The sequence below is a fragment of the Pollutimonas sp. M17 genome (assembly GCF_025836975.1).
Taxonomy (GTDB): Bacteria; Pseudomonadota; Gammaproteobacteria; order Burkholderiales; family Burkholderiaceae_B.
Genome location: NZ_CP107548.1, coordinates 3689235 through 3746905 on the forward strand (window position 1 = coordinate 3689235; position 57671 = coordinate 3746905).

General features: G+C 63.2%; 52 protein-coding genes (2 of these 52 cut by a window edge). 23 read left to right on the forward strand and 29 right to left on the reverse strand.

Annotation, left to right across the window (positions count from 1 at the left end):
• Both OEG81_RS17255 and OEG81_RS17260 read left to right on the forward strand, forming a co-directional pair.
• Window positions 1–904, forward strand: partial view of a Bug family tripartite tricarboxylate transporter substrate binding protein gene (locus OEG81_RS17255; protein ID WP_264130501.1) — the 3' portion only. Its footprint begins 71 nt before the window's first position; 904 of the gene's 975 nt are visible here — the last part of the coding sequence; the start codon falls outside the window, past its left edge; it ends in the stop codon at window positions 902–904.
• Window positions 905–1010: 106 nt separating this feature from the next.
• The gene (locus tag OEG81_RS17260) at window positions 1011–1751 is read left to right on the forward strand and encodes an SDR family NAD(P)-dependent oxidoreductase (protein WP_264130502.1); all 741 of its coding nucleotides are present in this window, start codon (window positions 1011–1013) and stop codon (window positions 1749–1751) included.
• Between the two features lie 50 nt (window positions 1752–1801).
• Here the strand turns inward: OEG81_RS17260 and glmS are convergent, their stop codons facing one another.
• Window positions 1802–3634, reverse strand: coding sequence for a glutamine--fructose-6-phosphate transaminase (isomerizing) (glmS, locus tag OEG81_RS17265; protein ID WP_264130503.1), 1833 nt, complete (start codon window positions 3632–3634; stop codon window positions 1802–1804).
• 145 nt (window positions 3635–3779) lie between these two features.
• On the opposite strand from glmS, the gene OEG81_RS17270 reads away from it, so the two are divergent.
• Window positions 3780–4295, forward strand: coding sequence for an Lrp/AsnC family transcriptional regulator (locus tag OEG81_RS17270; protein WP_264130504.1), 516 nt, complete (start codon window positions 3780–3782; stop codon window positions 4293–4295).
• 13 nt (window positions 4296–4308) lie between these two features.
• Here OEG81_RS17270 and OEG81_RS17275 read toward each other — a convergent pair whose 3' ends face one another.
• From OEG81_RS17275 to OEG81_RS17290, 4 genes are all read right to left on the reverse strand, one after another.
• Window positions 4309–5385, reverse strand: coding sequence for a glycosyltransferase family 4 protein (locus OEG81_RS17275; RefSeq protein ID WP_264130505.1), 1077 nt, complete (start codon window positions 5383–5385; stop codon window positions 4309–4311).
• Window positions 5386–5391: 6 nt separating this feature from the next.
• Window positions 5392–6783, reverse strand: a complete 1392-nt coding sequence (locus OEG81_RS17280; protein WP_412034152.1) for an MFS transporter — start codon at window positions 6781–6783, stop codon at window positions 5392–5394.
• 5 nt (window positions 6784–6788) lie between these two features.
• Window positions 6789–8156, reverse strand: a complete 1368-nt coding sequence (gene glmU, locus OEG81_RS17285) for a bifunctional UDP-N-acetylglucosamine diphosphorylase/glucosamine-1-phosphate N-acetyltransferase GlmU (RefSeq protein ID WP_264130507.1) — start codon at window positions 8154–8156, stop codon at window positions 6789–6791.
• Window positions 8157–8256: 100 nt separating this feature from the next.
• Window positions 8257–8958 (reverse strand): PhaM family polyhydroxyalkanoate granule multifunctional regulatory protein, encoded by a 702-nt coding sequence (locus tag OEG81_RS17290; protein ID WP_264130508.1) that lies wholly within the window; start codon window positions 8956–8958, stop codon window positions 8257–8259.
• Window positions 8959–9100: 142 nt separating this feature from the next.
• Between OEG81_RS17290 and OEG81_RS17295 the strand changes: the two genes are divergently transcribed.
• Window positions 9101–9349, forward strand: coding sequence for a DUF3717 domain-containing protein (locus tag OEG81_RS17295; RefSeq protein WP_264130509.1), 249 nt, complete (start codon window positions 9101–9103; stop codon window positions 9347–9349).
• A 46-nt stretch (window positions 9350–9395) separates the two neighbouring features.
• On the opposite strand, the gene OEG81_RS17300 is transcribed toward OEG81_RS17295, so the two are convergent.
• The gene (locus OEG81_RS17300; protein WP_264130510.1) at window positions 9396–10229 is read right to left on the reverse strand and encodes an NUDIX hydrolase; all 834 of its coding nucleotides are present in this window, start codon (window positions 10227–10229) and stop codon (window positions 9396–9398) included.
• Between the two features lie 258 nt (window positions 10230–10487).
• On the opposite strand from OEG81_RS17300, the gene coxB reads away from it, so the two are divergent.
• The 4 genes from coxB (at window position 10488) to OEG81_RS17320 (ending at window position 14593) form a co-directional block, all read left to right on the forward strand.
• The gene (coxB, locus tag OEG81_RS17305) at window positions 10488–11648 is read left to right on the forward strand and encodes a cytochrome c oxidase subunit II (RefSeq protein WP_264130511.1); all 1161 of its coding nucleotides are present in this window, start codon (window positions 10488–10490) and stop codon (window positions 11646–11648) included.
• An 86-nt stretch (window positions 11649–11734) separates the two neighbouring features.
• On the forward strand, window positions 11735–13333 hold the full coding sequence (gene ctaD / locus OEG81_RS17310; protein ID WP_264130512.1) for a cytochrome c oxidase subunit I: 1599 nt from the start codon (window positions 11735–11737) through the stop codon (window positions 13331–13333).
• Window positions 13334–13459: 126 nt separating this feature from the next.
• Complete coding sequence (locus OEG81_RS17315) at window positions 13460–13684, forward strand: DUF2970 domain-containing protein (RefSeq protein ID WP_264130513.1); 225 nt, start codon at window positions 13460–13462, stop codon at window positions 13682–13684.
• Window positions 13685–13717: 33 nt separating this feature from the next.
• Window positions 13718–14593 (forward strand): cytochrome c oxidase subunit 3, encoded by an 876-nt coding sequence (locus OEG81_RS17320; protein WP_264130514.1) that lies wholly within the window; start codon window positions 13718–13720, stop codon window positions 14591–14593.
• An 80-nt stretch (window positions 14594–14673) separates the two neighbouring features.
• Here the strand turns inward: OEG81_RS17320 and OEG81_RS17325 are convergent, their stop codons facing one another.
• Window positions 14674–14880: a twin transmembrane helix small protein gene (locus OEG81_RS17325; protein ID WP_264130515.1), complete on the reverse strand. Its 207-nt coding sequence runs from the start codon at window positions 14878–14880 to the stop codon at window positions 14674–14676.
• A gap of 34 nt (window positions 14881–14914) precedes the next feature.
• Here OEG81_RS17325 and OEG81_RS17330 point away from each other — a divergent pair, with 34 nt between their 5' ends.
• The 5 genes from OEG81_RS17330 to OEG81_RS17350 all read left to right on the forward strand — a co-directional run bounded on the left by OEG81_RS17330 (window position 14915) and on the right by OEG81_RS17350 (window position 18904).
• Window positions 14915–15721: an SURF1 family protein gene (locus OEG81_RS17330; protein ID WP_264130516.1), complete on the forward strand. Its 807-nt coding sequence runs from the start codon at window positions 14915–14917 to the stop codon at window positions 15719–15721.
• A gap of 89 nt (window positions 15722–15810) precedes the next feature.
• Window positions 15811–16377 carry an SCO family protein gene (locus tag OEG81_RS17335; RefSeq protein WP_264132645.1) on the forward strand — a complete coding sequence of 189 codons (567 nt, stop codon included), beginning with the start codon at window positions 15811–15813 and terminating at the stop codon, window positions 16375–16377.
• A gap of 7 nt (window positions 16378–16384) precedes the next feature.
• Window positions 16385–17395, forward strand: a complete 1011-nt coding sequence (locus tag OEG81_RS17340; RefSeq protein WP_264132646.1) for a COX15/CtaA family protein — start codon at window positions 16385–16387, stop codon at window positions 17393–17395.
• Window positions 17392–18282, forward strand: a complete 891-nt coding sequence (gene cyoE, locus OEG81_RS17345; RefSeq protein ID WP_264130517.1) for a heme o synthase — start codon at window positions 17392–17394, stop codon at window positions 18280–18282. The genes OEG81_RS17340 and cyoE overlap by 4 nt, the downstream gene beginning before the upstream one ends.
• Before the next feature lie 19 nt (window positions 18283–18301).
• Window positions 18302–18904: an SCO family protein gene (locus tag OEG81_RS17350; protein WP_264130518.1), complete on the forward strand. Its 603-nt coding sequence runs from the start codon at window positions 18302–18304 to the stop codon at window positions 18902–18904.
• Window positions 18905–18919: 15 nt separating this feature from the next.
• On the opposite strand, the gene OEG81_RS17355 is transcribed toward OEG81_RS17350, so the two are convergent.
• Window positions 18920–21577: a cation:proton antiporter gene (locus tag OEG81_RS17355; protein ID WP_264130519.1), complete on the reverse strand. Its 2658-nt coding sequence runs from the start codon at window positions 21575–21577 to the stop codon at window positions 18920–18922.
• A 305-nt stretch (window positions 21578–21882) separates the two neighbouring features.
• A complete protein-coding gene (gene rpoH / locus OEG81_RS17360; protein ID WP_264130520.1) occupies window positions 21883–22767 on the reverse strand; it encodes an RNA polymerase sigma factor RpoH in 885 nt (294 codons plus the stop codon).
• Between the two features lie 220 nt (window positions 22768–22987).
• Between rpoH and OEG81_RS17365 the strand changes: the two genes are divergently transcribed.
• Window positions 22988–24136 (forward strand): ABC transporter substrate-binding protein, encoded by a 1149-nt coding sequence (locus tag OEG81_RS17365; protein WP_264130521.1) that lies wholly within the window; start codon window positions 22988–22990, stop codon window positions 24134–24136.
• A gap of 59 nt (window positions 24137–24195) precedes the next feature.
• Here the strand turns inward: OEG81_RS17365 and fghA are convergent, their stop codons facing one another.
• The 13 genes from fghA to OEG81_RS17430 form a co-directional block, all read right to left on the reverse strand.
• Window positions 24196–25056, reverse strand: a complete 861-nt coding sequence (fghA, locus tag OEG81_RS17370) for an S-formylglutathione hydrolase (RefSeq protein ID WP_264130522.1) — start codon at window positions 25054–25056, stop codon at window positions 24196–24198.
• A gap of 43 nt (window positions 25057–25099) precedes the next feature.
• Window positions 25100–26206 (reverse strand): S-(hydroxymethyl)glutathione dehydrogenase/class III alcohol dehydrogenase, encoded by a 1107-nt coding sequence (locus tag OEG81_RS17375; protein WP_264130523.1) that lies wholly within the window; start codon window positions 26204–26206, stop codon window positions 25100–25102.
• A 79-nt stretch (window positions 26207–26285) separates the two neighbouring features.
• The gene (clsB, locus tag OEG81_RS17380; protein ID WP_264130524.1) at window positions 26286–27515 is read right to left on the reverse strand and encodes a cardiolipin synthase ClsB; all 1230 of its coding nucleotides are present in this window, start codon (window positions 27513–27515) and stop codon (window positions 26286–26288) included.
• 46 nt (window positions 27516–27561) lie between these two features.
• On the reverse strand, window positions 27562–28419 hold the full coding sequence (locus tag OEG81_RS17385; RefSeq protein WP_264130525.1) for an endonuclease/exonuclease/phosphatase family protein: 858 nt from the start codon (window positions 28417–28419) through the stop codon (window positions 27562–27564).
• 22 nt (window positions 28420–28441) lie between these two features.
• Window positions 28442–30232: an aspartate--tRNA ligase gene (gene aspS / locus OEG81_RS17390; RefSeq protein ID WP_264130526.1), complete on the reverse strand. Its 1791-nt coding sequence runs from the start codon at window positions 30230–30232 to the stop codon at window positions 28442–28444.
• A 38-nt stretch (window positions 30233–30270) separates the two neighbouring features.
• A complete protein-coding gene (locus tag OEG81_RS17395; RefSeq protein WP_264130527.1) occupies window positions 30271–30963 on the reverse strand; it encodes a DUF502 domain-containing protein in 693 nt (230 codons plus the stop codon).
• Window positions 30964–30983: 20 nt separating this feature from the next.
• Complete coding sequence (locus tag OEG81_RS17400; RefSeq protein ID WP_264130528.1) at window positions 30984–31298, reverse strand: FmdB family zinc ribbon protein; 315 nt, start codon at window positions 31296–31298, stop codon at window positions 30984–30986.
• 155 nt (window positions 31299–31453) lie between these two features.
• Entirely contained in the window at window positions 31454–32728 is a 1275-nt protein-coding gene (locus OEG81_RS17405) for a putative Na+/H+ antiporter (protein ID WP_264130529.1), read from the reverse strand.
• Window positions 32729–32853: 125 nt separating this feature from the next.
• Complete coding sequence (locus tag OEG81_RS17410) at window positions 32854–34479, reverse strand: GMC family oxidoreductase (protein ID WP_264130530.1); 1626 nt, start codon at window positions 34477–34479, stop codon at window positions 32854–32856.
• Between the two features lie 116 nt (window positions 34480–34595).
• Window positions 34596–35558 (reverse strand): 4-hydroxybenzoate octaprenyltransferase, encoded by a 963-nt coding sequence (ubiA, locus tag OEG81_RS17415; protein WP_264130531.1) that lies wholly within the window; start codon window positions 35556–35558, stop codon window positions 34596–34598.
• A 46-nt stretch (window positions 35559–35604) separates the two neighbouring features.
• On the reverse strand, window positions 35605–36801 hold the full coding sequence (locus tag OEG81_RS17420; RefSeq protein WP_264130532.1) for a PLP-dependent aminotransferase family protein: 1197 nt from the start codon (window positions 36799–36801) through the stop codon (window positions 35605–35607).
• A 117-nt stretch (window positions 36802–36918) separates the two neighbouring features.
• Complete coding sequence (locus OEG81_RS17425; protein ID WP_264130533.1) at window positions 36919–37044, reverse strand: hypothetical protein; 126 nt, start codon at window positions 37042–37044, stop codon at window positions 36919–36921.
• A 56-nt stretch (window positions 37045–37100) separates the two neighbouring features.
• Complete coding sequence (locus OEG81_RS17430; protein WP_264130534.1) at window positions 37101–38147, reverse strand: aromatic ring-hydroxylating dioxygenase subunit alpha; 1047 nt, start codon at window positions 38145–38147, stop codon at window positions 37101–37103.
• A gap of 188 nt (window positions 38148–38335) precedes the next feature.
• Here OEG81_RS17430 and OEG81_RS17435 point away from each other — a divergent pair, with 188 nt between their 5' ends.
• Window positions 38336–38962 (forward strand): 2OG-Fe(II) oxygenase, encoded by a 627-nt coding sequence (locus OEG81_RS17435; protein WP_264130535.1) that lies wholly within the window; start codon window positions 38336–38338, stop codon window positions 38960–38962.
• A gap of 15 nt (window positions 38963–38977) precedes the next feature.
• Here the strand turns inward: OEG81_RS17435 and OEG81_RS17440 are convergent, their stop codons facing one another.
• The 5 genes from OEG81_RS17440 to cphA (OEG81_RS17460) form a co-directional block, all read right to left on the reverse strand.
• Window positions 38978–39712 (reverse strand): amino acid ABC transporter ATP-binding protein, encoded by a 735-nt coding sequence (locus tag OEG81_RS17440; RefSeq protein WP_264130536.1) that lies wholly within the window; start codon window positions 39710–39712, stop codon window positions 38978–38980.
• Between the two features lie 152 nt (window positions 39713–39864).
• Entirely contained in the window at window positions 39865–40746 is an 882-nt protein-coding gene (locus OEG81_RS17445) for a dienelactone hydrolase family protein (protein ID WP_412034087.1), read from the reverse strand.
• Between the two features lie 60 nt (window positions 40747–40806).
• Window positions 40807–40995 carry a DUF3008 family protein gene (locus tag OEG81_RS17450; protein WP_264130537.1) on the reverse strand — a complete coding sequence of 63 codons (189 nt, stop codon included), beginning with the start codon at window positions 40993–40995 and terminating at the stop codon, window positions 40807–40809.
• A 122-nt stretch (window positions 40996–41117) separates the two neighbouring features.
• Window positions 41118–43727: a cyanophycin synthetase gene (cphA, locus tag OEG81_RS17455; protein ID WP_264130538.1), complete on the reverse strand. Its 2610-nt coding sequence runs from the start codon at window positions 43725–43727 to the stop codon at window positions 41118–41120.
• A gap of 67 nt (window positions 43728–43794) precedes the next feature.
• A complete protein-coding gene (cphA, locus tag OEG81_RS17460; protein WP_264130539.1) occupies window positions 43795–46002 on the reverse strand; it encodes a cyanophycin synthetase in 2208 nt (735 codons plus the stop codon).
• Window positions 46003–46234: 232 nt separating this feature from the next.
• On the opposite strand from cphA (OEG81_RS17460), the gene OEG81_RS17465 reads away from it, so the two are divergent.
• On the forward strand, window positions 46235–48481 hold the full coding sequence (locus OEG81_RS17465) for an ABC transporter ATP-binding protein (protein WP_264130540.1): 2247 nt from the start codon (window positions 46235–46237) through the stop codon (window positions 48479–48481).
• Window positions 48478–48963 (forward strand): DUF1854 domain-containing protein, encoded by a 486-nt coding sequence (locus OEG81_RS17470; RefSeq protein ID WP_264130541.1) that lies wholly within the window; start codon window positions 48478–48480, stop codon window positions 48961–48963. Before OEG81_RS17465 ends, OEG81_RS17470 begins: the two co-directional genes overlap by 4 nt.
• Here OEG81_RS17470 and OEG81_RS17475 read toward each other — a convergent pair.
• Both OEG81_RS17475 and OEG81_RS17480 read right to left on the reverse strand, forming a co-directional pair.
• Window positions 48958–50136: a hypothetical protein gene (locus OEG81_RS17475; RefSeq protein WP_264130542.1), complete on the reverse strand. Its 1179-nt coding sequence runs from the start codon at window positions 50134–50136 to the stop codon at window positions 48958–48960. The genes OEG81_RS17470 and OEG81_RS17475 overlap by 6 nt on opposite strands.
• 162 nt (window positions 50137–50298) lie before the next feature.
• Window positions 50299–50664: a hypothetical protein gene (locus OEG81_RS17480; RefSeq protein WP_264130543.1), complete on the reverse strand. Its 366-nt coding sequence runs from the start codon at window positions 50662–50664 to the stop codon at window positions 50299–50301.
• Between the two features lie 245 nt (window positions 50665–50909).
• On the opposite strand from OEG81_RS17480, the gene OEG81_RS17485 reads away from it, so the two are divergent.
• From OEG81_RS17485 to OEG81_RS17510, 6 genes are all read left to right on the forward strand, one after another.
• A complete protein-coding gene (locus OEG81_RS17485; RefSeq protein WP_264130544.1) occupies window positions 50910–51944 on the forward strand; it encodes a Bug family tripartite tricarboxylate transporter substrate binding protein in 1035 nt (344 codons plus the stop codon).
• A gap of 3 nt (window positions 51945–51947) precedes the next feature.
• Window positions 51948–52967: an NADP-dependent oxidoreductase gene (locus tag OEG81_RS17490; RefSeq protein ID WP_264130545.1), complete on the forward strand. Its 1020-nt coding sequence runs from the start codon at window positions 51948–51950 to the stop codon at window positions 52965–52967.
• Window positions 52968–52991: 24 nt separating this feature from the next.
• Complete coding sequence (locus OEG81_RS17495; RefSeq protein WP_264130546.1) at window positions 52992–54452, forward strand: NAD-dependent succinate-semialdehyde dehydrogenase; 1461 nt, start codon at window positions 52992–52994, stop codon at window positions 54450–54452.
• Between the two features lies 1 nt (window position 54453).
• Window positions 54454–55569 (forward strand): iron-containing alcohol dehydrogenase, encoded by a 1116-nt coding sequence (locus tag OEG81_RS17500; protein ID WP_264130547.1) that lies wholly within the window; start codon window positions 54454–54456, stop codon window positions 55567–55569.
• Between the two features lie 15 nt (window positions 55570–55584).
• Entirely contained in the window at window positions 55585–56508 is a 924-nt protein-coding gene (locus OEG81_RS17505; protein ID WP_264130548.1) for a hydroxymethylglutaryl-CoA lyase, read from the forward strand.
• Between the two features lie 119 nt (window positions 56509–56627).
• Window positions 56628–57671: the 5' portion of a CaiB/BaiF CoA transferase family protein gene (locus OEG81_RS17510; protein ID WP_264132649.1), read on the forward strand. It continues 102 nt past the right edge of the window; only the first 1044 of its 1146 coding nucleotides appear in the window; it begins with the start codon at window positions 56628–56630; the stop codon falls past the right edge of the window.

Genomic DNA, 57671 nt, shown 5'->3' on the forward strand with positions numbered 1-57671 from the left:
GTTTCCCAGCCGCCCCATCACCATCGTGGTCCCATTTTCACCCGGTGGAGCCACCGATATCTTTGCCCGGATTTTGGCAGAGAAACTGCGCGACACATTGGGGCAGGCCGTTATCGTCGAGAACAAGCCAGGCGCCGGCGGCATGCTGGGAGCAGCTGCCGTGGTGAAAGCCAAAAGTGACGGATACACACTTCTGATGGGAAGTCCGGGGGAAACTTTGATTAATTCCCTCATTTACAAGAGGCCACTGCAGTACCATGCGGAACGCGATTTGGTACCCATTAACTTAGTGACCCGCATTTCTAATGTCTTGGTGGCGAATAGCGAACTTCCAGTGAAAGACGTGTCGGATCTGATGGCATATGCGCAGAAGAATCCTGGTAATGTCCGGTACGGCACTAGTGGCGTCGGCAACATGCAGCACCTCAACGGTGAGCTGCTGCAGATGCTCACGGGCACTCAACTGGTCCCCGTTCCATACAAGGGTACAGCGAATATGTTGATCGACGTAGCATCGGGTTCGGTGGAAACCGGTTTTGTTGCTATGGCCGGTGCCTTACCTTTCATCAAGTCCGGTCGAATCAAACCTCTGGCGGTGACTTCAGCCAAGCGAGCGAGCTTTGCACCTGACATTCCAACGATCTCTGAGTACAAGCCCGCCGCCTCCTACGATCTTGACAATTGGTACGGCATTTTTGCGCCTGCGGGGACGCCCCAAGATGTTCAGAATCGGCTCAATGTAGTCATTACAGAGGCTCTGCACGATCCCGAGATCATAAAGCAAATGGTTGAGCAAGGCGGCAATCCGTCGCCGATGACGCAAGATCAGTTCCGGGCGTTCATGCAAGCTGAAAACGTCAAGTACGTGGATATTGTCAGCAATGCCAAGATCACGGTTGATTAAGAAATCTTGTTTGATCCGGAAAATTCATTGTGCCTTTGGGCACGATGGCCGTGGACCTTGCATGCCTATTTCATCTGAAGGGTATGCAAGGACCTAAATCTATTTTTTGACTAATACTTCCATGAACAAAAGAGTAGCTGTTGTCACCGGAGCCGCTGCGGGCATTGGGCGAGCTGTATGCCTTGAACTACTGGCGCACGATTTCGATGTCGTTGGCATCGACATCAATACAGGTGCTGAAGAAAAGGGATTACGCTATATACAGGCTGACGTGGGGAATCTGGAGCAATCGAAGGCCGCTTTAGCGTCTATATTAAACGAGAGTGGCCGTGTCGACGCCCTTGTGAACAACGCTGGCATCGTGCGAGACACACCGGCACAGGGCATCGATCTCGACGAGTGGAATTTAATTCTCAACATTAATTTGACTGCTGTCTTCCTATGGACCCGCCTAGTGCAGGAGCCCATGAAGTCCGCCGGATACGGACGTATCGTTAACATGAGCTCGCACGCGGCAAGCCGCGGAACTCTCTGGCGAGCGCCGTACTCCGCATCGAAGGCAGGTGTGGAGGGGTTGACGCGGACTAGCGCTATGGAGCTTGCTGCACATGGCATTACGGTCAATGCGATCGCACCGGGAGTTATCGAGACCGAGCGCAACCGCGATAGTCATACGCCCGCCCGGCGCAATGCGTGGCTGAAAGCCGTCCCAATGAAGAGGTACGGAAAGACGGAGGATCTAACTCCACTCGTAGCTTTTCTTTGTGGCGACGGTGCGGCCTACATAACCGGCCAAACATTTACAGTCGATGGCGGCTTTCTGATGGCTGGTTTGGACCCTGCCTGACTCACGGAGGGTCTAGGCGGATCTTCACTACTATGCAACATCCCCTTCAGTCACTCCACCGTCACACTCTTAGCCAAATTCCTGGGCTTGTCCACGTCCGTCCCCCTCGCGCATGCCGTGTGATAAGCCAGCAATTGCAGCGGTATCGTATGCAGAATCGGCGACAGCTTCCCGTAGTTCTCGGGCATGCGGATCACATGGATTCCGTCGCTGTTCAGGATCTTGGTGTCGGCGTCGGCGAACACGTATAGTTCGCCGCCTCGCGCGTGCACTTCCTGCATGTTGGACTTCAGCTTTTCCAGCAATTCGTCGTGCGGCGCAATGGTCACCACGGGCATGGCTTCGGTCACCAGGGCCAGGGGGCCGTGCTTCAGTTCGCCCGCCGGATACGCTTCGGCGTGAATGTAGCTGATTTCCTTCAGTTTCAATGCGCCTTCCAGGGCGATGGGGTAGTGCATGCCGCGACCCAGGAACAGTGCGTTTTCCTTGCTGGCGAAGCGATCGGCCCAGGCCATGATCTGCGGCTCCAGCGCCAGCACGGCGCCGATGGCGACCGGCAGGTGGCGCAGCGACTTCAGCATCTCGGCTTCGCGCTCTTCGCTCAATTGCCCCTTGGTTTGCGCCAGGGCCAGCGTCAGCAAGCAAAGCGCCGTCAACTGGGTGGTAAAGGCCTTGGTGGACGCCACGCCGATCTCGACGCCGGCCCGCGTAATGTAGTTGAGCTTGCATTCGCGCACCATGGCGCTGGTCGACACATTGCAGATGGTCAGGGTGTTTTCCATGCCCAGGCTGCGGGCATGCTTCAGCGCGGCCAGGGTGTCGGCCGTTTCGCCCGACTGCGAAATCGTCACGACCAGGGTGCGCGGATTGGGCACGCTGTCGCGATAACGATACTCGCTGGCGATTTCGACGTTGACGGGAATCTTGGCGATGGATTCGATCCAGTAGCGCGCCGTCAGGCCGGCGTAATAGCTGGTGCCGCAAGCCAGGATCAGGACGTTGTCGATGTCCTTGAATATCTTGTAGGCGCCATCGCCGAACAATTCCGGCGTGATGCTTTCGATGTCCTGCAGGGTATCGCCCACGGCGCGCGGCTGCTCGAAGATTTCCTTCTGCATGTAGTGGCGATACGGGCCAAGCTCGGCGGCGCCGGTGTGCACTTGCACGGTATGCACCTCGCGCTCCACCGGACGTCCGTCGATGTCCACCACCCATACCCGCGCAAGCTGCAAGTCGACGACGTCGCCGTCTTCCAGGTACATGATCTGGTCGGTGGTGCCGGCCAGCGCCAGCGCATCCGATGCCAGGAAGTTTTCGTTGTCGCCCCGACCCACCACCAGCGGCGAACCGTGGCGGGCGCCCACGACGCGATGCGGTTCGTCGCGGCAGAACACGGCGATGGCGTATGCGCCGGTCAGCCGGCGGGTGGCCTGCTGAACCGCTTCGAACAGGTCGCCCGTATACATGTGATCGACCAGGTGGGCGACGACCTCGGTATCGGTCTGGCTCTCGAAGGCGTAGCCCGCCGCCTGAAGCTCCGCGCGAAGCTCGTCGTGGTTTTCGATGATGCCGTTATGCACCAATGCAATGCGCGCCGCGCCCTTGCCCTGTCCGGAAAAGTGGGGGTGCGCATTGTGCGTGGCCGGCGCGCCATGGGTGGCCCAGCGCGTGTGCGCGATGCCCGTGAAGCCCTGGATGTCTTCCTTGGCGACCTGCGCCATCAGTTCGGCCACACGCTCTGTGCTGCGCGCGCGGCGCAACTGGCCATTGGAATGGACGGCGACGCCGCAAGAGTCGTATCCCCGGTACTCCAGGCGCTTGAGCCCTTCAAGAAGAATGGGGGTGATGTCGCGTTGCGCCACAGCGCCAACAATGCCGCACATAAGAACTCCTGCAAATTTAAGAGATAGGCTATTGTGGGCAAGTTACAGGGAAATTTGATTTCTTATTTTGTATTAATATGGTATTTTATTTCTGTGTCAAACTATGGCGCTACTATATTTCATTAACTAAATTTTTATGAAATAAATGACAATCTCAGCTGATCCAATTGACCTGGACGAACTGGACCTGCGTATTTTGGGGCAGATGCAGGCCGACAGCTCGCTGACCAACCAGGACCTGGCCCAACGGGTGCACGCATCCGCCCCCACCTGTCTGCGCCGCGTGCGGCGCCTGGTGGATGAAGGCGTTATCGAGAAGCAGGTCGCCATTGTGAATCCGGCCAAGGTCGGCAGCACCTTGACCGCCATCATCGAGATCACCCTTGACGTGCAGGCCGCGGAGCATCTGGATGCCTTCGAGGCGCATATGGCCGATGAGCCCGCCGTACTGCAATGCTATCGCGTATCGCCCGGGCCGGACTTCATTATCGTGGCCCAGGTGGCCGATATGCCGGCCTACCACGCCATGGCACACCGCGTATTCACCTCGCAGGCCAATGTGCGCAATGTGCGCAGCTTCTTCTCCGTCCATCGCAGCAAGTTCGACACCCGCATCGCCTTGCCGGCAAAGCCCGGGCCGGCCAAACCGCCGGCCTCTTGATCGCAAGCCTGAACTAATCGCTTGTGTCGCCGCCGTCCAATATCCGCTGGTACTCGGCCAGGTAGCGCACGGCCATGCCGCGGGCATCGTGCTCGCGCAGCACATATTCGCGCGCCTTTTCCACCATGGCCGCCCGCAGGCCGGGATCGGCAAGCACCCGGTCCATGGCCTGCGCCAGGGCCTCGTGATCGCCGGCGGGGCACAGCAGGCCCCGGCCTTCGGCCAGGCTTTCCTTCAAGCCCCCCACCTCGGTCGCCACCACGGGCACGGAATAAAGAAAGGCGTCCAGCACACTGGTTCCCAGCGCCTCATGGCGTGAGCTCAGTACGAACACATCCATCAGGCGGTACAGGTCTTCGATGCCGGACTGGAAGCCCGCAAAGACGTAATGCTGTTCCAGCCCCAGTTCCCGCAGCAGTGCGTGCGCGGGCGCCTGGGCATCGCCCCCCGCGCCCAGGTGCAGGAACACAAAATCATCGCGTCGCTGGCGCAAGGCATGGACGGCGCGCAGCAAGGTGCAAGGATCTTTTTCCGAAGTCAGCGCGGCAGCCGTGGCCAGCACCCGCTTGCCCGATAGCTTGAACTCCTGCGCGAAGGCATTCACATGAGCCTGATCGACCGGCCTGGCTTCAATGGCGCTGGGAATGATGGATACCGTCAGGCCCAGACGGCGCGGTTCCCGCGCCGCCGCCTGGCTGATGGCGACCAGCGCATCCGCGCGCCGCCATTTCCATGCCGTCCTGGATTCCTTGCCCGCCGACACGGGAAACGCCGTGCGCCGCGTAAAGACCACGCGCGCGCCGCCCAGCCAGCGCCGAAACAAGGCCAGCCAGGTCATCATGTTGGCGGTTTGCGCATGCAGAATGTCGTAGCGGCGCCCTTTGCGCATCAGGAATCCACACACCCCCGCGACCGTCGCATGCTCATGCACCGTAAAGCCATCCCGCCTGGCGCACGCCGCCAATTCGCTTCCGGCGCGCGCCAGCAGCGACACCGTATGCCCCGCTGCGCGGAATTGCTGCATGGACAGCAAAGTCTGTCGCTCGCCGCCGCGCCATCCGCGCTCGAAGTTCAGTTGCAGGATATCCATGCAGGCCTATAGTTCCAGGTCGGCGGCGGGACTGAAAAAGTGCCGCACTACATTGATGCCCATGGCAATCAGCGCACACGAGATGCCTGCAACCACACCTATCGCGGCCCCGTGGGCCGGGCTGAGATTGAAGGATATGGCGACCAGCGCCGTACCGAAGCTTTGGCCGAATACCCGCGTCGTGGCCTGCATGCCGCCCGCGGCTCCGCTGCGATGCCGCGGGGCCCCGGCCAGCAGGGCCCTGTTGTTCGGCGACTGGAAAAAGCCGAAGCCCACGCCGCCCAGCAGCATGCCCGCCGCAGGCCAGACAAAGGCCGTATCGACGGGCAGAAGCAGCAGGATCAGCAGGCCCAGGGCCATGCAGGCCGCACCCAGGCCGCAAAGCACCGCAACCGGATGGCGGCCGGACAGGTAGCCCGCCACGGGCGCCATGGCGGCGACGCCCACCGACCAGGCGCCCAGCAAGACGCCCACATCGCCATAGGAATAGCCCATGACTGTCCTGAAGTAGAACGGAATCGATACAAAAGCGGCCATCTGCGCGGCAAATGAAAATGCCGAGGCGCCCACCGCGTAGGCAATGGGCGTGATGCGCAATAAATCGATGGGGACGATGGGCGCGGCCTGGTCGCGCGAGCGGCGCACCAGCACCCAGCCCGCCAGCCCGGCTGCCAGCAGGCACAGGACCGCACGCACCGGATCCTTGACCACGGCATCCAGGCCCACGATGGACAAGCCGAAAACCGGGACGCTCAGCAAGCAGGCCAGCCAATCGAAACGGCCGCGGTTGCGCGGAATATCGGGCAGGAAGCGAACCCCGAAATACGTGGCGGCGCATATCGGCACATTGACCAGGAAAATCCAATGCCATGAGGCCACCTGCAATATGAAGGCGCCGATGGTGGGGCCCAGTACCGCTGTCATTCCCACGACCATGGCGTTGAGGCTTATGCCCATGCCCAGCTTGCTAAGGGGGTAGATGTTGCGCACCAGCCCGCCGAACAGGCACATCAGCATGGCCGAGCCCAGTCCCTGCGCCATGCGGGCCAACAGCAGGCCAAGCAGGGAGCCCGATGCGGCCGACGCCAGCGACGACACCATGAACAGCGTCATGCCGGCGGCGAACATGCGCCGGAAACCGATGCGCTCGGCCACCGCCGACAAGGGCAGCAGGGAAACCACGACGACCAGGTTGTAGGCAATGACGACCCACACCACGTCGGCCGGGTCGATGGACAAGTCGTGGGCGATGGCCGGCAAGGCCACGTTGGCCATGGTGGAATCGAAGACAGTGACGATCAGCGCCAGAATCAGGGTCAGGACGGCCCAATGCCGCCTGGGCGTTTCCAGGCCGTCGGCAGGCTGCGTTGGCGGGCTTGCGGACCTTGCTGTTTCGATCACGTTCAGGCTTTCTTGCTGGGGCGCTTCCAGGATTCCACGGTTTTCTGCCCCGGACGGGACAAGGTCAGCTTGTCGGCCGGCGCATCCTTGGTCAGCGTCGTCCCGGCGCCCAGCGTGGCGCCGCGCCCCACGCGGACCGGCGCCACCAGCTGGCTGTCGGACCCGATGAAGGCGTCGTCCTCGATGATGGTCTGGAATTTGTTGACGCCATCGTAATTGCAGGTGATGGTGCCCGCGCCGATATTCACGCGCTCGCCCACCTGGGCGTCGCCGATATAGGCAAGATGGTTGGCCTTGGAGCCGCGGCCCAGCCTGCTTTTCTTGATTTCGACGAAGTTGCCCACATGGGCTTGCGGCCCGATATCGGCGCCCGGCCGCAAGCGCGCATAAGGCCCGATGCGTGCCTCGTCGGCCACCTGCGCCTGCTGCACATGGCTGAATGCATCGACATGGGAGCCCTGGCCGATCACCGCATCCTTGATGACGCAATGCGGACCGATGCGCACGCCGTCGGCCAGCTCGACGCGCCCCTCGAACACGCAGCCCACATCGATGAAGACGTCGCGGCCGCAAATGAGTTCGCCGCGCAGGTCGAACCGGGCGGGATCGGCCAGGGTCACGCCTTGCTCCAGCAGCCGGCGGGCCTGTTCGGCCTGCCAGTCGCGCTCCAGCTGCGCCTGCTGGATGCGGCTGTTCACCCCCAGGGTCTCCCATGAGGCCGACGGTTGCGCGGCATGCACGGGCAGGCCGTCGCCAACCGACAGGCCGATGATGTCGGTCAGGTAGTACTCGCCCTGGGCGTTTTCATTGTCGATGCGCGACAGCCAATCGATGAGCTGTCCGGTGGGCGCCGCAAGAATCCCCGTGTTCACTTCCTTGATGGCACGCTCGTCCTCGCTTGCATCCTTGTGTTCGACGATGCGCAGCACCTGGCCTGTGCCATCGCGCACAATTCGGCCATAGCCGGTCGGATCGCTCAGGTTCTCGGTCAGCACGGCCGTGCCGCCGGCGCGGGCGTCGAGCAGGCCCTGCAGGGTCTCGGCCTGCACCAGCGGCACGTCGCCATACAGGACCAGCGTAGCGCTGCCGGCGCCATCGAGCAGCAGTGGAACCGCCTGCTGGACCGCGTGCCCTGTGCCCTGTTGCGGGCTTTGCAAGGCGAACTGTATGTCGCCCTGGCCGGCAAAGGCTTGCTTGACCTGATCGGCGCCATGCCCCACGACCACCACGATGCGATCAGGCCCGAGCTTGCGGGCATTGTCCAGCACGTGGGACAGCATGGGCTTGCCCGCAAGCGGGTGCAGCACTTTGGGCAGGTTGGATTGCATGCGCTTGCCGAGGCCGGCAGCCAGAATAACGATGTTCAACATGAAAGGCTTGATCTATGCGTGAAAGGGTCAGAATACCCGGAAAGCCGAAATGATACACAGGCCGGCCCGCCGAAACGCGTTGGCTGCACATGCCGTGCCGCTATCGCTCCTTGCGAGGGGACGAGGCGCGGCTGCGTGGCCGAGCGGCCGCTTTCCGGACGGTCTTGGCCGGCGCGGCGGCGCTTTTCCCCGCGGTTTTACGAGCCTTGCCGGCGGCTTTTCCCAGTGTCGTATCGGACGATGCGCCGGCGGTGGATTGCCGGGCCGCCTCGGCGGCCGCTTCCGCGCCTTGCAAGGTGGCGCTGGTGGCGGCGGCCAGGGAATCGAATTGCTTTTGCAGCATATCCCACCACCCTTGCGCGGCGGCCGCGGCCTGGGCGGCATACGCGTCGCCGGCGCCCGGGTCAGTCTGATCCTTGCCTGCTGCCGCGGGCTTGATGCCCAGCACCTGCTCCAGCGGCGAGGGTCCGCCCGCCGGCGGGCTGCCGGCCATTCCCCCCATGAAGGACTTGAGCGTGGAGATCGTGGCCCGCTGCACTTCCAGACCCTGGATCGTGCTGGACAGCATGGACAGATTCATGCGCAGCCAGTTCTCGACCGCGCGCAGGTCGGCGATGCGCCGGTCCAGGTCTTCCAGCGAGATTGGCGCGGCCATGGCGGCCTGGTCCATTCCCGCCGAGCCGGCCAGCCCTTGCCAGGCCTGGCGCATCATTTCCATGCTGGCCATCAGCGGATTGCCTGCCATGTCGCCGCTTTGCCCGAACCCCGGCAAAACAAAGGGATTATGATTTTGAGTGGTCATGGCGGCTCCTGCGCAGTGGTTGCGGGAACGTGGCGGACGAAAGACCGCCGCGCTGCGTACCGATAGCTTAAACTGAAGCCGTGCAGCCGTCTAATGGCTGGCTGCGCCTCCGCTATGTCTTACCTACGCTTACCTGGCGCTCATGAAAACACGGTATACCCTTGCCGACCTGGAAGCCGCGATCAACTACTGGCGGTCGAAGTCGCCCTCGATGGGCGAAGAGCTGGCGCTTTGCCCGCAAGCCTCGGCGCTGGCCGAACCCTATGCCCTGATGATCATGGAAAGAAAACGCGAAATCGCCCTGGATGTCCTGAGCGACACGGCGCAAAAGGCCTTGCAGGGCTGGCGGGCAACCCTGCCGGGCTCGAACGGAGCGCCGGATGCAGGTTGAATCAAGGGTGAACGGCTGATGGCCAGCCTCGTGAAGCGCGCTCCGCCTACAGAATCAGCCCTTCGCGGATTCTTTTCTGCAAGCCTTCCAGGATGACCAGTTCCGCCTCGCGGGTGAATGCGTCGGCCTGGACCATGGACCACAGATCGTCGACCGACACCAGGCGGATCTCGCTGACCTCGCCATCCAGGTTTCGGGGGGCGACGGATTCGGCCAGTGTGCAATCGCTGACCAGCACGTCTTCGACCTGATAGCCTTCCGGCAGCCGCCTGTGCATGCGCAGGATGATCCGCAGGGGCGAACGACTTTCAACGTCGGCCGCCACCAGGCCGGCTTCCTCGTTGCTTTCCCGCAACAGCGAACTATCCAGGTTTTCGCCGGCGCACGCCAGGCCGCCGACCAGCGTGTCCCACATGCCGGGATCGGTCGATTTATTGGAGGCCCTGCGCGCTATCCACAACCTGCCGTCGGGCGACCATGCGTTCAAGTGGACCGCTTTCGTCAGCAGCCCCAATGGCCGGACCGCCGCGCGCTCGATCACGCCCAGGCGGCGCCCTTCGCCGAACACGTCCAGCAATTCGTTGCGCCAGCCGCGCAGACATCCGGTATCCTTCAGCGATGCCGCCAGTTGCGCAAGCACGCCGTTCAGCGGCAGGCGCTGCCTGGGAACCGCCGTGACATGAACGGCTTCGGGTTCAATGTGCACGCCGGGCACATCGCACAAGTGACTGGTGGCCTTCGCGGTGATCCAGCCTGCGACCTTCCCTGCGACCGTCAAAGGCCGCGAACCGCCCGGGGGCAATTGCTGGATTCGTTTGGCAAGCTGTTTATAACGCGTGTCCAGTACTGGCGCCAGCGCGCGGGCGTGTGCATCGTTCATGCAATTATTGTAGTGTAAGCCGGCCCGGATATGCGGTGTTTTCAGGGCGCGCGAACACAAGGCGAACAGCGAGTCAACCCACGGACGCTCTAGTTCGCTATAATTCTGCGGTCTTTAAGTAAATTCGAGCAGGTAGTCAACGGCTTTGTTATTTTAAGCCTGCCGTCCAATAATTGTGTGCTCATCCGGCGTTTTTTCGATCAAGATGTTTGACCAGAATCAACGTTCGTCAGGGGCGCGTCGTATTTCGAGGTCAGCATGAAGAAGTTGAGAGGGTTACTGGGCACTGGCGCATTGCTATTGGCGGGCGCTGCCGGTGCACAGGTCAAGGATATGCCGGGAGGCCCCAGAGTCAATCAGCTCAATCTCCACGAAGGGGTTACGCAAATCGCGCAGGACATCATGTGGATACACTGGATGATGCTGATCATCTGTGCGATCATTTTCGTCGGCGTATTCGGGGTAATGTTCTACTCCATCTTCATGCACCGAAAGTCGCGCGGCGCCGTCCCCGCCAAGTTCCATGAGCATGTCGGCATTGAAGTCGCCTGGACCATCATCCCCTTCCTGATCGTGATCGGCATGGCGTTGCCCGCAACGCGCACCGTGGTCGCCATGAAGGACACATCCAGCTCCGACCTGACCGTCAAGGTCACGGGCTACCAATGGAAATGGGGCTACGAATATCTCGACGGCCCGGCGCAGGGCGTGAAGTTCCTGTCCAATCTGGCCACTCCCCGTGAACAGATCGTGGGCACCGCGCCTCGTACCGACCTGTACCTCATGGAAGTCGACAAGCCGCTGGTCGTGCCCGTCAACAAGAAGGTGCGCATCGTCCTGACTGCAAACGACGTTATTCACTCGTGGATGATTCCTGAATTCGGCGTCAAGCAAGACGCCATGCCGGGCTTCCTGCGCGACACCTGGTTCCGTGCCGAAAAAATCGGCACCTACCGTGGCCAGTGCGCCGAGCTTTGCGGCAAGGATCACGCCTTCATGCCCATCGTGGTCGACGTGGTTTCCCAGGAAGACTACGAAAAGTGGGCCGCCGGCGAAAAGAAAGCCCTGGCTTCCGCCGCCGACGATCCTAATAAAGAGTGGACCAAAGATGAACTCTTCGCCCGCGGCGAAAAGGTCTACGCCGCCAACTGCGTGGCTTGCCATCAGGCAAACGGCAAGGGCCTTCCCGGTACCTTCCCTGCTCTCGACGGCAGCGACAAATACGTCATGGGTCCCATGAAAGACCAGATTCTCACCGTGCTTAACGGTCATCCCGGTACCGCCATGGCGGCTTTCCGCGACCAGCTGAACGACGTTGAAATCGCCTCCGTTATCACCTACACCCGGAATGCCTGGAGCAATGCCGGAAAAGGTCAAGACCCGATTGTTCAACCTGCCAATGTCAAAGCCTTGCGCTAAGCCAACGGCACGTGTAAAACGAATTTGAATGTTTTTTACCGGGTCGCCGCGCAGCGACGGCCCGGTTGAGTAGGAAGGAGTCCACCATGAGCAGTGTTACTGCCGATCACGTCCCGGCCAGCCACGGTCACGACGACCACGACCACAAGCCGCAGGGCTGGCGTCGCTGGCTATTTGCCACCAACCATAAAGATATCGGTACGATGTACCTGATCTTTTCGTTCTGCATGCTGCTCGAAGGCGGCGTGCTGGCCCTGTTGCTGCGAACCGAACTGTTCTCGCCGGGCCTGCAATTCTTCCAGCCTGAATTGTTCAATCAGTTCACCACCATGCATGGCCTGATCATGATTTTCGGCGCCATCATGCCGGCTTTCGTGGGCTTCGCCAACTGGATGATTCCGCTGCAGATCGGCGCCTCCGACATGGCCTTCGCCCGCATGAACAACTTCAGCTTCTGGCTGCTGCCCATCGGCGCGATTCTGTTCACCGTGTCCTTCTTCGTGCCCGGCGGCGCCAACGCGGCCGGCTGGACCATGTACGCCCCGCTGTCGCTGCAAATGGGCCCCGGCATGGACTTCAACATTTTCGCGGTCCACATCCTGGGCGCATCGTCCATCATGGGCGCCATCAACATCATCGTCACGGTGCTCAACATGCGCGCGCCCGGCATGACCCTGATGAAAATGCCGCTGTTCTGCTGGACCTGGCTGATCACCGCCTACCTGCTGCTGGCCATCATGCCCGTGCTGGCCGCCGCCGTCACCATGCTGCTGACCGACCGCCACTTCGGCACCGCCTTCTTCAACGCGGCCGCCGGCGGCGACCCCGTCCTGTATCAGCACGTGTTCTGGTTCTTCGGCCACCCCGAAGTCTACGTCATGATCCTGCCGGCCTTCGGCATCGTGTCGGCCGTCGTTCCCGCGTTCTCGCGCAAGCCCCTGTTCGGCTACGCCTCGATGGTCTACGCGACCGCCGCCATCGCCATCCTGTCCTTCCTGGTCTGGGCGCACCACATGTTCGCCACCGGCATGCCCGTCACCGGCCAGCTGTACTTCATGTACGCCACCATGCTGATCTCCATCCCCACCGGGGTGAAGGTGTTCAACTGGGTCGCCACGATGTGGCGCGGGTCCCTGACCTTTGAAACACCCATGCTGTTCGCGATCGGCTTCATCTTCGTGTTCACCATCGGCGGCTTTACCGGCCTGATCCTGGCGGTCGCCCCCATCGACATCGCCGTGCACGATACCTACTACGTGATCGCCCACTTCCACTACGTGATGGTGGCCGGTTCGCTGTTCGGCATGTATGCGGGCGCCTATTACTGGCTGCCTAAATGGACCGGCCGCATGTACGACGAAAAACTGGGCAAGTGGCACTTCTGGTCCAGCATGATTTCGTTCAACATCACCTTCTTCCCCATGCACTTCCTGGGCCTGGCCGGCATGCCTCGCCGTTATGCGGATTACGCGGCGCAGTTCACCGACTTCAACGAAATCGCCACCATAGGCGCCTTCTGGTTCGGCCTGTCGCAGCTCATCTTCCTGTACCTGGCCCTCAAGGCCTGGAACGGCCGCGGCGAGCCCGCCCCCGCCAAGCCCTGGGAAGGCGCCACCGGCCTGGAATGGTCCGTGCCCTCGCCCGCTCCGTTCCACACCTTCGTTACGCCCCCTGTCGTCAAATAAGGTTTGCACATGACCCCCGAACAACGCCGGAAGAACCGCAACACCGCCATCGCTCTGGTCATCCTCGTGATAGCCGTCATAGCGTGGACCTTCTGGCGTGGCGGGTCCCTTGGAAGCTGATGCGGCATGACTGAAGACATCAAGGAACTTTCGCGCCGCAAGCTCAACTTCTTCCAGACCATGAAAGCGGTGGCCTGGGGGTTTTTCGGGGTCCGCAAGGGCAAGGGCTACACTGAGGATATCGGCAGCCTGAACCCCGTGCACCTGATTGCCGCCGGCATTATTGCCGCCATTGTTTTCGTTGTAGGGCTGGTCTTGATCGCCCGCTGGCTCATTGGCTATTTGACCTAATATTTTTAATTCAATAATTCGCAGGAGAACACCATGAGTGCAAGTCACTTGGCTCAGGGCAAAGAGGCACCTTATTACTACGTGCCCGCCGATTCAGTCCACCCGGTACGCGCCAGCATTTCATTGCTGCTGACGCTGCTGGGCGCCGCGTTGTGGATCAACAGCTACAGCGTCGGATTCTGGCTTTTCATCGTCGGCATCCTCAGCCTTTTCGTCGTGCTCTACGGCTGGTTCGGCGATGCCATCCGCGAATCCGAAAGCGGCATGAACAGCACCCGCGTCGACCACTCCTATCGCTGGAGCATGGCCTGGTTCATTTTCTCGGAAGTCATGTTCTTCGGCGCGTTCTTCGGTTCCTTGTGGTATGCCCGCGAGGTCACCACGCCCTGGCTCAGCAACCTGGACCATCAAACGCTGCTATGGCCCAATTTCGCCGGCACCTGGCCCAACCTGGGACCCGCGGGCGTAGTGCCCGAGTTCAAGACGGTCGGCCCCTTCTGGCTGCCCACCATCAACACCGCCCTGCTGCTGACGTCGGGCCTCACGCTGACCATCTCGCACCACGCACTGCGCGCCAGCCATCGCGGCAAGGCCATCTTCTGGCTGGCCGCCACGGTCATCCTGGGCTTCACCTTCGTGGCCTGCCAGGCCTATGAATACCATCATGCCTACCAAGAGCTGAACCTGCGCTTCGACTCCGGCATCTATGGTTCGCTGTTCTATATGCTGACGGGCTTCCACGGCTTCCACGTCATACTGGGCTCCGTCTTCCTGACCGTCATCCTGTTCCGCCTGATCAGGGGCCACTTCACCGCCAATCAGCACTTCGGCTTCGAAGGCGCCGCCTGGTACTGGCACTTCGTCGACGTGGTCTGGCTGGGCCTGTACCTGTTCGTATACTGGTTCTAGGCCAATACGGCCGACACGGCCGCTTGCAGGAATGAACGCAAGCGAAAAAAGGCCGGCTCCCCGCCGGCTTTTTTTCCGCCCTAGCGGGTTACGAACCCGGTGCTTTGTATCCAGCCCATATGGTGGGCGAAAAGCACGAACAGGAAAAGCACGATAGACAAGCCGATGCGCACGGTCAAAGCGTTCACCGTGCGGTTTGTGCCCCCCTTGTCGCGCATCAGATAGACCAGGGCGGAAGCTAAACTTCCTAAAATGCCCAGGAACGCTAGGATGACTACGATACGCATTTCGGCCTCCGGTAAAACCTGAATTATTGCAGACATGGCACGCCCTCACACGATTTTCCACACGCTGACCGCCCTGGTTCTCCTGGGTGCGCTGGCGTTCGTGTTCGCATCCCTGGGCAATTGGCAGTTGGGCCGTGCCGCCCAGCGTGACGCCATCAGGCTGGCCATCGACGCCGGACGCGCCAGCGCTCCCCTGGCCATAGCCGCCGGCACGCCCGCAACGGAAATGCTGCCCTGGCGCCCCGCAACGGCACATGGCCGCTGGCGGCATGACTTGACCGTGCTGCTGGAGAACCGCAACTATCGGGGCCGGCCAGGTTACTGGGTGGCGACGCCGCTGGTCATCGACGAAGCTTCCGGCACGGCCATGCTCGTCCTGCGCGGCTGGCTGCCGCGCCCGTCTACTTTTCCGCAGGGCCTGCCCCAGGTCCCCGCAGCCGCGGGCGAACAGACCGTATCGGGCGAATTGCTGGAGCGCGTTCCCAGGCTCTTCGAGCTTTGGTCATGGGCGGGCGGCAGGGCCACGCAGCTGCCGGAACGCCTGCCCGACCCCAACCAGGCGACGCCCCGCGTCCAGAATCTGGATCTGGCCGCCTATGCGGCGGCAACCGGCCTGAAATTCAAGCCCGCCGTCCTGGCCCAGACCGTTGCCGCGACGCCGGCCGGCGAGGCGGCGGACGGCGCGCAGCTCATGCATGAATGGCCGGAACCTTCCCTGGATTCGGACAAGAACCGCGGCTATGCCCTGCAATGGTTCGGCTTTTCCGCCATCGCCGCCATCGCGTGGCTCGTCCTGGCCTGGCGCGCCCTGCGTCGCCGCAAATCGCCCCCTATTTTGTAAGGAACCCCATAGTGGTCAGCCCCTCCCCCGCAACACCGCAACCCGCCCGCAAGCCACGCTCCACATGGCCTTTGTACCTGATCGTGGCCATGTGCCTGGCGCCCGTCGTGTTCGCCCTGTTGGCGTATTACGTCCCATCGCTGGGCCTGCGCCCCCAGGAAAGCACCAACTACGGAACGTTGATACAGCCTCAGCGGCCCATCCCAAGCGCCCAGGAACTACCGCTGACCACCCGGGACGGCCAGCCTTTCGACCTGGCCAGCCTGCACGGCAAATGGCTGCTGGTCAGCGCCGATGCCAGCGCCTGCCCCGAATCCTGCGTCAGGAAGCTGTTCATTCTGCGCAATTCCCACGCCAGCCAGGGCAAGAATGTGGAACGCCTGGCCCGTGTCTGGTTCATGACGGACAAGGGGCCGGTGCCCGAGCAAGTGCTTGAAGCCTACAAGGGCACGCACATGCTGCAGGCCGATCCCGACAAGCTGGCGGCGTTCCTCGCGCCCAAGGCGAGCCCCGCCGAGCGCGAGGCGGCGCTGAAGGCCCCCATGTGGATCATCGACCCCCTGGGCAACCTGATGATGCAGTTCCCGGCCGACGCCGACCCCATCTCGGTGCGCGACGACATCAGCAAACTCATCCGCAATTCGCGCATTGGCTAGGAATATGGTGGAACGCATTACATCGCGATACCGGAAGCTGGTATTCGCCACCTGGTTCCTGACCCTGGACCTGATCATGTTCGGCGCCTTCGTGCGCCTGACCGACTCCGGGCTGGGCTGCCCGGACTGGCCGGGTTGCTACGGCAAGATCACCCCCATCGGGGCCAGCGGACACATAGAACAGGCCTTGCAGGCCATGCCCTACGGCGCCGTCAGCTTTTCCAAGGCGTGGATCGAAATGATCCATCGCTATGTGGGCTCCATACTGGGCATGATGATCATCGGCATCGTCTACATGGCCTGGCGGTATCGCCGCGAACTGGGCAACACGCCGCGTTTGGCCGTCGTCACGCTGGTGGCCGTATGCGTGCAGGGCGCCTTCGGCGCCTGGACCGTCACCCATCAGCTGATGCCCGTGGTGGTCACCAGCCATCTGCTGGGCGGCATGCTGCTGCTGGCCCTCATGACCTGGCTGGCCGCACGCGAGAAAACACATGCGCCCATCGCCGCCCAGGCGGTGCGCTGGCGCGCATGGATGGCCGGCGGCCTGATCCTGCTGTTCACCCAGGTGGCGCTGGGCGGATGGGTCAGCACCAATTACGCGGCGCTGGCCTGCATGGATTTCCCCATGTGCCACGGGCGCTGGGTTCCCGACATGGATTTCCATGGCGGATACTCGCTGATCCGGGGCCTGGGAATGCTGCCCTCGGGCGAGATGATTTCCCAGAACGCCCTGACCGCCATTCACTGGGTGCATCGCAATTTCGCCTTCCTGGTATTTGCCTACCTGGGTATACTCGCATGGAAAATGCTGGCGGAACCCGGATTGCGCGGTCCCGCAAAACTAGTGCTCATCCTGCTGGCGGCCCAGCTGCTGACCGGGCTTACCACCATCTTCTTCCAGTGGCCCCTGCTTATCGCCGTACTGCACAACGGCGGCGCGGCGGGGCTGGTGCTGGCCAGCGTTACTCTACTGGTGCGCCTGTCGCGCGCCCATGGGGCTAAAATACCGGCATGACTTCCGTACCCGTTCCCTCCCAGCCCTTAATCCGGCAGTACTTGGTGTTGACCAAGCCCCGCGTGACCCAATTGGCGGTTTTCTGCGCGGTCATCGGCATGTTCCTGGCCAGCCCGGGCCTGCCCGACCTGGGTCTCGTCATTGCCGGAACCGTTGGAATCTGGCTGCTTGCCGCGGCGGCCTTCGCCGTGAACTGCCTGATCGAACAGGAGATCGACGCCCGCATGCTGCGCACGGCGCGCAGGGCGACGGCCCGTGGCACCATCAGCAATACCCAGGTCATCCTGATGTCGGGCGGGCTGGGCGGCCTGGGCATGGTCGTCCTGTACAACCTGGTCAATCCCCTGACCATGTGGCTGACTTTCGCCACATTCGTAGGCTATGCCATCATCTACACCATCATCCTCAAGCCGCTGACCCCGCAGAACATCGTCATCGGCGGCCTGTCGGGCGCCATGCCGCCCGCCCTGGGCTGGGCCACGGTGGCCGACTCGGTGCCGGCCGAAGCCTGGATACTGGTGCTCATCATTTTTATCTGGACGCCGCCCCATTTCTGGGCCCTGGCCCTGTACCGCAACAACGACTACGCCAAGGCCGGCCTGCCCATGCTGCCAGTCACGCACGGCAAGCAGTTCACGCGCCTGCATATCCTGCTGTACAGCTTCGTGCTGTTCGCGGCCACCCTGCTGCCCTTTATCGTGCGCATGAGCGGCCTGTTCTATCTGGCTTCGGCCATTGTCCTGAGCGGCATGTTCGTGATGTATTCCTGGCGCTTGTACAAGGAATACTCCGACGAACTCTCGCGCAAGCTGTTCCGTTTCTCCATTCTGTACCTGGCCCTGCTTTTTGCAGCCCTGCTGCTCGACCACTGGGTCAGGCTGGCCTGATTCTCATCCCGGAAGTCCTATGCCTGTGTTTTCCAACAAGCGCCGCAGCCTCCTGACCCTGCCCCTGGCCGCCGCGCTGGCCCTCTCCATGACCGCATGCGGCAAGAAAGAAGTCGCCTTCAAGGGTTCCGACATCAGCGGCACCAAGCTTGGCCAGGACATGGCCATGGTGGACGGCAGCGGCACGCTGCGCACGCTGGCCGACTACAAGGGCAAGGTGGCTGTCGTGTTCTTTGGATTTACCCAATGCCCCGACGTGTGTCCCACCGCCATGGCCGAGCTTGCTCAGACCATGGAGATCCTGGGCGACGATGCCGGCAAGGTGCAGGTATTGATGATCAGCGTCGATCCCGAACGCGACACGCCCGAGATCCTGTCGGCCTACGTCAAGGCCTTCAATCCCGATTTCGTCGGCCTGACCGGCACACCCGAGCAGCTGAGCACGACGGCCAAGTCGTTCAAGGCCTATTACGCCAAGTCGGCGGGCGCGACGCCCGGCCAGTACTCGATGGATCACGCCTCGTCCTTCTACATCATCGACCCCGAAGGCGAGGCGCGGGTGCTGGTCAGCGGCAATGCCTCTGCCCAGGACATCGCCGACGACATTCGCCAGCTTCTGTAAGAGTCGCCCGCCGCTTCAAGCGGCGCCGGTGGCGGCCGGATCACCCGGCTCGGCCTGATCCGCGGCAGGCGTTGCGGCTGCCGGCGATGCCGCCGCGGCTTCCGTGGACTTCCCAACGACCGGAGGCCGCTGTGCCGGGGCCTCGCCACGCAGCTCGGGCAGGGGCTCGTGCTGGCGCTCGCCCGACTGGAATTCCTGCCATACCTCCAGCGCGCGCCGGCGTTGCTTGACCACCGTATCTATTTTTTCCCGCAAGGCCGGATCGCGCTTGAGCAGGGTGTCGAAATCGCCTTCCAGCAGCATCAAGAGGCGGCTGTAGCCCAGGGACGTCACCTTGGCCTCAAACTCCGTACCGGCGACCATGGCCATTTCACCGAAGATTTCTCCCGTGCCCAGTTCAACCGTCGTCTGGTCCGGCAAGTGTATGGTCACCGCGCCCGAGGCCACGATGTACATCGCCCGGCTTCGGCCTACCTGCATGCGGATCTGCTGATCGGGCACCGCCAGGCGCGGCTTGAGCAGCTTGGCGATCGCCCGCAGGGCGTCGGGAGCGAGGCCCTCAAAAAAAGGCACCCGGCGTATCAGGTCGCTGGCGCTCATGGCGATATCCAGCGCGGGATGCTTTTGCACATGGCTCCAGCGATGGTCTATCTGCTTGACCAGGTCGGAATACATTTCGCCGGTAATCAGGAATTGCGACAGCATGTCGCGATAGCGCAGGCGCTCCAGTGCGCGCGCCATGCGGCCCAGGTAGGCTTCCTGCAGCCACTGTGCAAAGACGGGGTACTGGAGGTTCATCGCCTGCAAGGCGTTCTCCAGCAGCACCAGGCGATGCCTGTGCGCGTCGATGATGGCGGCGGTGGCCTCCGGCCCCAACAGGGGCTGGATTTCCTTTTCCGCAAAATGCATCAGCCGTTGGGCCACTGAGCGCTTGGTCATCAAATTGGTGAACCGCTTGGCCAGCTCGCGGGCCAGCCAGCCTTGCATGCCGAACAGATAGTGCATCCGCAGCGCCAGGCGGAATGCCGGCGAATAGCGCAAGTCGGCGGCAATGGCCGCCTCGAAGCCTTTTACGCCGCCCGACCTTACGGCGTCGCTCATGTGCTCGGCCCGGGCCAGCAGCGACTCCGCCGCACGCCAATCGACGACTTGCGCTTTCAGGGTGTCGAAGAACATTTCCTCTTCGCGGGCCGCCATCATGGCCAGCCCCATGGACACTTTCTGGTCGTGGGACAGCTGCGCCAGCTCGCCGCCGTCCACGCTGGCCAGCGTGGCGTCGAAGACCGCATGCACACGATGCCGGACATCGGCCCCGATATGCTCGTTGCTCGCCAATTCGTCGGTTTTCTCGCGCAGGTCGTCCAGGGCGACGACCACCGCCTGGTTGCGCAGCGTGCGCTCGAAGGGCGAGAGCTCGTTCAGGCGCAGCCGCCGTATCAGGAAGCGCAAGCTGGTGCCATTGATGAACAAAGTCATCAGCACGAAGCCTGTGGTGGCCACCGCAATGAACTGGCGCGCTTCGTAGGGAACGTTATGCTGCTCGGTCACGGCCAGGGCCAGGGCCAGCGATACGGCGCCACGCAGGCCGCCCCACCACATCACCGCTTTATAGGAACGGCTGACCTTGGTGCCGAATCGCGTCAGTCCCAGCAGGGGTAGCACGCCGAATACCATCACGCCGCGCGCGGCAAGCGTCACGACGAACACCAGCAGGATCAGCAGCACCTGCATCCATGTGATATCGGCGATCATGCGCGGTATCAGCATGGCGGCGAAAACGAAAATCAGGGAATTGGCCCAGAAGCCGAACTGCGACCAGGAGCTGGACAACTGTTCGAAGGTCGCCGGCGACATGCGGGTGCGTCCGGTCGAACCCACCACCAGCCCGGCGATGACGGTGGCGACCACGCCGGAAACGCCCAGATAGTGCTCGGAGATGTAGAAGGTCAGATAGGCCAGGGCGACGGTCAGGGTTATCTCGGCGGTGGGCCAGCCGCGCAGCCAGATGAAAAGGCCGCTGGCCAGCCGCCCCATGAGGAAGCCCGCCACGCCGCCACCCAGGAAGCTGAGCACGAAGCCATAGAATACTTTGCCGGTGGACAACTGGCCGCCGCCGTACAAGACCGTCAGCAACACGGAATACAAGGCAATGGACGCCGCGTCGTTGAACAGCGACTCGCCTTCCACCAGCGTGGTCAGGCGCTTGGGCGCTCCGACCTCGCGGAACACGCCCACCACGGCGACCGGATCGGTGGTCGCCACGATGGCGCCCAGCATCAGGCATACCACCAGGCCGTAGTCCGACGCGGCGCTCAACGAAAAACCCACCGCGACCGTGCAGACGATGACGGCCACGATAGCCATCATCAGAATGGGGCCGATGTCGTCCAGCAGCCGCCGCACATTCAAGGCCAGCGCGGTTTCGAAAAGCAGTATGGGAAGGAAAACGAAGAGAAAGGTCTCCGACGACACCTCGAAATGCTGGAGCGAATCGAGGAAATCGGACATGACCAGCGGCGCCCAGCTATGGACATGTATGATCAAGCCAAGAACGAAGCCCACAATGGCCAGGAGGACGGAATAGGGCAGCCGAAGGCGGCCGGCCACCGGCGGCATGAAGGACACCAGCGCGAGCAGGCCGGCCAGTCCAAATACCAGGTGTCCTATCTGCATGATCGCAATCCTTTCGCCGTCCAGCCCTTTAGAAGCTCAAGAATATCGCTTTTTTCGGTGGATTTTTTCGGGGCGCCGGGATTTTTTTACCCCGGCCGGCGCAAGGCATAAAAAATGGGACACTTGGAGTGTCCCATAAACATCCGCTTCAAAAGGGAGGGGAAGAGGAGAAGCCGAAGCGGACGATGATCGGCGGCTCGCGCATCGATGGCGATACGCCGTTCATACAGATTAGTCACAAGCCGGACGATTAAGTTCGGGCACGGGCCGGGAAAGGTGTAATAAAAAATTTCCTGGCCGGATGCCTAGTCCGCCAGCGCCATGCGCAACTTCTTGAATGCGGCGGTTTCGATCTGGCGGATGCGCTCGGCCGAGACACCGAATTCAGCGGCCAATTCGTGCAGCGTGGCGCCGCCCTCGTCCTGCAGCCAGCGGGCCTGGACGATGCGCCGCGAACGGGGATCCAGGCCTTCCAGCGCATCGGACAGGCCCGCGCCCTGAAGATGATCGTAAGAGCGGCGCTCGAGAATGCGCGAAGGCTCCTGCCGCCCCTCGTCGGACAGGTAGGCAATCGGCGCATAGCCGTCCTCGTCGTCACCGGAGGTTTCGAGCGCCATTTCGCGGCCCGACAGGCGGACTTCCATCTCGCTGACATCTTCGGGACGGACGTTGAGCTCGCGCGCAATCTCGTTGACCTGCTCGGTATCCATCGTCTGGCCATCGGGGCGCATGCGGCGCAGGTTGAAGAACAGCTTGCGCTGCGCCTTGGTCGTGGCCACCTTCACCAGCCGCCAGTTGCGGACGATGTATTCATGGATTTCGGCCTTGATCCAGTGCACCGCGAACGACACCAGCCGTACGCCGCGATCGGGATCGAAGCGCTTGACGGCCTTCATGAGCCCGATATTGCCTTCCTGGATGAGGTCGGCGTGAGCCAGGCCGTAGCCTAGGTACTGGCGGGCGATGGACACCACCAGACGCAAGTGGGAGGTAATCAGTTGCCGGGCGGCATCCAGATCGGAATCATCGCGCAAACGCTTGCCCAACGCCACTTCCTGCTCTTGAGTAAGCATGGGCAGACGATTCACAGCGCTTATATAGGCTTCAATCGTGCCTAAGGCACCCGGATTGGAGATAGCCATGGCCAGCTGATTGTTGCTCAGCGCCAAGGATTGCGAAGCATGAGTCATCGATAAAGCGATCCTATAAAAGGCATATTTCTAATATTAGCACTCCAGCGCCGCGAGTGCTAATCTTGCGAAAAACCAGCTATGTACAGGTAATAAGAGCATTTTTCGTGCCGAAAGTTCGAATTTTGTTCCGCCCAGCCTATAAAATCGCTGTTGCGGAACTATTGCAAGCCCTACCTTTGTTCATGCCCCCGCGCCGGGGGCCACGGAGACCGTTTCCATGCTTTTGAAGAAATTCGCGTGTTCAGCCGCCCTGTTTGCCCTGGCGGGCGTCCTGCCCGCCGCCGCGCAGGTCAAAATAGGCGTGGTCACCTCGGCCACCGGGCCCACGGCCATGGTGGGCATACCTCAGAAAAACACAGTGCCGCTGCTGCCGACCAAAATCGGCGACCTAACGGTGGAATACATATCGCTGGACGATGCCAGCGATCCGACCCAGACGGTCACCGCCTTCAAGAAGCTGATCAGCGAGGAAAAAGTCGACGCCTTCATCGGCCCGACCGGCTCGCCCAATGCCATGGGCATCCTCCAGTTCGTGGCTGAATCGGGCACGCCCATGCTGGCGCCGGTGGGGACGGCGGCCGTCGTCCTGCCCATGACGCCGCAAAAGAAGTGGGTGTTCAAGACCACCCAGAACGACGACATCATCGCCAAGGCCCTGGTCGGCCACATGGCGAAGGCGGGCGTCAAGACGGCGGGCTTCATCGGCTTCAATGATGCCTACGGCGAGAACTGGCTGAAAGTATTCACCGGCCTGGCCCAGGACAACGGCATCAAGATCGTCGCGACCGAGCGCTATCAGCGCTCGGACAGCTCCGTCACGGGCCAGGCGCTGAAGGTTTTGTCAGCCAAGCCCGATGCCGTCCTGATTGCCGGCACCGGCACGGCGGCAGTCCTGCCGCAGGCGACGCTGGCCAAGCAGGGCTATAAAGGCCAGATCTACCAGACTCATGGCGCCGCGCTGCCCGCATTCCTGAAGCTGGGGGGCAAAGACGTCGAAGGCACCATACTGGCCGCCGGCCTGATGCTGGTGCTGCCGGAAATCGCCGACAGCAATCCATCGAAGAAAATCGCCGAAGACTACGTCGCACGCTACACCAAAATGTACGGCGAACGGCCGGCCACATTCGGCGCCAATGTGTTCGACGCCGGCCTGCTGCTGGAAAAAGCCATCCCGCAGGCAGCCAAATCGGCCAAGCCGGGCACCCGGGAATTCCGCAGCGCACTGCGCGATGCCCTGGAGAACACCCGAGAACTGGTCGCCACGCAGGGCGTCTACAACATGAGCCCCGAAGACCACAGCGGCTTCGATGAGCGCGGTCGGGAACTGCTGGTCGTGAAAAATGGAGAATGGCGCCTGCTCAAGTAGGCCTTGAACAGGCGCGCCTCCTGGAGCCTGTCATCGCCAGAAGGGAAGCCGCCCGGGCTTTAATCGGCGCCCAGGCGTTCCGCATGGAACGCCACATGGTCCTCGATGAACGTGGAAATGAAGTAGTAGCCATGGTCGTAGCCCGCATGGCGGCGCAGGACAAGGGGTTGCTGCGCCAGGGCGCAGGCTGCTTCAAAAGCCTCGGGGTGAAGTTGCTCTTCCAGGAAGTTGTCGGCCAGGCCCTGATCGATCAGTATGCCCTTGGGAAACGGGCTTTGCGACTGCTCCATCAACAAAGAGGCGTCGTAGCCCGCCCATGCCTGCCGGTCATCGCCCAGATAGGATGAAAACGCCTTTTCCCCCCAGGGGCAGCGCGAGGGCGCCGAAATGGGAGCAAAGGCCGATACCGACCGGAACTTGTCGCGGTGGCGCTGGGCCAGCACCAGGGCGCCATGGCCGCCCATGGAATGGCCGAACAGGCCCACGCATGCGGCGTCGCCCGGCAACTGGCTGGTGACGATGCCGAAAAGCTCGTCCGCCACATAGCTTTCCATGCGGTAGTGCGAACTCCATGGCGCCTGCGTGGCATCCAGGTAGAAGCCCGCGCCCGTGCCGAAGTCCCAATCGTCGTCCTCGCCGGCGATGCCGGCCCCGCGCGGGCTGGTATCCGGCGCAACCAGCATCAAGCCGTGCTGCGCGGCATAGCGCTGCGCACCCGCCTTGATCATGAAGGTTTCCTCGGTGCAGGTCAGGCCGGCCAGAAAGAACAGCACCGGCACACGGCCCTGCTCCGCCTGCGGCGGCAGGAAGACGGAGAAGCGCATGGGCAGGCCGATGGCCCTGGAGGCATGGCGATAGTAGCGCTGGACGCCATCGAAGCAGCGATGCTCGCTGAGCAGTTCAAGATCATCCTGTGGCATCACGGGGTCTCCTTGTGGCGGCCCGGGCCGCGATGGCCGGGCATCAGTACACCACTACCGAACGGATGGACTCGCCGCGCTTCATCAGCTCAAAGCCTTCGTTGATCTGGTCCAGACGCAGGGTGTGGGTGATGAGATCGTCGATATTGATCTTGCCGTCCATATACCAGTCGACGATCTTGGGCACGTCCGTTCGGCCGCGCGCGCCGCCGAATGCCGAGCCCTTCCATTCGCGTCCGGTCACCAACTGGAAGGGGCGCGTGGAGATCTCGGCACCGGCCTCGGCCACGCCGATGATGATGGACTGGCCCCAGCCGCGATGGCAGCATTCCAGCGCCTGGCGCATGACTTTGGTATTGCCTATGCACTCGAAGGAGTAATCGGCGCCGCCGTCGGTCAGCTGGATGATGTGATCGACCACGTTCTCGACCTCGTTCGGGTTGATGAAGTGGGTCATGCCGAACTTGCGCGCCATGGCTTCGCGCTCCGGGTTCAGGTCCACGCCGATGATCTTGTCGGCGCCCACCATTTTTGCGCCCTGAATGACGTTCAAGCCTATGCCGCCCAGACCGAACACCACCACATTGGCGCCCGCCTCGACTTTGGCGGTGAACAGCACCGCGCCCAGGCCGGTGGTGACGCCGCAGCCTATGTAGCACACCTTGTCGAAGGGAGCGTCGCTGCGTATCTTGGCCAGGGCGATCTCGGGGACGACGATGTGGTTCGAGAACGTGGACGTGCCCATGTAATGGTGCACCGGCTTGCCGCCCACGGTAAAGCGCGACGTGCCGTCGGGCATCAGGCCCTTGCCCTGCGTGGCGCGTATGGCCGTGCAAAGATTCGTCTTGCGAGACAGGCAGGACTTGCACTGCCGGCACTCCGGAGTATAGAGCGGAATGACGTGGTCTCCCGCCTTCAGCGAGCTGACGCCCGGGCCGGTTTCCAGCACGACGCCGGCGCCTTCATGGCCCAGTATCGATGGAAAAATGCCTTCGGGATCGGCGCCGGACAGCGTGTAATAGTCGGTATGGCAAATGCCCGTGGCCTTGATTTCGACCAATACTTCGCCGGCCTTGGGGCCTTGAAGCTCGACATCTTCAATAGTCAGTGGTTCGCCCGCTTTCCAGGCTATCGCCGCTTTCGTTTTCATACCTGCTCCTGAATACTGTTTAAACGCGACCGCCGCCGCATGCTTGAACGGCGGCGCCAGGACGATGTTAAACGATAACTCAGTACTCCGACGACTTCCCGGTCAGGGCGACGCCGGCGCGCAGCATGAAGTAGGCGAACGCGTCCACCCAGCGGCCCAGCCAACTGCGCCCCTGCAACTGTTCTTCAGTGACGCGCTCCGCGCTGCCATGCATTTCCGACTCGATGGCCGCCTTCAGTTCATCGGCGAATTGCGCATCGTGCACGAAGACATTGGCTTCGCGAGCCAGCAGCAGGCTGAAGGGATCCAGGTTGGACGATCCCACCATGGCGCAGCGGTCGACGACGGCGACCTTGGCATGCAGATAGCTGGCCATGTATTCATAGATTTCTATGCCATCGTCCAGCAGCTTGCAATACATGTATCGGCAGGCCCGGTACTGCATGGGATATTCGGAGCGTCCTTGCAGCAGCAGACGCACCTTCACTCCGCGCTGGGCCGCTTCCTGCAAGCCCTTGCGCAAGCGCCGTCCCGGAAAAAAGTATGCGTTGGCGATCAGGATGTCGCTGTCGGCCCTTCCCATGGTGGACAGGTAGACATTTTCTATGGTCTGGCGAAACCGGATATTGTCGCGCAGCAGCAGGGCCGCCCGCCGGCCCGGTTCGAAGGAAGGCGCCGGCTCTTTCCGCCTGGCCTTGAACCATTCCGTAATATGGGTCAGCCGCCGATAGAACGCGGCCCAGTCATCGCGCCGGCGCCAGGCCATACGCAGCCACAGGGCTCGCTGCGCCCGGGCCGCATCGGCGGCGATGGGACCCTGCAGGCGCACGGCGAAGTCGAAGCGCGGCTTCGGGCCCTGGCCGTCATCGGGCACGTCGACGTAGTCGTCCAGCACATTGATGCCGCCCACGAAGGCAATGGCGCCATCGACCACCGTCAGCTTGCGGTGCAGCCGGCGCAGGCGCCGCAGGTTGAAGCGCGCCGCGCGCAGGCCCGCCGGCTCGGGCCGGTAGATGCGGTACTGGGCACCCATTTCCGTCAGCTTGCGCGCAATGTCGGCGGCGTGCTCCTGGCTGCCGAAGCCGTCGATGACGACCCGCACCTTCACGCCGCGCGCACAAGCCCGGCTCAAGCTGTCCAGGACCAGCAAGCCGGTTCGGTCGAGATTGAATATATAGGTTTCCAGATGCACCTGGCGCTGCGCCTGGTCGATGGCTTCGCAAAGCGCCGGAAAGAACTCGCCGCCGTTGTGCAGCAGTTCGATGCGATTGCCTTCGCGCCAGTTCAGGCGCGGTTCTTTCTGAGCCATGCCCGACTTCCTTGCCTGATCCGCCCGGCCTCGCCGACGGGGCCGGTCAAGGCAGCTCCAGTTCGGCGAACAAGGGCGCGTGGTCGGAGATCTGCCGCCAGGGCAGCCCTTGCAGCACGCGTGCCTTGCGCACGGCAAAGCCCCGTTGATAGATGCGGTCCAGGCGCAGCCAGGGAAATGCCGCGGGAAAGGTGCGGGGCGGCGGCGTCAGGCGCGCCGCCCCGTTGATGCCCAGCTCGTGCACCTTTTCCGCCAGCGGCAGCGGGCGGGGCGGATGGCGCAGGCTATTGCGCAGGCGCGCCACCGAGTGGCGCAGCTTGCGCGGTTCGAAGTCGTCGTGGGGCGCGACGGCAAACACTTCGTATAAGCCCAGTTGCTGGACGAACAAGGGCGCAAGCCGATTGTTCCAGTCATTGAAGTCGCCCGCGATCAACATGGGTTCGCCCTCGGGGACCAGGCGGCGGATGCGCTCGACCAATGCACCCACCTGGCGCGAGCGCCCGCCCGCGAACAGGCCCAGGTGGACGACCAGGCAATGCACCGACACGCCCTGGACCTCGACCAGCGCATGCAGCAGCCCGCGCTGCTCCAGCTTGTGGTCGGAGATATCCTGGTTCTCGTGCTGGAGTATGGGAAAGCGCGACAACAGGGCGTTGCCATGATCGGTGTGCGGCCGCACCGCGTTGCAGCCGTAAGCGGCATGCATGCAAAGGGCCGCGCCCAGCGATTCGTGCTGGGCGTCCAGGCTGATGCGCTGTTCGTTGCGGCCCTGGACTTCTTGCAGGAACAGCAGGTCGGGGCGCAGTCCGTAAAGGCCAAGCCGCAATTCCGACAACGATTCACGGCTGCCCGTTGCGGAACGGCCCTTATGGATGTTGTAGCTTACGACCCGGATGACCGACACGATCCCTCCCCTGTTGCTCCTGCTACTTTACTTCGGTATTGCGCAGGCGGATGTGCAATTCGCGCAATTGCTTCTCGTCCACGGCGGACGGCGCCTGCGTCAGCAGGCACTGTGCACGCTGCGTCTTGGGGAAGGCAATCACGTCGCGTATGGATTCGGCGCCCGCCATCATGGTCACCAGGCGATCCAGGCCGAATGCCACGCCGCCATGCGGAGGCGCGCCGTATTGCAATGCATCGAGCAGGAAGCCGAACTTGTTGCGCGCTTCTTCCGCACCGATATTCAAGGCGCGGAATACTTTGCTCTGGACATCGGCGCGATGGATACGGACCGAACCGCCGCCCACTTCCCATCCGTTCAGGACCATGTCGTAGGCCTTGGCCAAGGCCCGGCTGGGGTCGGTTTCAAGGAAGTCCTCGTGGCCGTCCTTCGGACTGGTGAAGGGATGATGAGCCGCAAAGTAGCGGCCTTCTTCCTCGTCGTATTCGAACATGGGGAAGTCCACCACCCACAGAGGCTTCCAGCCGGCTTCGAACAGGCCGTTCTGCTTGCCGAACTCGCTGTGGCCGATCTTGACCCGCAAGGCCCCGATGGCATCGTTCACGACCTTGGTCTTGTCGGCACCGAAGAAAATCAGGTCACCGCTCTGGGCGCCGCTGCGCTCGATGAGCTTGGTCAGGGCGTCGACGTGTATGTTCTTGACGATGGGCGATTGCAGGCCGTCGGGGATGGATGCCGCATCGTTGACCTTGATGTAGGCCAGGCCCTTGGCGCCGTATATGCCCACGAATTTGGTGTAGGCGTCGATCTCGCTGCGGGGCATGCTGGCGCCGCCCGGAACGCGCAAGGCCACCACGCGGCTGGCCGGGTCGTTGGCAGGCGCCGAGAACACCTTGAAATCGACATCCTGCATCAGGTCGCCGACATCGACGAACTCCAGCTTCACGCGCAGATCGGGCTTGTCGGAGCCATAGCGGCGCATGGCTTCGTCCCAGGTCATCGTGGGGAAGGCGGCGGGCAATTCCACTTTTTGCACATGGGCGAAGACGTGCCGGATCATGCCTTCGAAGATCTCGCGTATCTGCTCTTCGTTCAGAAACGATGTTTCGCAATCGATCTGGGTGAACTCGGGCTGGCGGTCGGCGCGCAGGTCTTCGTCGCGGAAGCACTTCGTGATCTGATAGTAGCGGTCGAAGCCCGACACCATCAGCATCTGCTTGAACAGCTGCGGCGATTGCGGCAAGGCGAAGAACTGGCCGTCGTTCACGCGCGAAGGGACCAGGTAGTCGCGCGCGCCTTCGGGCGTGCTCTTGGTGAGCATGGGTGTTTCAATATCGATGAAGCCCAGGTTGTCCAGATACTTGCGCACTTCGATGGAGACCCGGTAGCGCAGCATCAGGTTGTGCTGCATCTGCGGGCGGCGCAGATCCAGTACGCGATGCGTCAGCCGGGTGGTCTCCGACAGGTTGTCGTCGTCCAGCTGGAAGGGCGGCGTGACCGAAGCGTTCAGCACTTCGATTTCGCGGCACAGCACTTCGATCTCGCCCGACTTGAGCTCGGGATTGCTGGTGCCTTCCGGGCGCAACCGCACCAGGCCGGTCACGCGCACGCAGAACTCATTGCGTATGTGTTCGGCGGTGGAGAATGCCTCGACATTGTCCGGATCGACCACGATCTGGGCCAGGCCCGCGCGATCGCGCAGGTCGATGAAAATCACCCCTCCGTGGTCGCGGCGGCGATGAACCCAGCCAAACAAGGTCACTGTCTGGTCAAGGTGTTCTTTACTGACGTCGCCGGTATAGCAGGTACGCATCGAGGATTACTCCGTATATAAAATTCTTGTAAACAAAATCAGGGCCGGTCCTTGCCGGACGAGTCCGCTTCCTGGGCCGCGTCGATGCGCTGGGCCGCCTCGACCACCGAGACCGCCTCGTGGCCGGCTTCCAGCGCCTTGACCGTCCCGGGAGCCACGACACCCATGGAAACAATGTACTTCAATGCCGCGTCGACGCTCATGTCGAGCATCTGCACGTCGCTGCGGGGCATCATCAGGAAAAAGCCCGAAGTCGGGTTGGGCGTGGTCGGAACATACACACTGACGAAATCATCGCCCAGCTTCTCCGCCACCTCGCCGCTGGGCGCACCGGTCAGGAAGGCAATGGTCCAGGCGCCCTGTCGCGGGTACTGCACCAGCACCGCCTCGCGGAATGCCTGGCCATTGGGCGCAAGCACGGTGTCGCTGACCTGCTTGACCGAATTATAGATTGAGCGGACCAGCGGAATCCGGCCCAGCAATTGTTCCCAGCGCTCGACCAGCGCGCGGCCCAGGAAATTGGCGCCCAGCAGGCCGGTCAGCAGCACGACGGCCAGCACCAGCAGCAGCTGAAAACCCGGAATGCGATAGCCGAACAGCGATTGCGACGAGAGGAATGCCGGCACGACGCTTTCCAGCGTGCCGATCAGGAGCGCAATGACCCAGACCGTGATGATCAGGGGAATCCAGATCAGCAGTCCGGTAATGAAGTAGCGCTTGAAGAAACGCATTCGGTTCTGATGCTGCGCGGTCACGACGACGCGGTACTGGCCGGCGCCGGGGCCGATGACGGCGCGGCCGGCGTGCTGGAACCGCTGCCGGCGGCGTCCCCGCCGGACGGAGTCGCGGACGGCGCGGCGGGCTTGGAGCCTGCCGTGCCGCCATTATTGCGGAAATCGGTGACATACCACCCCGACCCCTTCAGCTGGAAGCCGGCGGCGGTTACCTGCTTGGCGTAGCTGCTTTGCCCGCATTCGGGGCAATCCGTCAGGACAGGGTCGGAAATCTTTTGCAGCACATCCTGCGCATGCCCGCAGGCGCTGCACTTGTAAGCATAAATAGGCACGAGAAAATCCCAAGAAAATATGTCTAAGGAACAACCGCCAGAAGCCGCCCCGCCGGGCAGGAACGGAAAAAATGCGGTCCCAGCGCCAAAAACGGCTAATTTTAGCCGTTTTTGGGCAGCGGATGACGGCGCGCGGCCGCCGGCCGGGCGGCCCCTTAAAAGGAATTGGGCAGCAGGAACATGAACGCCGCCACCAATGTGGGTATGGAGGCGGACAGCAGCAATTTCAATGGCGAAATGGCGCCATCGGGAAAGCACCCTTTCAGTATGGAAAAACCGGCCGGGTTCGGCGCGTTGGCAATGACGGTCAGGCCCCCGCCCGTCACCGCGCCGGCAACCAGCATATAGCGCCACAATTCGTCGGTGCCCTCGACCAGCGACCCCAGATAGGTCAGCGCGGCATTGTCGGTCACCGCGGTGAGCGCCGTGGCGCCCCAGTACAGGACGATGGGCGACAAGCCCGCCAGCAGGTCTTGCAGCCACCATTTCTGCAAGCCGCCCAGCACCACCAGGCCGGCCAGGAAAAATCCCACCATCAGGCCCTCGCGGATAAGCAGTGGATTCTGATGGCGCTTGTAGGCGTGGGCATAGCCGATGAACAACATCATGAAGGCCAGGAAAACAATGGGATGGTGCGCCGACAGGACGACGCCCACCAGGAACAGGGTATGGATGGCGATTACGATGAGCGGCACCGGGGGCCGCGCCGCGGTCTCGTGCTGAGGCGAACCCAGGGTGCCGTCCAGCAGGTGCGGGCGGCAGATGAAGGTCAGCACGCCGGCATTGATGCACACCGCCAGAACCGCGCGCCAGCCGAAATGGGTCGCCATGTAGGCGGTGTCCCAGTTGAAGGTCTGCGCCACCATCAGCACGGGCGGCGCCGCATAGGCGGTGAGCACGCCGCCTATGGACACATTCACGAACAGCACGCCCAGGGTCATGTATTTGAAGCCGTCCTGGCCGGGCTTGCGGAAATAGGCGTCGCGCAGCAGCAGGGCCGCCAGCGTCATCGCCGCCGGCTCGGTGATAAAGGATCCGGCCAGGGGAACGAAAGACAGGGTCACGAAGAACATGGCCAGTTCGTTGCGTATGGGCAGGATCCTGGCCAGGGCGCGCACCGCCATGTTCACCAATTCGATGATGGGACGGCTGGCCGCCACCACCATGATGACGAAAACGAAGGCGGGCTCGGTGAAGTTGCGGGTGTCGATATAGTTGACCGCCTCGCCCACGCCCGACAGCAGGGCCATGCATGCCAGCAGCACGCAGGCCCATACGCCGAATACGGCCTCGACCTCGGACAGCAAGTGCCATAGCCCCGCGTGCGGCCCGCCGCCATTGGCCAGCCGCGCAAAGACCGGCACCGAAAAGGTGTGAATGATGGCAATCGCAAACAAGGCGGTTGCAAGATACTCCATGAAACTGGCCATGCCTCAACCCTTATACTTATAGAAAACTGGCACGAATTGTCGCACGATCCCGCGATTCGATACGGTGGCGCCGCAGTGCGGGCATCCCGGCCTCTCGTGAGGCCTTGCTCATCGATGTCGGGCCGTCATGCCGGGCGCTTGCCCAGAATGAAGCTTGCGCCCTGCTCGGCGATCATGATGGTCGGCGAGTTGGTATTGCCCGATGTGATGGTCGGCATGATCGACGCATCGATGACGCGCAAGCCTTCGATGCCATGCACGCGCAATTCGGGGTCGACCACCGCTTGGGCATCCGTACCCATCTTGCAGGTGCCCACCGGGTGGAAAATGGTGGTGCCGATATCGCCGGCCGCCTTTTCCAGATCGGCTTGCGACTCGATGGCGGACCCGGGCTTGTATTCTCGGGGGTTGTGCGGAGCCAGGGCCGGCTGGGCCATGATTTTGCGCGTCAGCCGTATGCTGTCGGCGGCCACGCGGCGGTCTTCGTCCGTTTGCAGGTAGTTGCACAGAATGGCGGGCGCATCGGTGGGCCTGGGCGACACGATCCGGACATGGCCCCGGCTGGTGGGCCGCAGATTGCACACCGAAGCCGTGATGGCCGGAAAGGTGTGCAGCGCTTCGCCGAATTTCTCCAGAGACAAGGGCTGCACGTGGTATTCAAGATTGGCGCGCGACTGCTCGGGGCCGGAACGGGCAAACGCGCCCAGTTGCGACGGCGCCATGGTCAGCGGCCCGCGCTTCCGGGCCGCGTACTGCAAGCCCATCAGCGCCTTGCCCCATAAGGTTCCGGCTATGGTGTTCAGCGTCCTGGCGCCATCGACCTTGTAGATCATGCGCAGCTGCAGATGATCCTGCAGATTGCCGCCCACGCCCGGCAGGTCGTGCACGACCGGAATGCCCAGCGACTGCAGCAGGGCTCCAGGGCCCACGCCCGATACTTGCAACAGCTGCGCCGAGCCGATCGAACCCGATGACAGGATGACCTCGGAACGGGCGCGGGCGAATCGCGCCTGACCCTCATGGATGAAATGCACGCCTTGGGCGCGCTTGCCCGAGAAGGCGATCCGTTCGGCCTGTGCGCCGGTCAGCACCGTCAGATTGCTCCGGTGGGCGACAGGATGCAAAAAGGCTTTTGCGGCGGTCCAGCGCACGCCGCGCCGCTGATTGACCTCGAAGTAACAGCAGCCCTCGTTGTCGCCTCGGTTGAAATCGTCGATGGAAGGGATGTCGGCCTGTTGCGCCGCCTGGCGGAAGGCATCCAGTATCGGCCACGACAGGCGCTGGCGCTCGACCCGCCACTGGCCGGAACCGCCATGGAATTCGCTTTCCCCCCCGTGGTGATCCTCGAGTTTCTTGAAGACGGGCAGCACGTCATTCCAGCCCCAGCCCCGGTTTCCTTCAGCCGCCCAACCGTCGTAATCGGCGGCCTGACCCCGCATGTAGATCATGCCATTGATGGCTGAACTGCCGCCCAGGACGCGGCCGCGAGGGTAGCCCAGGATGCGGTTGTTGATGCCGGGGTCGGGCTGGGTGCTGTAGCACCAATCGGTGCGCGGATTGCCGATGCAGTACAGATAGCCTACGGGTATGTGTATCCAGCGCCAGTCATCGCGCCCGCCGGCCTCGAGCAAAAGCACTTTCCGGTTCGGGTCGGCGGAAAGCCGGTTGGCCAGCAGGCAGCCCGCCGAACCCGCGCCCACGACGATGTAGTCGAATTCCCATTGCTCTTGCTGCGGTGCTGGATCCGCCATTCTTTTGTCTCCTGCCGGCTGTTGTTGCAGATTTTGTATTGCTTTGATACAGCAATTCTAATCCTTCCGGGCCCGCCTCTGCACAGCGCCTTTGCCGCGTGCGCGGCGCATCCGGCTCAGGCGGGCAATACGGTGCCCGCTAGCGCGGCCGCCAGAAGCAGCACGCCCACCGCCATATTGGCGCGAAACAGCATGAAATTGCGGTCCGGCCGATCCAGGCTGAATACCCGCATCTGCCAGAGAAAATGGGCGGCAATGGCGGCGATGACCACGTAGTAGGGCCAGGCCATGCCGATTCCCGCCCCGCCATAGATCCACAAGGCGACGGTGGCGATGTAGAAGCCGCTGATCCATGCCTTGCCCTTGTCGGCGAACCGCAAGGCGGTCGAATGCAGGCCCAGCTTCAGGTCGTCGCGCACGTCCACGTAGGCGTAGATGGAATCGTAGCCGACCTGCCACAGGACGGCGCCCAGCCACATGGCGACGGCCGCAAGCGGCACGGTATTCTGGGTATCGGACCAGGCCATCAGCATGCCCCAGTTGAAGCCGATGCCCAGGACGACCTGCGGCCAATAGGTGAAGCGCTTGCATAGCGGATAGACGATGACGATGGGCATCAGCGCCACAGCCAGCCAACGGCTGTATTCATTCAGGGCCAGCAGCAACAGCGCGCACACGAGCAATTGAGCGAACACGAACCACAAGGCGTTCTTCAAGGTAAGCTGGCCGCTGGTCAGAGGCCGGAAGCGCGTGCGTTCGACCTTTTTGTCGATATCGCGATCAAAGATGTCGTTGAAGCAGCACCCTATGCCGCGCATCAGCAGGGCGCCCAGCGAAAAGATGAACAGCCGGAACAGGCTGGGCCAGCCGTCCGCGGCCTGCACCAGGGCGGCTAGGCAAGGCAGCAGGGTCAGCCAGGTGCCAACGGGCCGATCCAGCCGGCACAAACGCGCATAAGGCCCCCAGGAACGCGGCAGCCAGCGCTCCACCCAATCGTCGGGGCGCATGTCCGACAGATCGGGGGTGGAAAGTCCGGCGCCGGATTGGGGGTTCGAATCGGACGAGTGTAGCGGCGTCATTGCAAACTTATGGTGTATCCCGTGGCGAAAGTGCGAATCGGCGGGATCAGCTTTCCTTGATCAGCTTGCCCAATATGGCAATGCCTTCGCGGATTTTTTCCTCGGATACGGTGACAAAGCTCAGGCGCAAGGTATTGGTCTGCGGGTCGGCGCCGGCGAAGAACGGCGCGCCCGGCACAAACGCGACATTGTTCTGGATGGCGCGGGCCAGCAGCTGGGTGCCGTCGATATGGGCGGGCAGCGTCACCCAGATGAACATGCCGCCTTCGGGGCGGGTCCAGGTGGCCGTGGCGGGAAAGTGCCGATCCATGGCGTCGAGCATGTAGCCGCACTGCTCTTTGTACAGATCGCGCACCATGGGCAGATGGTCGGTCAGAAAGCCGTCCTTCACGGTTTCATAAACGGCCATCTGGGTCAGCGAGGCGGTGTGCAGGTCGGTGGCCTGCTTGATCTGGACCAGCTTGGCGATGATGGGCTTGGGCGCCACGATGTAGCCCAGGCGCAGGCCGGGGGCCAGAACCTTCGAGAACGTGCCCAGCCGGACCACGGTGGCGCCTGCCGCGCGGCCCAGGCCCAGCAGGCCGGGCTGGGCCGTGCCCGCATAACGCAGTTCGCCGTACGGGTCGTCTTCGATGATGGGCACTTGCAGGGCGGCGCAGCGTTCCACCAGCGCCTTGCGGCGCTCCAGACTGAGCGTCAGGCCGGTTGGGTTCTGGAAATTGGGCAGGACGTAGATGAAGCGCGCCCCCGCCGCCCGTTCGCCGGTCAAGGCTTCGGGAATCAGGCCGCCCTCGTCGGTCGGCACAGCCACGTAGTCGGGCTCGAACAGGGAAAACGACTGCAGCGCACCCAGATAGCTGGGCGCTTCGACCAGGACTTTGCTGCCCGGGTCGATGAAGAGCTTGCCCAGCATATCCAGCGCCTGCTGCGAGCCGGAAACGATAAGCACTTCGTCGGGCGAGACGTCGGCGCCGACGCGCTTCAGGTCTTCAGCCACCCATGCGCGCAAGGGCGCATAGCCTTCGGTGGGGCCGTATTGCAGCGCGCTGCGGCCATTGTTTTCCAGGACGCGGTCGAAGGCGGATTTCATGACATCGACCGGGAAGCCCTTGGGCGCGGGCAGGCCGCCGGCAAACGAAATGATTTCCGGCCGTTCGGTAACTTTCAGAATCTCTCGGATGGTTGAACTGGTCAGTTGCTGCGCGCGCTGCGAAAAAGTGTAGGGAAGGCTATACGAATCCATAATTCTGAAAAATTCCGGTAAAGAGCAAAGTAATAACCCCTTAGATTAACGCAACTGGCGGCAAGATTCAGTGCAAAGCCCTCGCCGCCCGCCATTCGACGGGCTTACGCAACACTTTTACAACGAGTCGTCCTTGCGCCGGCTGTCGCGCCGCACGGTCCGGATCAGCCACCAGAACAATGAGAACGAGCAGGCCAGGCCCACCCCGAAAATTCCAAGCACGATCCAATCGCCCGTAGTCATTGGCTGTCACCTATATATGTGTGTTTGCTGATGCGGCGTGCCGCGCCCGCGATCCATTATGCATGCGGCTGCGCCGATTTTACGTCCGCCGCCTGTTCCGCGGCGATCAGGGCCTGCAGCTTCTGGCGAAAACGCAAAGGACCGGCGTCCAGCGGCAGATTCATTTTCGAGGGGCTTCTGGCCATGCCGGCATGCACGGCTTCGAGCACGGCGCGATCCTCGCCGAAAGCATGCCGCACATCTTCGGCAAACTGACGCGACACCGCCTCGTCGTCGGGGCTGAAGTTGCGCAGCTGGAACCAGTAGTAGCGTGTGGTCGACTCGTCCACCGGCGTCAGGAAATTGTAGGAATCCATCAGGAACACATCGGGATGGAAGGGTTCGGTGTCGGTGCCGCTGCCGGCCGGCGCGAAAATCGCCTTGATCAGCGCGTGCGACGGCACACGCACTTCGTAGTGCTGCTTGCGATCGCAAGGGCCGGAAAACTTGACGAACTTCGCATAAAAGGGCGCAACCTCGACATTGCGCATCCAGCGCGACACCACGACCCCATCGTCGTTGACCTGGGTTTTCAGAGGCTCGCCTATCATGGCGGCATTGCCGAACGAGGTTTGATGCACCCACGAAACATGGGACGGATCGAGCAGGTTGTCGGTCAGGTACTGGTAATTGCAGCGCACCGTCATGGCATCGCCCCGGTTCACGCCCCAGGCGGGGTCGCCCCAGTGCGCCACCTGCATGATGTCCGCCGGGTCGGCCGACCCGGGGTCGCCCATCCATATCCACACCAGGCCGTAGCGCTCGGCCACCGGATAACTGCGCACCACCGCGCGGGCCGGCGGCTGGGCCATGCCCGGCGCACGCACGCAGCTGCCCGAACAGTCGAACACCAGGCCGTGGTAGCCGCATTCAACGGCGTCGTCCCGCAACCGCCCCATGGACAGGGGCAGCTTGCGGTGCGGACAGGCGTCCTCCAGCGCGGCCACGCCGCCGTCCAGCGTCCGGTATAGAACGATATCCTCGCCCAGTATCCGGGTCGAATGCAGGTGGCGTCTGATCTCGTGATCGCTTGCCGCCACATACCAGGCATTCTTCAAGAACATGGGTACTCCTTATGAATCGATTCGCTTTCAACAATGCGGATCATAATCCACGCACGGCGCCCCCCGGCAATGCCCGCCGTGCCAGGAGAGGCGCCGTGTTTTATAATTATCCCCCCGTTTTTTGCGCCGAACGCCGGCAGCCGGACCATCGATGAATGCCTTGCACCCTACTATAACGGCGGTGCCCCATGCCCCCGCGTGAGCAATTGCTCGAATCCCTGGCCGACCAGGGCTGGGCCGTCGCGGACGGCCTGATCGACGCGCAGTTGCACAAGCGCCTGTACGAACAATGCCGCCGGGCCTGGGAAGAGGGCCGCTTCAAGCCCGCCGGGGTGGGGCATGGCCGCAGGCTGGCCCTGCATACCGAGATACGTGGCGACTCCATTTTCTGGATCGAACCCCAATCGGCTGAATCGGCATCGCTCGAATTCCTGCAATGGACCGATGCCCTGCGCGAGGATTTGAACCGCCTGTTCTATACCGGGCTGACCAACGCCGAATTTCACTTTGCGCGCTATCCCGCGGGCCACCGCTACCGCAAGCACATGGATCAGCACAGGGATCAACGCAGCCGCAAGATATCGCTGGTGCTCTACCTGAACCAGGAATGGTCCGAGGACGGCCACGGCGAACTGTGCCTGTATTCCGCCCAGGACGAAAACAAGGTGGTGGAACGCGTGCTGCCCATGCCGGGCAGGCTGGCCGTGTTTCGCAGCGACCTGATTCCGCACGAGGTCATGCCATGCACCCGGCCGCGCTGGAGCCTGACGGGCTGGTTCCGCAACGACGCCATCGGCCTGCCGCAAGCCGCGTAGCGCCGTCCCCTGCCATCAGTGATGCAGTATTTTCGACAGGAATTGCCGCGCGCGCTCTGAACGGCCTTCGAGATTGCCGAAAAACTCGTCGCTGGCGACGTCTTCCACGATGCGGCCCATGTCCATGAATACCACCCGGTCGGCCACCTTGCGGGCAAATCCCATTTCGTGCGTCACCACCATCATGGTCATGCCCTCGCCGGCCAGGTCCACCATGACATCCAGCACTTCGTTCACCATTTCGGGATCCAGAGCGGACGTGGGCTCATCGAACAGCATGGCGACGGGATCCATGGCCAGGGCGCGCGCGATCGCCACCCGCTGCTGCTGGCCGCCCGACAGCTGGCTGGGAAACTTGTCCTGATGCGCCCGCAACCCCACGCGGTCGAGCAGTTCGCCGCCGCGGCTCGCGGCCTCGTCCTGGCCACGGCCCAATACCTTGACCTGTGCCAGCGCCAGGTTCTGCGTGACCGACAAATGCGGAAACAGTTCGAAGCTCTGGAACACCATGCCTATGCGGGCGCGCAGGCGAGGAAGATTGGTGCCCGGCGCGCCCACCGACACGCCATCAACGAAGATCTCGCCCTTCTGGAAGGGCTCCAGCCCGTTGACGGTTTTTATCAGCGTGGACTTGCCCGAACCCGACGGCCCGCAAACGACGACGACCTCGCCCTGGGCAACCCGCGTGCTGCAGTCATCCAGCACTTGCGTCGCCCCGTACCATTTGCTGACCTGCTTGATTTCTATCATTCCCGTTCCTGCGATGTCCAATCCGGATAGCCGTGCATGATAACGCGGGCGGCCCGCCAGGGGCAGTCGACCGGCCAGAGAGGCGCAGCGCCGATCCCGCCAGGCCGGACGCGCTCCGCCGCCACGGGGCGGCGCTATACCGTTAACGGGCTTTAGCCGCCAAGATGCTGGCCGAACCAGGCCAGCGCGCGCTTCCAGCCGTCTTGCGCGGCCTCGGGCCGGTAGCTGGGACGGTAATCCGCATGGAAGGCGTGGGGCGCATCGGGATAGACCACGAACTCGGACTGCCTGGAGTCGTCGGAGCCTTTGGCCAGGGCCGCCTTCATGGCATCGATGGAGTCCTGCGTAATGCCTGCATCCTTGCCGCCGTACAGCCCGAGCACCGGGCCATGCAGCTCGGCTGCGATATCGACCGGCTGGGTGGGATGCAGGGGGTCGGCATTGCCCACGAGCCGGCCATACCAGGCCACGCCGGCGTCGACGGCGGGATTGTGGGCCGCATACAGCCATACGATGCGCCCGCCCCAGCAAAAGCCCGTTATGCCCAGCTTTCCGGTATCGCCGCCATTCTTGCCGGCCCAGGCCACGGCGGCGTCCAGGTCGTCCATGACCTGGGCGTCGGGAACCTTGTTGACGATTTCGCTGATCAAGGACGCCACCTCGGTGTATTTGCCTGGATCGCCCTGCCTGAAGTACAGCTCTGGGGCGATCGCCATATAGCCGGCTTTCGCGAAGCGGCGGCAAACATCCTTGATGTATTCATGCACGCCGAATATTTCCTGGATCACCAGTATCACCGGTGCGGCGGCTTTTCCATCCGGAACGGCGCGGTATGCCGGTATATGTCCGGTGCCGATCGGTATCTGGACCGGCCCCGCCACCAGTCCCTCGTCGTCCGTTGCAATGGCCGTGGCCGCGGCCGGGCCGGCCGCAAGCGCAAATCCGCCCATCAATGTGCCCGCCATGAATCCGCGTCTGTTCAAAACCAGCGGCGGCAGCAAGCTGTCAAAATCCGTATCCGGCAAGCGACTCATGGCGATCCCCTTTTTTGGCAAAAAAAAAGCATGCTTCCCCTTGAAGCATGCTGTCTGCGGCTATGAACTGGATTTATGTTCCGGCTTGCCCTTGCGCTTGGTGGAAGCCAGCTCGTCGAGCTCTTTCTGGCTCATGGAGTCGTACATGCTTCGCGATGCGCCCTTGAGCTCACCCACTTTGATATCGCCGCGCTTGGCGGCCAGGGCCGCGCCGGCGGCCTTTTGCTGAGCCTGTGATTTGGCTGGCATGGTGCACCTCCCGATCAAGAAACCTGACTTGGAAATTCAACCACTCCATTATTGGCGTGCGCCGCCGGCATTTCAACCGGCAAGGCGGCCCAACATGTAACAGTTCATGGAACCCGTCAGGGTCACAGTGAAGCTGCATGCGTACACGGCCAGCCGCCCGCCTGGCTTTCGGAGACCCGCCCCGCGATGTGGGCCAGCGCCTCCTCGACCTGATCGATCAGGATCAGGCACAGTTCGCCTTCGCGCAAGCCGGCCAGCGCGGTATCGATGGCCAGGAACTCGCCCCGTATCTCCTGGAGCTGCGTGGCGCGCTTCGCATTGACCAGCCCCTGGCGCAGCAAGGCCAGGACCTCGCCGTCCTCGCGGCCGCGCTGGCACATGTCCTGATAAAGAATGACCTCGTCAAAGGCATCGCCCAGTATCTCGGTCTGGCGGCGTATGTCGATGTCGCGCCGGTCGCCGGCACCGCTTATGACCACACTGCGCCGGCTTGCCGGCATGGCGTCCACCGCCTGGACCAGCGCCATGATGGCGTCGGGATTATGGCCGTAATCGGCAATAAGGGTGGCGCCCCGATACGAGAATACGTTGAAGCGGCCGGGCGCGGTCTGCGCATCGTTCACAAAGGTCGCGACGCCGGCCTGGATGGCGGCCCAATCCAGCCCCAGCGCCCAGGCGGCGGCCAGCGCCGCCATGGCGTTGTCGACCTGGAAGCCTATCGTGCCGCCACGCACTAGTGGAATGCCATCCATGCCTATCCGATGCTCGAAAGCGCCTTCAGCCAGGACGATGGCGCCGTCCTCGACATATACCGTCCGCCGTCCCTGCGCCTTGTGTGTCGCCAGGATGGGGTTGTTCCGGTCGGCGGCGAAAAAGGTCACCGAGCCCGGACAGTTCTGCGCCATGGCCGCAACGATGGGATCCGCCGCATTCAGCACGGCCATGCCCTCGGGCGCCACGTTTTCCACGATCACGCGCTTGACGATGGCCAGGTCCTCGACTGTGCTGATGAAGCTCAGTCCCAGATGGTCGCCCGTGCCCACATTGGTCACCACGGCCACGTCGCAGCGATCGAATCCCAGCCCCTCGCGCAAAATGCCGCCGCGCGCCGTCTCGAACACGGCCGCATCCACATCCGGATGCAGCAGCACATTGCGCGCGCTGCGCGGCCCGCTACAATCGCCGGTGTCGATGCGTCCGTTCCCTATGTACACCCCGTCGGAGTTGGTCATGCCAACGCAAGCGCCGGTGCCGGCGATCAGGTGCGCGATCAGGCGCACGGTGGTGGTCTTGCCGTTGGTTCCCGCCACCGCCACCAGGGGAATACGGCCATTCTCGCCTTCGGGAAACATGCAGTCGACGATGGCGTCGCCCACGGCGCGGCCCTTGCCGAAGGAGGGGTTCAAGTGCATGCGCAAACCCGGCGCCGCATTCACCTCGACGATGCAGCCCCCCTGCTTGTCCAGCGGTTCATAGACGTTCTCGCTGACCAGGTCGATGCCGCAAACGTCCAGCCCCACCATCTGGGCCGCCGCCACGGCGGTCGCCGCCAGCTCCGGATGCACGTGATCGGTCACGTCGGTCGCCGTGCCGCCCGTGCTCAGGTTGGCGTTATTGCGCAAGGTCACCAGCACGCCTTTCTCCGGCACCGACAGGGCATCGTAGTTCTGCGCCGCCATCGTCGCCAGCGCGATCTCGTCCAGCCTTATCCTGGTCAGCGAACTGCCGTGGCCTTCGCCGCGCAGCGGATCCGCGTTGATCTGCTCCACCAGTTCGGCAATGCTGCGCTCGCCATCGCCGATTACCTGCGGCGGATCGCGGCGCGCCGCCGCAACCAGCTTGTCGCCGACCACCAGCAGGCGAAAGTCGTGTCCGGGAAAATAGCGCTCCACGATCACTTCCGAGCCGTAGCCGGACGCCGCCGCGTAAGCCGCTTCGATCTGTTCGCGGCCCTGGATGTTGACCGCCACGCCCTTGCCCTGGCTGCCGTCGCGCGGCTTGAGCACCACAGCCCCCCCGATTTCACACGCCGCCGCCCAGGCGTCTTCCGCGCTGTTGGCGCAGCGCCCTTCGGGCACTTGCACGCCGGCCGCCGCGAGCAGGCTCTTGGTCAGTTCCTTGTCCTGAGCAATGGACTCGGCGATGGCGCCGCTGCGGTCCGTTTCCGCCGCCTGTATGCGGCGCTGCCTGCGGCCCCAGCCGAACTGCACCAGGCTGCCTTCGGTCAGCCTGCGATAGGGAATATTGCGCCTCAGGGCCGATTGGACGATGGCGCCGGTGCTGGGTCCCAGCCGTATGTCCTCGTTCAGGTCGCGCAAGCGCAGCAGGCCTTCGGTCAGGTGAAAGGGCAGATCCTGCATGGCGGCAATGCAAAGCCGCTCCGCCAGGTCGAAGGCCAGCCGCCCCACGGCCTCTTCGGAATACTCGACCACGACCTGGTACACCCCCAGCTCCGTCGTTGGCGCGGCACGGCTGAAAACCACCTGGCAGCCGGCCGCTGTTTGCAGGCGCAAAGCCGCATAAGCCAGCGCATGAGCCATGGAGTCGGCCGGCTCCTGGCTGGAGGTGCGAAGAATGTCGATGTCGGGAAAACGCGCCCGCAGCCGGTTCTCAAAGGCTTCCACGTTATCGATGATGCGCTCGACCTCGGTGCACGAGACGATCGCTTCGATCACGGTTTGCCTGCACCACAAATTGGGGCCGCGCAGCGCCCGTATGCGGGAAACTTCCATTCGATGTTCTTCCTTCTTGCCTGAGCAGGCCTGGAGCGGATACCTTGTGTTGGCGGTGGAGGCCCTATCAGGCCGGCGTTTCGATAAGGAGGGCGGACGCCTCCGCGAACGACTCGCCCGCTTCCAGACCGAAGGTTTCTATGCCGGCCCGTATCAAATCCTCGTGCACATCCAGCGCCCATGCCGCGGCGACGGCCGCCAGGACATTCATGTTCTGGACGTCCAGCGTGCCGCCTTCGGTCAAGGGGATGGCCTGCAGGTCCGTCAGGGCGGCCTCGTGCGCGCCTTCGGCCAGAACGATGCGGCCGCCGTCCAGGAACACGGCGCGCCCGCCCTGGACCCGGTGTGCGGCAATCGCCGGCGCGCGGGCGTCCGAGCCAAAGAAGATCACTTGGCCATCGCACAGGCCGGCCATATCCGCCACCAGCGGATCGTCGGCATTGAGCACGGCGGTTCCGTCCGGAAGCACGACGTCGACCTGGGTGCGCAGGACCTTGGCCAACTGCTCCGCATCGTCGATGTAGAACTCCGGCAAGATCCCTTCGGGATCGAGGTTGGTCACGATGCCGACCTTGCAGCGATCGTAGGCCAGGCCTTCGCCAAGAATGCTGAGCGGACCGTTTTCCATGACCCCCGCCTGCACGCCCCGGTTCAGCAGGACCCGGCGTGCGGCCGCCCAATTGGCGCCGTCCGTCTTCTGCACATGTCGCCGGCCGAAAAAGAGGCCGTTGCTGCATGCCAGGCCCGTATGCAGGTTGCTCAGCTGCAGCATGCGCGCGAGCAAGCGTGCCACGGTGGTCTTGCCCTTGCTTCCCGTGATCCCGACCAGGGGAATATGCCCGATGTCGCCAGGAGGGAAAAGATGGTCGACGATGGCCTGGCCGACGGGGCGAGGCTCGCCGGCGGCCGGCTTCAGATGCATGAGCAGCCCAGGCCCCGCGTTCACTTCGACAATGGCGCCGCGCTGCCCGTCGAGCGGCGCCGAGATATCTTCGGCGACAAGGTCGACGCCCGCCACGTCCAGTCCGACAATGCGTGCCGCCAGCTCCACGGCAGCGGCCACGCTGGGATGCACCGCATCGGTCACGTCGATCGAGACATTGCCGTTGCGCTGGATGAGCACACGCATGTCCGCTGCGGGAATGGCGCCGGGGCCCAGGTTCTGGCGCGCAAGCTCCAGCCGGGCGGCCGAATCGACGCGTATCGGGTTGAGCGGATGATCCTCGTCGCGACCACGGCGCGGATCGGAATTCAGCTGCGACTCGATCAGCTCTTCTATCGTGCTCACGCCATCGCCCACGACGGTGGCGGCATCCCCGCGCGCGGCCGCCACCATGCGGCCGCCCACAACCAGAACGCGATGCTCGTCCCCGTGCACGAAGCGCTCGACGACGACGCCGCTGCCTTCATCCACGGCAACGGCGAAGGCCGTCTCTATTTCAGCCCGCGTCATCAGGTTGGTGAACACCCCGCGCCCATGATTACCGTCGGATGGCTTCACGACGACGGGCAGGCCGATGTCCTGCGCAGCTTCCCACGCCTCTTCCATGCTGTCCACCAGCCGGCCTTCGGGAACCGGCACGCCGCAGGCCTGGAGCAGGCTCTTGGTCAGATCCTTGTTGCGGGACACGCTTTCGGCGATGGCGCTGGTCCGGTCGGTTTCGGCCGTCCAGATACGCCGCTGGCGGGCGCCATAACCCAACTGCACCAGGTTGGCCTCGCTAAGCCGGATGGTTGGAATGTCCCGGTCATCGGCCGCCTCGACGATGCATGCGGTGCTGGGCCCCAGGCGCAGGTCCTCGGCCAGGTCGCGCAATGCATCAACCGCGGCCTGAACGTCGAACTCGCGATCCTCGATGGCCGCCATCACCAGGTCACGGGCGGAATACAGGGCGGCGCGCGTGACCGGCTCATGCCAGGCGCGGACAATGACCTTGTAGACCCCGCGCACGGACGTCTCGCGCGCCCTGCCCAGGCCGCCGGGCATGCCGGCCAGGTTCTGCAGCTCCAGCGTGACGTGTTCGAGAATATGGCCCGGCCAGGTGCCCTGCCGCAGGCGTTGAAGAAAGCCGCCGCGCTCCCCGACGCTGCAGCGATGCTCGATCAGCGACGGCAGCCACTGCACCAGGCGCTCGTAGAAGCCCGGGATGACGTTGGAAGGGTAGTCTTCCAGTTCGCCTATATCGACCCATGCCTCGATGACCGGACGGTATGCCCAGATATTGGGTCCGCGCAGCATCATCATGTTGATGAACTCGATGTTTTTCTTTTGCATCTTGGATGGGGTAAGAACGAGTAGGGAACCACACAAACCGAATGGAGAGTATTTAACGGCAATTGATCCCGGAAGTGTTTGCCAAGTCGCCCGGAAGAGAAGAAAATTATCAGCCAGAGGCAAAAAAACCACATCTTTTCCCAGCCTTCTTACAAGGCGCGCGCATTCGACGTGACAATATCGCAGCCGCAGCTTCGAATCACTTATTTTGGGGACGGACTGTCCCTGTTCAATGAGCAAGAAACCTGACGAAACCCTAACCGCCGCCGGCCTGCCGGACGACTGCGGCGCCACGCTGGCTCCTTTGCTGGGCCCCGAAGAAACCGTGCTGGCCTGGATAAGCACAGACCTGGATGCGCAATTGCGCTTCGCACCCGGCATGGTCGTGCTGACCGGCAGGCGATTGCTGGCAAAAGGCCCCCACGATGCCGACTGGCATGCCTGGACGCTGCAAACGGGCCTGAAGCTCGCGCACCATGACCATGCCGGCGTCGGCACCCTGGAATTGCACGATGCCCAGGCGCGCCTGGGCATCTGGCGCTATACCCTCAGGAACAATCCGGCCGCGTTGCTGCTGGTCGAGCGCTTCGAGCGCCTGCGCAAGCAGCCCGGAACAGCCCCGGCTTCCTCGCAGCCAAGCGATACGCCCCCGAGCGGCGCCGCCCAGGCCGATTCGGCGCCGTCCACCTGGGCCCTGCTGCGGCTCTGGCGCTTTGCCAGGCCTTATCGCGCCCCCCTGCTGCTCGGCTTCCTGCTGACGGTGGCATCGACGGCCGCGGCGCTGGTCGCGCCCTACCTGACCATGCCGCTCATGGACGACATTCTCATCCCTTTCCAGAATGGAAAGCCCATCGACTACGGCCTGGTCCGGCTCTATCTGGGCGGCCTGCTGGCCTCCTCCGCCCTTGCCTGGCTGCTGGGCTGGGGACGCACGTATATCCTGGCCTGGGTGAGCGAGCGCATCGGGGCCGACCTGCGCACCGCCACCTACCAGCATCTGCAAACGCTGCCCCTGCAGTACTTCGGCGGCAAGCGCACCGGCGACCTGATCTCCCGCATCGGTTCGGAATCCGACCGCATCTGCATCTTCCTGTCCCTGCACCTGCTGGATTTCGCCACCGACGTGCTCATGATCCTGATGACGGCGGCCATCCTGTTTTCCATCAACCCCTGGCTGGCGGCCGTCACGCTGATTCCCCTGCCCTTCATCGCCTGGATGATCCACATCGTGCGGGATCGCCTGCGCCATGGCTTCGAACGGGTGGACCGCATCTGGTCCGAAATCACCAACGTGCTGGCGGACACCATACCCGGCATACGCGTGGTCAAGGCCTTTGCCCAGGAGAAGCGCGAGGTGGCGCGCTTTCGCGAAGCCAACAACCGCAACCTGGCGGTCAACGACAGGGTCAACACCCTATGGTCGCTGTTTGCGCCCACGGTCACCCTGCTGACCGAAATCGGCCTGCTGGTCGTATGGGCTTTCGGCATCTGGCTGGTCGCGCACAACGAGATCACCGTCGGCGTGCTGACCGCCTTCCTGGCCTATATCGGGCGGTTCTATCTGCGGCTGGACTCCATGAGCCGCATCGTCTCGTTCACGCAGAAGGCCGCCGCCGGCGCCAAGCGCATCTTCGACATCCTGGATCATGTATCGACGGTTCCCGAGCCTGCCAGGCCGGTGCGCATCGAACATGTGACGGGCCGCATCGAACTGCGCAATGTAGGCTTCCGCTATGGCAACCGCTCGGTCATGCGCCGCATCAACCTGGATATCGCGCCGGGCGAGATGATAGGCCTGGTCGGCCATAGCGGTTCGGGCAAGAGCACGCTGGTCAACCTGATCTGTCGCTTCTACGACGTGTCGCAAGGGCAGATCCGCCTGGATGGCGCGGACATCCGCTCGCTGTCCATCTCCGACTACCGCCGCCACATCGGCCTGGTGCTGCAAGAGCCCTTCCTGTTTTTCGGCACCATCGCCGAGAACATTGCCTACGGCAAGCCGCAGGCGACCCGGCAGGAGACCATCGCCGCGGCCCGCGCGGCCAATGCCCATGAATTCATCCTGCGCCTGCCGCATGGCTACGATTCGCTGGTGGGCGAGCGCGGCCAGGCCCTATCGGGCGGAGAGCGCCAGCGCATCTCCATCGCGCGCGCCCTGCTCATCGATCCGCCCATCCTGATCCTGGACGAAGCCACTTCCTCGGTGGACACCAGCACCGAAAAGGAGATCCAGAAGGCGCTGGACAACCTGGTTCGCGGACGCACGACCATCTCCATCGCCCACCGGCTAAGCACCCTGCGCCAGGCGGACAGGCTGGTGGTTCTGGACAAGGGAGAGATCGTCGAAGTGGGCCGGCATGACGAGCTCCTGGCCAGGAATGGCCACTACTTCAGGCTCTACCAGGCGCAAGAGGAAAAAATGAATCCCGGCTCGGTCGAAGAGGACTGGATCGAGAACGAAGAAAGAGGCATCGCATGAAGAACAGCAAGACCTTGCGCCGTGTCGACTTGCCGCTCCAGCGCGACGCCTTCGGCCGGCTGCATCTGGCACCGGACGGCAAGGCGGGGCCGGCCCTGACGCCGGTGCGCAGCTTTCCCATTTCGGCGCCCGGAGAAGGGATCGCGCTGGTCGATGCGGAAGGCTCGGAACAGGCCTGGATAGAAAGCCTCGACGAGTTGCCCGACGACGTGCGCTCCTTGCTTCAAGAGGAATTGGCCAGCCGCGAATTCATGCCGCGCATCCAGCGCATCCGGCAGATATCCAGCTTCGCCACGCCCAGCACCTGGCAGGTGGAAACCGACAGGGGCGACACCACCCTGCTGCTCAAGGCCGAGGAAGACATACGCCGGCTGTCGGCCACGGCCCTCCTGATCATAGACGGCCACGGCATCCAGTTTCTGATCGGCAATGTGGCCGGGCTGGACAAGGGCAGCCGCCGCTTGCTCGACCACTTCCTATAGGCCGGCCTGCGCCCCGGCGGGGCTGGTTTCCGGGAGCGCGATTTCCGATGTGCCGGGGCGCAAAAGGCGTACGCATTCCCGGCTGGTGTCTATGCAGCCGCCATCGCGGTAGACGCCGCCCGGATCGCGCAGGCGCAGCATACTGCCCAGTATTTCCGCCACCTCGTCCGGGTCCCGCAGCGATCGCGCCACCCGCTCGTCGACCACGTCGTCGTCCACCTGCAGCCTGCCCGCCGCATCCCGATAGGTCGCGTTGCGCCAGTGAAACAGCTCCACGCATTTCGTCGTCAGCGTAAAGGGCTGGTCCCGCTTCCAGAAGTTGGTGAACAGACCGTCGCCCAGGTAGAACACCCAAGAGCCTTCATAGCCTTCGACATTGGATGAGCGCTCATCGGGATTGCGGAACCAGAGGCGATCGCCCGGAATATAGTATCTGGAAGGCAAAGGCTCGCTCATCGAGCCGAACTCGCGCAGGAACACATCGTGGAACTGGCCCGACATGATGGCCCGCGTCTCCCATTGGCGCTGCAGCGCGGCCAGCAGGTCCGGATTGCTGACCGCCAGCTCCTGCGCGATGGCCAGCAGGATCACGTATTCCGTCGCCCGGTAGCAGGAAAAGGAATACAGCTTGTGGGAGCGGTCCGGCTGGGTGGTTTTCTGCAAGGCTTCGATCAGGCGCGATCCGTCCTTGACGGTAAAGCCGCGTTCCTCGGAATAGGCCCAGTACTCTTGCGGCCGTTCGGCATGCTCCGTGTCGAACGCCAGCGCGGTCAGCCGCGCGGCCTGGACGATATTCTTCCGTACCCGAACGGCCGATACCAGCTCGCCGTGGCTTGGGAAAACGAAGGGAACGGGGCTCAAAAGCAGGGCGACAAGGATCTCGCGACCCAGGTCGTCCGGATTGCCATAGGTATCCAGCTTGAGCGTGCCGCATAGTCCCGTGGTGTCGTAATCGGGCGCCCATTGCGCGGCGGCCCGAGGATCGAGCCGGAACTGGACCCACGCGCCATCACCATCCACATGCCGGGCCGCCTCGACATGCCCGTCCAGGCCCAGGGCGCCCAGGTCGGCCATGAAATCGTGCAGCGACGGCTCGAGAAGCGCGTCTGTTTCCGCGTGAAGCAGAATCCCCGGCGATTGCCGTCCCATACCGTATCGGCGTATTGCGCTCATCGAACCTTGTCTCCCGAAGTGCGGAAAGCGGGCCTGTCGAAATTGCGCAATATTACTCTTGGCGACGAGTTTCTTGTATGAAAATCAGCGCCGTCCGATGCAAATATGCACGGATTTTCCCGGCGCTGTCCCGGAGAGCGGAGGCGTTGGCAATCAGCGAAGCTAGCCGCGGCGCTCGCCTCCCGCAGGTTGGCCATCATTGCCAGGGAATAGGGATACCGCCATCTCCATCAAGCCGAAGGTAAATATGACCATGGGCCAAATGCCGCCGCTGGCCATGCCCTCGAGCTCCTGATCGCTCAGTTCCCTATCCTGGCCCTGGTTTTTCATGTTCCGAATCGTCATATCCAGCCCGGCGGCAAGCTGGGCCTTGTCGAGCACGATATCTTTTTGCCGCGCGGCCGCGGCCAGGATGCCGGCAAACTCCTCCACGCTGGTCGCGGCTTGCAGGTGACGCCGCACACTGTCGTCGGACGAAACGATTTGCCGCAGCGTTTCCGTTGTTTCCTGTGATAAAGCCAATACCATGTCTTGCTCCTTGAGATTCTATCGGCGAAGGCTGACAGTTGCCGCAGTGTAGTCGGGACTCCGGCCGCTGAATATGGCTCGAAAGAGCCATTGTTGGCAGGAGGCGAAGGGCGGCCATGATGGAAGCCGAAGCTGCGGACAGGCCCGCAGGGCCTCAGATTGACACCCAAAAACAAATATCGATACAATAATAGAACATCGTTCTATAGGAAAGAACGTTAACCTTCCCCCACTGGAGACAACACATGGCTAGCAACAAGGATTCTTTACGCGCGGCTTCAACCGCAATCGCGGCGCCCGGCCGTCGAAACATACTCAAGGCCGGTCTGGCCACATTGGCCGCCCCCTTGCTTGGGCATGCGGGATCCGTCTATGCGCAGGAAAGCTGGCCCAGCCGCGCAGTACGTGTTGTCGTGCCCTTCTCGGCCGGCGGCGCCGCCGACACCTCGGCGCGCACGGTGGGCGCCAAAGTCGCGGAGATACTCGGGCAATCGCTGGTCATTGAGAACCGCACCGGGGGAAATGCGGTGGTAGCCGCGCTGGCCGTGCTGCAAGCGCCGAAGGACGGCTACACCCTTATCTGGGACGCGGCCAACCAGCTCACCAATCAGTTGCTGATCAAGAACCTGAAGTTCGATTACGAAGAGTCGTTTACGCCCATCACCATGGCGGTGCGCGTGCCTCAAGTCATCGCGGTGCGCCAGGACTTCCCCGCGAAGAACCTGAAGGAATTCGTGGAATACGCCAAGGCGCATCCGAATTCCGTCTCCTGCGGCACGCCCCCGTCCGGCGCGATGGCCCACCTGGCCTTGATGCGTTTCCAGGAGCTTTCGGGAATCAAGCTGATCCATACGCCATACCGCGGCGGCGCCGACGCGGGACGCGACCTGATGGGCGGTCAAATCGATTCGGCGCTCATCACGCTGTCCACTGCGCGCGGCGGCGCTGAAGCCGGAAAAACCCGTATCCTGGGCGTCACCAGCCTGGAGCGCAGCCCCGAGTACCCGGACATTCCGACCATCGCCGAACAGGGCTATGCGGGGTACGATATGGACGACTGGTTCGGCTATTTCGCGCCTGCCGGAACCCCGGCCAACGTCATCGAGCGTGTCTACGAGGCCACCGCGCAAGCCGCCAAGGATCCGGAACTCATCAAGGCCATCGCGCCGTCGGCCGCCGTGCTGGTCGCCAACTCGCCCCAAGAGTTCTCGACCTGGCTGAACCAGCAGCGCAAACTGCTGGCCAAGCTCATCACAGACGCCAACATCTCCATAGGTTAAGCCATGCCGTCAACCGCCGATCTGAACCGCCGCATCGTTTTCTCCAAGCGCCCCAACGGCATGCCCACGGTCGATTGCTTCCAGCTGGAGCACATCCCCCTGGAGCAGCCGGGGCCGAACCAGGCGCTGGTGCATAACCACTACCTGTCGGTGGATCCGTACATCCGCATGCGCATGGAAGAAAAGGACTCCTATACCGCCGTCATGCAATTGGGCGACGTGCTGGTGGGCCGCACGGTGGGGAAGATCGTCGCGAGCGGGATCGCCGGATTCGAGCCCGGCGACTGGGTCGTCGGCCGCCTGGGCTGGCAGGACTACAGCCTGGCGAATGCCGGCGATCTGCAGAAAATCGACGCCCAGGTAGCCCCTCCCACGGCCTACCTGGGCTCGCTGGGCTCGACGGGCATCACCGCCTGGGTGGGCCTGATGGAATTCGGCAAGCCGAAAGCCGGCGAAACCGTTGTGGTTTCCGCGGCGTCCGGCGCCGTCGGCAGTGTGGTCGGCCAATTGGCCAAGCTGGAAGGCTGCCGGGTGGTGGGCATCGCGGGCGGCGCGCGCAAATGCGAAATTGTGCGCAATGAATTCAATTTCGACGATTGCGTCGACTACAAATCGCCCACCTTCGAACGCGACCTGGCGCAAGCGGTGCCGGAAGGCGTGGACATCTATTACGACAACGTCGGCGGCCCCATCGTCGACATGGTCCTGCCCCTGCTGAACAACTTCGCCCGCATTCCCCTGTGCGGGCTGGTATCCCAATACAACGCCACCGAGCCTTATGGCATCAAGAACTATCGCGAACTCTTCAATCGCCGGGTGACCCTGCGGGGCTTCGTGCTGTCGGACCACAAGGACCTGTGGCCCGCCGCAAGCAAAAGCCTGGCGCAGGCCTATGCATCGGGCAAGCTGAAGTACCGGGAATCGATCACCGATGGCCTGGAAAATGCGCCGCAGGCCTTCATCGACATGCTCAACGGATCAAACATAGGCAAGCAACTGGTGCGCCTACGCCCCGACGCCTGAACCGCCCCTCTCACGGATTACAGAATGGAACACGCTCACTCATTCATAGCGGGCCGGCACTACCTGCCCGGCGAATTGACCGCCTCGCCGGTTTACAACCCTGCCAACGGGCAGGTCATCGGCCAGGTCGACATCATCGATACGGCGGGCCTGGATGCGGCCTTGCAGGCCGCGGCGGAAGGCTTCCAGAAATGGAAAAACACTTCCGCCTATGAGCGCGGCCGCATCCTGCAGGACGCGGCCAGGCTGATCCGGGCGCGCAAGGAAAGCATAGGCCGGATCATGACCCTGGAACAGGGCAAGCCCCTGGCCGAAGCCATGGGCGAAGTGGCCACATCCGCCGACAACACCGAATGGATGGCGCAGGAGGCCACCCGCGCCTACGGCCGCTTGCTGGTTCCCCGCAGCGCCGACGTCGAGCAGACGGTGCGGCGCGAACCCATAGGCCCCGTCGCCAGCTTCTGTCCGTGGAATTTTCCGGCACTGACCCCGGCGCGAAAAATCGCCGGCGCGCTGGCGGCCGGCTGCTCGCTGATCCTGAAGCCGTCCGAGGAAACGCCCTTTACCGCGCGCGAGATCGTCCAGGCTTTCATCGACGCCGGCGTTCCCGACGGCGTGCTCAATCTGGTGTACGGCAAGTCGCGCCATGTGTCTCCTTACCTCATCGCATCGCCGGTGATCCGCAAGATTTCCTTCACCGGCTCCACCGCTGTCGGCAAAGAACTGCTGGAGCTGGCCGCCAAAGGCGTCAAGCGCTCGACCATGGAACTGGGCGGCCACGCCCCCGTCATCGTGTTCGACGACGTGGACCCCGTCAAGGCGGCGCAGCAGGCGGCTGCCTCCAAGTTCCGCAATGCGGGCCAGGTCTGCACCAGCCCCACCCGCTTCTACGTGCAAGCGGGCGTCTACAAGGAATTCGTCGCGGCCTTCGCCGAAGCGGCCCGGTCGCTGCGGGTCGGCGACGGCATGGATGCTTCGTCGCAAATGGGGCCGCTGGCCAACAGCCGGCGCGTGCAAGCCATGGAGGAACTGGTGGACGACGCCATCGGGCACGGCGCCCGCCTCGAATGCGGCGGTGCGCCAGGCGAAGGGCCCGGCAATTTCTATCCGCCCACCGTTTTGTCCAACGTGCCCGAAACAGCGCGCATCATGAGCGAGGAGCCCTTCGGTCCGGTCGTCCCCATTGCCTCCTTCGATACCATCGAAGAAGCCATTCAACATGCAAACGCCCTGCCCTTCGGCCTGGCCGCCTACGTCATGACCCGCTCGCTGGCCCGCGCATCGGCCATGAGCAATGCCATCGAAGCGGGCATGGTCGCCGTCAACTACTTCACCGTGTCGACTCCCGCATCGCCTTTCGGCGGCGTCAAGGAAAGCGGCTATGGCTCCGAAGGCGGTGTGGAGGGGCTGGATGCCTACCTCGTCACCAAGTCCGTCACGCAGCGCATCGCCGGCGACGATCTTCAACCTTCCGGGGCAGCCTGACATGATCAATCTTTCATTCGGAACCGCCGTCCGGTTCGGCGACGGCGCGCGCAGGGCACTGCCCTCTGTGCTGGCCCAGGCCGGCATCAAGCGCCCATTGCTCATCACGGACAAGGGTGTCATGGCCGCCGGCGTGTTCGCCCAGGCGATCGAAGCCATTGCCGACGCGGCCTCGCTGCCGGTGTTCACCGACGTTCCCGTCAACCCCACCGAGGCGGCCGCCATTGCCGGGGCCGCCAGCTACAAGGCCAATGCCTGCGACGGCGTCGTGGGGATAGGCGGCGGGGCCGCCCTGGACCTGGCCAAGGCGGTGGCCATTCTTGCAACGAACGAGCCTCCGCTATGGAGCTATTGCAACCGGCACGCCGAGCCGCGGGACATCCGCAACCCGCCTCCATTGATCCTGATGCCCACCACCGCCGGAACCGGCAGCGAAGTGGGCAGGTCCGCGGTCATCGTGTTCGACAACGGGATCAAAGCGGGCGTGCGCTGCCCGGAAATCGTCACCATGGCGATCTGCGACCCCGAACTGACCTTTGCGCTGCCACCGTCCATAACAGCCACCACCGGCATGGACGCCCTGGCGCATTGCATTGAAACCTTCTGCTCTCCGACCATCAACCCGCCCGCCGACGCCATCGCCCTGGACGGCATGAAACGCATTTTCGACCACATCGAACGCGCCGTCGCCAACGGGCAAGACCGGCATGCGCGCTGGAACATGATGATGGGGTCGGTGGAAGGCGCCATGTGCTTCCAGAAAGGGATGGGCGCGGTGCATGCGCTGTCGCACCCGCTGGGCGCCTTGGGGCACCACCATGGAACACTGAACGCCATTCTTCTGCCGCATGTGCTGGCCTACAACCAGGAGGCTTTGGACGGCAAGATGGCGCGCATGGCGCAGCAAGCGGGGCTGGCGGACGAGCGCCAGTTGCCCCAGGCCATGGCCCAGCTGACCGCCCGCATCGGCATACCCGCCCGATTGCGCGACCTGGGCGTGCCGGAATCGGCCTTGGACGGCATCGCCGCGGCCGCGCTGGAAGACAATGCGCACAAGACCAATCCCCGGCCGCTGGATAAAGCCGATTACGACGCGATCCTGCAGTCTGCCTATTGAACGGATCCTAGCCGAATGACTCAGTTATTGATCAGTGAAGTCGCCCCGCGCGACGGCCTGCAAAGCATCAAGAGCATCATGCCGACCGCCGCGAAATGCCGGTGGATCGCCGCTCTGGCCGACGCGGGCCTGAAGGAGATCGAAGTCGCCTCCTTCGTCCCGGCCAGGCTTCTGCCGCAGATGGCCGACGCCGCCGAGCTTGTGCGGTTCGCCCGCGGCATTCCCGACCTGCACGTCGCTTGCCTGGCTCCCAATCTGAAAGGCGCGCAAGCGGCGTTCGAGGCGGGCGCGCATAAAGTCACGATGCCGGTATCGGTCAGCGAGGCGCATTCGCTGGCCAATGTGCGCAAGACGCACGCGCAGATCATTGAAGAAGTCCGGCAGGTCGTCGAGCTGCGCAACCGGCTCTATCCCGGCGTCGCCATCGAGGCCGGCCTGTCCACGGCGTTCGGCTGCACCCTCGCCGGCGCGATCAGCGACGACGAGGTGATGCGCATTGCGGAAACCGTTGCGCGCTGCGGCGTCGATGAAGTGGGCTTGTCGGATACCTCCGGCTATGCGAACCCCACCCAGATCCGCCGGCTGTTCCGCCGCTTGCAGCAGGAGCTGGGCGACAAGGCGGGCGGCGCGCATCTGCACAACACCATGGGCCTGGGGCTGGCCAATGTCGTGGCCGCGCTGGAGGTGGACGTCAAAACCTTCGACTCCAGCCAGGCCGGCATCGGCGGCTGCCCCTACGCGCCCGGCGCGACCGGCAACATCGTCACGGAAGACCTGGTGTTCATGCTGGAAGCCATGGGCTACGACACGGGCATCGACCTGGACAAGCTGCTCGCCGCGCGTGACATACTGGCCGGCGCCCTGCCGGACGAAACACTGTATGGCTATACCGCCGCAGCGGGAATCCCCAAGAATTTTTCGCCACGCGCCAAGGCTTGAACATGAATCAGAATACGTCCACTTCCCCCGACAACATCGCCGACAGCCGCGAAGGTGCCGGCACGCCCGGCCAGGCGCGTTTGCCGTTCGAAGGCATCCGGGTCGTCGAGTTCTCGCACATGGTCATGGGACCGACCTGTGGCATGGTCCTGGGCGACCTGGGCGCCGAGGTCATCAAGATCGAGCCGATAGACGGCGACAACACCCGCAAGCTGAAGGGCTCGGGCGCCGGCTTCTTCCCCATGTTCAACCGGAACAAGAAGAGCCTGCCCGTCGATCTGAAGAGCGCCGAGGGGCGCGCGCTGGTCCTCAAGCTGATCGGCACGGCCGATGTGGTCACCGAGAACTTCAAGGCGGGCGCCATGGCCAAGCTGGGGTTCGACTACCCAAGCCTGAAGAAGCTCAATCCCGGCCTGGTGTATGTGTCCCACAAAGGCTTCCTGCCCGGCCCCTACGACCACCGCACCGCGCTCGATGAAGTGGTCCAGATGATGGGCGGGCTGGCCTACATGACCGGTCCCGAGGGCCGGCCGCTGCGCGCCGGCGCCGCCGTCAACGACATCATGGGCGGCGTCTTCGGCGCCCTGGGCGCCATCGTCGCCCTTTGGGAAAGAACCCGTACCGGCGTCGGCCAGGAGGTATGCTCGGCGCTGTTCGAGAACAATGTCTTCCTGGTCGGGCACCACATGCTGCAATACGCGGTGACCGGCCAGGCGGCCGCGCCCATGCCCAGCCGCATCTCGGCCTGGGCCATCTACGATGTATTCACCGTCAAGGACGAGGCGCAGATTTTCCTGGCCGTGGTATCGGATACGCAATGGAAAACGTTCTGCCAGGTTTTCGGCTTCGACGACCTGGCCGGCGACGCGCGCCTGGACACCAACAACAGCCGCGTGGCCGCAAGGCCATGGCTCATGCCGCTGCTGCGCGAGCGACTGGGCGGCTACACCGTGGCCGAGATCGAACGCCTGTTCGAGTCCAACGGCCTGCCATACGCGCCGATAGGCAAACCCCAAGACCTGCTTCACGACGCCCACTTGCTCGAGACCGGCGGCCTCGCCGACATCAAACTGACGGACGGGCGGCAGGGCGCGGACGCCAAGACGCCCTTGCTGCCCTTCACCCTGGATGAACGGCGACTGGGAGTCCGACTGGATCCCCCC

Bases quoted from the DNA above. Each gene is read 5' to 3' on its own strand.
- glmS (WP_264130503.1), bottom strand. From the start codon at position 3,634: ATGTGCGGCATTGTTGGCGCTGTGGCGCAACGCGACATCACCCCCATT.
- OEG81_RS17270 (WP_264130504.1), top strand. From the start codon at position 3,780: ATGACAATCTCAGCTGATCCAATTGACCTGGACGAACTGGACCTGCGT.
- OEG81_RS17275 (WP_264130505.1), bottom strand. From the start codon at position 5,385: ATGGATATCCTGCAACTGAACTTCGAGCGCGGATGGCGCGGCGGCGAG.
- glmU (WP_264130507.1), bottom strand. From the start codon at position 8,156: ATGTTGAACATCGTTATTCTGGCTGCCGGCCTCGGCAAGCGCATGCAA.
- OEG81_RS17290 (WP_264130508.1), bottom strand. From the start codon at position 8,958: ATGACCACTCAAAATCATAATCCCTTTGTTTTGCCGGGGTTCGGGCAA.
- OEG81_RS17295 (WP_264130509.1), top strand. From the start codon at position 9,101: ATGAAAACACGGTATACCCTTGCCGACCTGGAAGCCGCGATCAACTAC.
- OEG81_RS17300 (WP_264130510.1), bottom strand. From the start codon at position 10,229: ATGAACGATGCACACGCCCGCGCGCTGGCGCCAGTACTGGACACGCGT.
- coxB (WP_264130511.1), top strand. From the start codon at position 10,488: ATGAAGAAGTTGAGAGGGTTACTGGGCACTGGCGCATTGCTATTGGCG.
- ctaD (WP_264130512.1), top strand. From the start codon at position 11,735: ATGAGCAGTGTTACTGCCGATCACGTCCCGGCCAGCCACGGTCACGAC.
- OEG81_RS17315 (WP_264130513.1), top strand. From the start codon at position 13,460: ATGACTGAAGACATCAAGGAACTTTCGCGCCGCAAGCTCAACTTCTTC.
- OEG81_RS17320 (WP_264130514.1), top strand. From the start codon at position 13,718: ATGAGTGCAAGTCACTTGGCTCAGGGCAAAGAGGCACCTTATTACTAC.
- OEG81_RS17325 (WP_264130515.1), bottom strand. From the start codon at position 14,880: ATGCGTATCGTAGTCATCCTAGCGTTCCTGGGCATTTTAGGAAGTTTA.
- OEG81_RS17330 (WP_264130516.1), top strand. From the start codon at position 14,915: ATGGCACGCCCTCACACGATTTTCCACACGCTGACCGCCCTGGTTCTC.
- OEG81_RS17335 (WP_264132645.1), top strand. From the start codon at position 15,811: ATGTGCCTGGCGCCCGTCGTGTTCGCCCTGTTGGCGTATTACGTCCCA.
- cyoE (WP_264130517.1), top strand. From the start codon at position 17,392: ATGACTTCCGTACCCGTTCCCTCCCAGCCCTTAATCCGGCAGTACTTG.
- OEG81_RS17350 (WP_264130518.1), top strand. From the start codon at position 18,302: ATGCCTGTGTTTTCCAACAAGCGCCGCAGCCTCCTGACCCTGCCCCTG.
- OEG81_RS17355 (WP_264130519.1), bottom strand. From the start codon at position 21,577: ATGCAGATAGGACACCTGGTATTTGGACTGGCCGGCCTGCTCGCGCTG.
- rpoH (WP_264130520.1), bottom strand. From the start codon at position 22,767: ATGACTCATGCTTCGCAATCCTTGGCGCTGAGCAACAATCAGCTGGCC.
- OEG81_RS17365 (WP_264130521.1), top strand. From the start codon at position 22,988: ATGCTTTTGAAGAAATTCGCGTGTTCAGCCGCCCTGTTTGCCCTGGCG.
- fghA (WP_264130522.1), bottom strand. From the start codon at position 25,056: ATGCCACAGGATGATCTTGAACTGCTCAGCGAGCATCGCTGCTTCGAT.
- OEG81_RS17375 (WP_264130523.1), bottom strand. From the start codon at position 26,206: ATGAAAACGAAAGCGGCGATAGCCTGGAAAGCGGGCGAACCACTGACT.
- clsB (WP_264130524.1), bottom strand. From the start codon at position 27,515: ATGGCTCAGAAAGAACCGCGCCTGAACTGGCGCGAAGGCAATCGCATC.
- aspS (WP_264130526.1), bottom strand. From the start codon at position 30,232: ATGCGTACCTGCTATACCGGCGACGTCAGTAAAGAACACCTTGACCAG.
- OEG81_RS17395 (WP_264130527.1), bottom strand. From the start codon at position 30,963: ATGCGTTTCTTCAAGCGCTACTTCATTACCGGACTGCTGATCTGGATT.
- OEG81_RS17405 (WP_264130529.1), bottom strand. From the start codon at position 32,728: ATGGCCAGTTTCATGGAGTATCTTGCAACCGCCTTGTTTGCGATTGCC.
- OEG81_RS17410 (WP_264130530.1), bottom strand. From the start codon at position 34,479: ATGGCGGATCCAGCACCGCAGCAAGAGCAATGGGAATTCGACTACATC.
- ubiA (WP_264130531.1), bottom strand. From the start codon at position 35,558: ATGACGCCGCTACACTCGTCCGATTCGAACCCCCAATCCGGCGCCGGA.
- OEG81_RS17420 (WP_264130532.1), bottom strand. From the start codon at position 36,801: ATGGATTCGTATAGCCTTCCCTACACTTTTTCGCAGCGCGCGCAGCAA.
- OEG81_RS17425 (WP_264130533.1), bottom strand. From the start codon at position 37,044: ATGACTACGGGCGATTGGATCGTGCTTGGAATTTTCGGGGTGGGCCTG.
- OEG81_RS17430 (WP_264130534.1), bottom strand. From the start codon at position 38,147: ATGTTCTTGAAGAATGCCTGGTATGTGGCGGCAAGCGATCACGAGATC.
- OEG81_RS17435 (WP_264130535.1), top strand. From the start codon at position 38,336: ATGCCCCCGCGTGAGCAATTGCTCGAATCCCTGGCCGACCAGGGCTGG.
- OEG81_RS17440 (WP_264130536.1), bottom strand. From the start codon at position 39,712: ATGATAGAAATCAAGCAGGTCAGCAAATGGTACGGGGCGACGCAAGTG.
- OEG81_RS17445 (WP_412034087.1), bottom strand. From the start codon at position 40,746: ATGAGTCGCTTGCCGGATACGGATTTTGACAGCTTGCTGCCGCCGCTG.
- OEG81_RS17450 (WP_264130537.1), bottom strand. From the start codon at position 40,995: ATGCCAGCCAAATCACAGGCTCAGCAAAAGGCCGCCGGCGCGGCCCTG.
- cphA (WP_264130538.1), bottom strand. From the start codon at position 43,727: ATGGAAGTTTCCCGCATACGGGCGCTGCGCGGCCCCAATTTGTGGTGC.
- cphA (WP_264130539.1), bottom strand. From the start codon at position 46,002: ATGCAAAAGAAAAACATCGAGTTCATCAACATGATGATGCTGCGCGGA.
- OEG81_RS17465 (WP_264130540.1), top strand. From the start codon at position 46,235: ATGAGCAAGAAACCTGACGAAACCCTAACCGCCGCCGGCCTGCCGGAC.
- OEG81_RS17470 (WP_264130541.1), top strand. From the start codon at position 48,478: ATGAAGAACAGCAAGACCTTGCGCCGTGTCGACTTGCCGCTCCAGCGC.
- OEG81_RS17475 (WP_264130542.1), bottom strand. From the start codon at position 50,136: ATGAGCGCAATACGCCGATACGGTATGGGACGGCAATCGCCGGGGATT.
- OEG81_RS17480 (WP_264130543.1), bottom strand. From the start codon at position 50,664: ATGGTATTGGCTTTATCACAGGAAACAACGGAAACGCTGCGGCAAATC.
- OEG81_RS17485 (WP_264130544.1), top strand. From the start codon at position 50,910: ATGGCTAGCAACAAGGATTCTTTACGCGCGGCTTCAACCGCAATCGCG.
- OEG81_RS17490 (WP_264130545.1), top strand. From the start codon at position 51,948: ATGCCGTCAACCGCCGATCTGAACCGCCGCATCGTTTTCTCCAAGCGC.
- OEG81_RS17495 (WP_264130546.1), top strand. From the start codon at position 52,992: ATGGAACACGCTCACTCATTCATAGCGGGCCGGCACTACCTGCCCGGC.
- OEG81_RS17500 (WP_264130547.1), top strand. From the start codon at position 54,454: ATGATCAATCTTTCATTCGGAACCGCCGTCCGGTTCGGCGACGGCGCG.
- OEG81_RS17505 (WP_264130548.1), top strand. From the start codon at position 55,585: ATGACTCAGTTATTGATCAGTGAAGTCGCCCCGCGCGACGGCCTGCAA.